The organism is Acidobacteriota bacterium, assembly GCA_040752675.1.
Classification (GTDB): Bacteria; Acidobacteriota; Polarisedimenticolia; order JBFMGF01; family JBFMGF01; genus JBFMGF01.
Map to the genome: position 1 here is coordinate 1 of JBFMGF010000114.1, position 56,086 is coordinate 56,086.

The window sequence follows — 56,086 nt, forward strand, 5'->3', positions numbered from 1 at the left end:
CGAAAGTCCCTCTGTACACGTTGTAGATAGTGGCCTGAGGAATAGACTGCCAGGTCAGATCCTCCTTGTTCTTGTTGAACTGCAGCGTTGCCCCCACTTCCCCTGGTATTGCGCTAACCGAAGCATCAAAGGGAGCGCAATCTTCCAGATCCACAACCCCGTCGTTGTCGTCATCCGTGTCACAGGCATCCCCGATTGCATCGCTGTCGGTATCCTTCTGGTCACTGTTAGCAACGGACACACAGTTATCGCAGAGGTCCCCGTCTCCATCACCATCCGTATCCTTCTGATCAGGGTTCGCCGTGTTCACACAGTTGTCACAGACATCCCCCACATCATCGTTGTCGCTGTCATGCTGACCCGTATTGGCGTTCCATGGACAGTTGTCGTTCAGATCGGGTATGTCATCGTTGTCATCGTCCCAGTCGCAGGCATCACCTACACCATCCCCGTCATTGTCGGATTGACTGTTGTTCACATCGTTTGGACAGTTGTCGCAATCGTTACCGTAGTTGTCTCCATCGTTGTTCGCCTGGCTCTCGTTGGCAAGCCCCTGACAGTTGTCGCAGGCATCACCAGCCTTATCCCCATCCGTATCCTCCTGCAGAACGTTGGATACGACCCTGCAGTTGTCATCGCAGTTCACAGTGTTCCCTCCCGTACACTTGTTGTCCCCTATCGTACCGCTGCTGTCCCCGTCGTCCAATATCCCGTCGTTGTCGTCATCAACATCGCAGGCATCTCCTATCAGATCACTGTCCGTATCCTTCTGGTCAAGGTTGCTCACGTCAGGACAGTTGTCGCAGGCATTCCCCAGAGTGTCGGAATCGTTGTCAGTCTGATCCGAATTGGGATTGGATGGACAGTTGTCGCAATCGTCTCCCCTGCCGTCACCGTCCCCATCCAGCTGCGAGGAGTTGCTTGCGAACTGGCAGTTGTCGTCGCAGCTATTCGTAGCACCTCCAACACACCGGTTGTCCCCTATAATCCCACTGCCGTCCCCATCGTCCAATATCCCGTCGTTGTCATCATCCGCATCACAGACATCCCCGGTCTGATCCCCATCAAAGTCCGCCTGGTTCGCATTCGGATCGTTCACACAGTTGTCACAGACGTCCCCGACCCCATCACCGTCCCCATCCTCCTGCAGGGCATTGGCCTTCAGCCAGCAGTTGTCGTCACAGTTTATCGTCGCTCCAGCCGTGCAGGGATCCTCATGCTTGGTCCCATCGTTGTCCCAGTCCTCCGGTATCCCGTCCCCATCCGCATCATCGTCGCAGACGTCCCCCTTGGCATCGTCATCCACGTCCTCCTGATTCGGGTTTACATCGAAAACACAGTTGTCGTCGCAGTTCGCTGTGTACCCACCGTGGCACTTGTAGTCCCCCACACTCCCGCTGTTGTTTCCATCGTCCAGTATCCCGTCGTTGTCATCGTCAACGTCACAGGCATCCCCTCCTCCGGTCCCGTCGTTGTCCTCCTGCCCAGCATTGGCATCATACGGACAGTTGTCGCACAGGTCTCCCACTCCATCGCCATCCGTATCAGCCTGAGACTCGTTCGATAACCCGTCACAGTTGTCACAGACATCCCCCGCCCCGTCCCCGTCACCATCCGCCTGATTCTCGTTCGCATCGCTTGGACAGTTGTCGCACAGATCCCCTATCTTGTCAGAATCGACGTCTTCCTGACTCGGATTGTACTCATACTGACAGTTGTCGTCGCAGTTTGTCGTTACACCCCCGGTGCATGGATCAACCGTCCCATCCCCATCGCTGTCAGGAATCCCATCCCCGTCATCATCGTTATCACATACGTCTCCAGTCCCATCGTTGTCGAAGTCTTCCTGATTCGCATTCGAGTCGTTGATGCAGTTGTCACACGCATCCCCCTTGAGGTCTGAGTCGCTGTCCGCCTGCGTCAGGTTGTAGACGAACTGACAGTTGTCATCGCAATTCACAGTGTTCCCTCCAGTGCATCTGTTGTCCCCTATCGTTCCACTGCTGTCCCCATCGTCTAATATCCCGTCGTTGTCATCATCAACATCGCAGGCATCCCCATCCACGTCTCCGTCGTGGTTGAGCTGATCGGGATTAGAGACTGCGTCACAGTTGTCACAGGCGTCTCCCACATTGTCCCCTTCGCTGTCTGCCTGATCAGCATTGGCAGTTACGGGACAGTTGTCCCCCATGTTCCTGTATCCATCTCCATCTGAATCAATGGGTGAGATTATGAAGACTTCCCCGCAGCTCTCCCGATCGTTGCTGAGACCATCGGCAAAGGTCGCAGTCACTATTATGTCCCTGTACCCATCCTCGTTGTAATCACCGGAGATAAGGACGTTTCCAAAATTGTCGCTGTCACTCTCGGAATAGATCAGGATATCAGGCCCACTCGTAAGCAGATCCTTCGTCATCCCGATCAGTGAGCCCGTCCCATAGATGACGTAGACCTCCCCGCAGGAGTACCTGGCATTGTCCTTCCCATCTCCCAGAGGGGCTCCAATAAGGATGTCACCAGTCCCATCCCCGTTGATGTCTCCCAGCGCAAGACCGTCACCAAGATTGTCGCTGGCTTCGGCGCCATAGACGGCAAAGTCGGCATCCCCTGGAAATCTCATCTCCGGTGGAGCAGGCAGTGTAGCTCTGCCCTTTACCAGAAATACCTCGCCGGAAGAGCTTCGGACATCCGTGGGCGTTGGACCATCCGCTGAGGGTGCCGATATCATGAGATCCTCATAGATGTCTCCATCGAAATATCCGAATGTCATGTCATATCCGAAATCATCGTTCTGGTCGGCTCCTATCAGGACAAGGCTGTATTGTGATGAAAGGTCAAAGCTGCTCCCCGGAGTAGCGCTTCCCAGAATCATGAATACCTTCCCCACGTCAGATTCGCTCCCGTCATCAGCTCCAATAGCCCCTATCGCCATGTCGGCATATCCATCTCCGTTGAAATCCCCCGCCGCCACCTTCCTCCCTGCATAATCCCCTGAGCTCCCACCGCTGATGTAGATGTCATATCCGCCTGTCGTCGATAGATCCTTCTTCTTGGGCAGATCAGCCTCCCCATACACAACCCACACCTCCCCCGAATCCTCCCTCTGATTGTTAGTCCCATCTGCCCCGAATGCCCCTATCACTATGTCGTCATACCCGTCCCCGTTAATGTCCCCGCACGCCACTGACCTCCCTGTAAGATCCCCGTCATCCTTACCGAATACCGTCATGTCAGCATTAGTGATAGACGTGTCGCTGTTACTCAGATCAAACGTAGATGGAAAGTAGCTCTTACCCCTTATTACGTACACCTCCCCCGCGCTCGCCCTGTCGTTGAGAGGCCCATCCCCGTATGGAGATCCGATGATGATATCTGCGAATCCATCGTTATCAACGTCGCACGATGCGATAGAACGTCCTATGAAATCCATCGCATCCGGCCCGTAGATCGTCACGTCAGCAGGCTGACTGCCCATATCTATTGTCATCGGATGGTACCTCTCCCCGTACAGAATATAAACCTCCCCGCAGGAGTCCCTACCGTTGGATGGCCCATCCCCTCCCTGCGCAGAGATGATCACGTCTATGATCCCATCCCCGTTCACGTCCCCGTATGCCATCCCCGTCCCAGTCTGATCTCCCCCCTCCGGCCCGATTATCCTCACATCCTCCGTATCCGTCCCCATATCGATGTAACTGAAGTCGCATGGGTCTCCTACTCCATCCCCATCTGCATCCTCCTGCAGCGGGTTGCTCGCATACTGACAGTTGTCATCGCAATTTACCGTGTTCCCTCCCGTACACTTGTTATCCCCGATCGTCCCGCTGCTGTCCCCGTCATCCAGTATCCCATCGTTGTCGTCATCTTCATCGCAGACGTCTCCCGTTCCATCCGCCTCCGTGTCCCTTTGATTGGCATTGGAGATCATCGGGCAGTTGTCACAGAGATCCCCGAAGCCATCTCCATCCGTATCAAGCTGATCGTTGTTCGCCACGCTCCTGCAGTTGTCGCAGACATCACCGAAATTATCGTCGTCCTGATTACCCTGTCCCGCATTAGATATCTTAGGACAGTTGTCGTCACACCCTGTTGTGGAACCTCCCGTGCATGGATCCACAGTCCCATCCCCATCGCTGTCCGGAATCCCATCTCCATCGTCATCGTCATCGCAGACATCTCCAGTCCCATCCAGGTCTATGTCTGATTGATCGGAATTCACATCGTACTTGCAGTTGTCGCAGGCGTCTCCCACCCCGTCACCATCCGTATCCTTCTGGGCTGGATTCAAGGTATTCGGACAGTTATCGCAGGCATCCCCATCGCTGTCCCCATCCGAATTCTTCTGGTCCGGATTTGCCGTATTCACGCAGTTGTCGCAGGCATCCCCCTTGCCATCACCATCCGCATCGGCCTGATTCGCATTGCTGTTATTCGGACAGTTGTCGCAGACGTCTCCCACCCCATCATTGTCAGCATCCGTCTGGGATGGATTTGCAGCGTAATCACAGTTGTCGCAGACATTCCCCACTCCATCAGCATCTGCATCGGCCTGGTCATCATTTGAGTCGTACTTGCAGTTATCGCAGGCATCGCCGTAATTATCTCCGTCAGCATTCTCCTGGTTGGGGTTGGATACCATCTGGCAATTATCAGAGGTATCTGGATCACCATCTCCATCGTCATCGCTATCACACACATCTCCAGTTCCATCTCCGTCCAGATCATTCTGATTGGAGTTCGCAGTGCTCGGGCAATTGTCACAGGAAGACCCTACACCATCGGAATCTGTGTCTGTCTGCTCGAGATTGTAGACAAACTGGCAATTATCGTCGCAGTTAGTCGTTGCTCCCCCGGCACACCGGTTGTCTCCAATCGTCCCGCTGTTATCTCCATCATCCAGGATAGAGTCGTTGTCATCATCGGGGTCGCATCGGTCTCCCTGCATGTCTCCGTCGTTGTCCTTCTGATCCCTGTTAGCATCCCCAGCACAGTTGTCACAGTCATCCCCTATACCATCACCATCAACATCGCTCTGCCCGCTGTTTGCTATCCCGGGACAGTTGTCCCCGATGTCCCTCACCCCATCCAAGTCGGCATCTATAGGCGTGATCCCATACCCCTCCCCGCAATCCCAGATCGAAACGTTATACCCGTCCCCCGAGCTCGTCCCTAGCAGCAGATCACCGTATCCATCCCCGTTGATGTCCCCATCTCCGATTGCTAACCCTATCGCATCTCCCGATTTATAACCGAAAACAATCATATCCACTGTGTCAACCTTAAGATTGTAGCTGCTGAAGAGATATCCTCCATACAGTACATAAACCTCCCCGCAGGAGTCCCTGTTCTCCAGAGGTGCATCCCCTCCCACCGCCCCGAGGATCAGATCATTCGTCCCATCCCCGTTGATATCTCCCATCCAGACCCTGTCTCCAAGATTGTCAGCCTCATCGGCTCCGTAGATGATTATGTCGTGTGTGCTGGATAGGTCTATCTCGGTTGCCAGTGCACCGCTCCCATATATGACGTAGGCCTCCCCGCTTGCATCCTTCCCGTTCGAGATACCATCAGCAAATGTCGCTCCGATCAATATGTCCGCATACCCATCGTTGTTCAGATCGCAAGCATGTACTGATGATGCAGAGTTGTCTCCAGCCTCGGCACCGTATATCGTCACGTCTGCCGCAGAGGAAGCCAGATCCTTGCTCCCGCTCAGGCTCCCACCGTATATCAGATACGCATCTCCGCACATAGACCTCGAATCAGTCGGTCCATCACCACCAGTTGCCCCTATCAGAATGTCGTCGCTCCCATCCCCGTTCACATCTCCTACGCTCACGTTCCTCCCAGCAAAATCCCAGCTCCCTCCCCCATAGATCACATAATCTGCCCCAGTAGTAGACAGGTTTATCGTCTTAGATAAAGACGAAGAGCCGTAGATCAGGTATACCTCCCCTGCATCCGTCGTAGTCCCACCTGTCCCGTCACCCCAGGGAGCTCCTATCACAATGTCATCAGTACCATCGTTGTTCACGTCCCCTATCGCAAGCCCCCTCCCCAGCGAGTCGTCGTCATCCTTCCCGTAAATGGTCACATCGGCATTCGTTATGGCAGGGTCCACGTTCTTCAGGTCTATCACTCCCCCTATCGTCCCTCTCCCGTATATCACGTAGACCTCACCGCATCCGCTCCTCGAATTAGAGTCCCCATCTCCAAACGGCGCAGATATCACAAGATCATCCGTCCCGTCTCCGTTCACATCTCCGCACCCTAAAGCCCTCCCTGCATTATCCCCTGCATCTATCCCGTAGATCACTACATCCGCCTCCTCCTCGCTGAATCTGATCTCCCCCTTCGGATACCTGTTCCCGAAGACCACATACACCTCCCCAGTGTTGTCCCCTCTCGAATTCCCTGGTCCGTTCGCCCCCGGAACACCCAATATGAAATCCCCTGTCCCATCCCCGTTCAGGTCCCCTCCTGCTACACTCATCCCCATCTGATCCCCTGCATCCGCCTCCACACGCCCATCCTTCCCGATCAACCTCTGATCGTCATCATCCACAGAAAGATCGATCTCAATGGTCGCTATCTGTCCATGGATGGCTTGGATGGAAAATAGATTGCAAAAGAGGAAAATGGAAAAAAAGGCGAAGGCAAAAGGCAGGACCCTCATAATCTTAAACGATTGCATCGGTCCTCCTTTTGTTAAGACTGGCAAGAAAATGTAAAGAGCTATCCTGACAATTGTCAGATCAAATTGTTATCGGTTCCTTTTAATGATATATACGGCTCTTTTCAGATTTGTCAAGCATTTTCTCATGAGTATAGACCCGGAAAGATAACGTCCAATCAGGGACTTCTGTCCTTTCTGATGTCAGTGTCGAAAATCTAATCTTTAGGATTTTTTCCGCTGATCTACGAGTCGTTCTATCTCATGGAATCTCTTCATATTACGGAAAACAGGATCAGCAAGATAGATCCCTGGCTGACCGAGCCCCTTCATCAGCGAGTCTCTTATGGCTTCCATGGAAGAATCTTCATCTCCTGTTATAGCGTAACATCTTGCAATGTAGTAATAGACTTCCGGATTGCTATGATCTATGGAAAGAGACTTCTTGAAGCTTTCGATGGCATCGCCATATCGCTTGTTCTCTGCCATAAGCATACCTTTCAAAGTATGGAACTGCGGCTTGTCTGGAAAAAATTCCACGCTGGATTCTGAGACCTCAATGGCTCTATCAAGATTTCTCTGCTCGATATAGATTCTGATGAGCATTTCGTTTCCGATCTCATCCTGATAATACTGGTACAGTCTATCAAGATAGAAAAGCGCCTGCGGATACTGCCTCTTTTCATAGTGGGCCGTGCCGGCATATAAAAGGGCAAGCCTGTTTTCCGAATCGGCTTTCAGGATCGTCTCCACGTAAGGGAAGATCTTATCCTTCTGGTTAGTCAGAAAGAGTTTATAAAGGGCAACGATTTCTTTTTCAAGGTGAATGTATTTCTTTGGATCCTTGAGAGAACCCCCATCTTTTTTCTTAAATGAACCGGCGGAGATGTAGCCCAGACTGGCAAGGTCCCTCATAGTCTCCTCGTCCATCTTTACCCCTGATTTTTCCTCCCTCTGCAAAAGCTCCGCCATAGTCTGTGCCAGCTCTTTCCTCGAACATTCCAGCATCTCCGGCTCCTTTAAAGCCAGGTTCTGAAGTTCGGAGGGATCATCCATGATCCTGTACAATTCCGGCTCCGGCGCTTCGATGAACTTCCAATTCCCGGTCATTGTTGAATAGAGAGGGCTCCATCCCAGAGAAATCTCGCCCGACAACGATTCGATGTAATAGAGGCGCTCCCCAGTCCTTCCAGGTGGCGCTTCAATGATATTGCGTAGAGATTCTCCATCAACTACAAGTTCCTCTTTTATCCCCAACATGTCTAAAACTGTGGGGAATATATCGACCAATCCAACGAGTTCAGGTATTTTCTTTGCTTCACGCACATTTCCTGCCCTGAGGAGAAGTGGAACCATCACCGTCGAGTTGTAGATCAGATATTGATGCTCCATTTCGCCATGATCTCCAAGACCCTCCCCGTGATCTCCCGCGATGATGATGAGCGACCGATCAAATAGGTCCCATTCCTTCAGCTTGTCGAAGAAGGGCCCAAGCTGGGAATCCATATAGGCAATCTCACCATCGTACGGCGCATCGTGAAATTCCCTGTCGAAAGGGGCCGGTGGCGTATAGTCGGAATGCGGGTCGAAGAGATGCAGCCAGAGAAAGAATCTGGAATCTTTATTCTGGCTCAGCCATTTCAGGGCGATCCCTATAGATTCCTTGGCGGATCTTTCGATGATTGATACTCGTCCAGGAGTATTGTCATAAAAAGAATCTTCATAAAAGTCAAAACCCTGGTTTATGCCGAAACGCCTCGTCAGCGGAAATCCCGAAATGACGGCTCCTGTACGGAATCCTTTAGCACTCAATATTTCTGCGAGTGTGGTTGCATTGTCCGGAAGGTAATGTCTACCCGTGACCCTCACCCCATGCCCTGGAGGGTAGAGACCGGTCATTATCGTTGCATGAGAGGGTACGGTACTGGGAGAAGGGCAGACGGCATGTTCGAAGATAATTCCCTCTTTTGCAAAACCATCAAGGTTCGGAGTTTTCGCTTTCGCATAATCATAACAACCCAGATGATCGGATCGCACAGTATCGAGGGTGATCAAGATGATGTTTTGCAGGACGTTATCATCCCTCCCTTTCCCGCACGATAATATAAAAAGTGAGGATAACAACAGGAAGAATATGAATAACTGATTTTTGCTACAACACATCCTTTTCTCTATAATAGTTTATTAATTTAAATTAATTTACTGAATGGATCCAGTAAAGTCAATATTATGAAAGGAAAGATGCTTGACACCCTTTTTCTCATCCTGTTATGTTCGCTTTTCGTCATGTCGAGCTGTACGATATCCAGCAAGAAGAGATCGGAGAGAATCTCCTTTAAGACTGATGATGTTCCCGTGGTCATTTTGACGGAAACTTCCTCCCCTCTGAAAACATCAGAGCAGTTTGCGAAAGTGCTGCAGGAGGCATCTTCTTCTCAAAAATTCAAAGTCCTCTTCGATTTCAGAGAGCAACTTGACCTGGTGAACTTCAAGACGCGTCTGAATGGGTTGGGATTGAGCAAATCAGCCAGAAGAGATGAAGTCATAAAAGCCTTGAATATCCTGTCTGACAGGAAAGAAAAGGAGATCCGTCCAATCGTGGAATCCCTGATGGAACGCGGGGAGATCGAATACTTCAAGAAGTTCAGCATAGTGAATAGATTTTACGCTGTTGCCAGTGCTAGCGCCATCCGGGCTCTCGCCGCACGTGAAGATATCGCAAGGGTTATTGAAGAGTATCATTCTGCCTCAGAGCGCGCAGGAAGCCAATATGAAAATATTAAAGAGATCGAGGCGCTGCAGGGGGATATTACGGAGAACTGGGCTCTGAAGATTATGGGAGCAGAAAAGGTGTGGGCCATGGGGTTTGATGGATCAGGAGTCGTCGTTGGTTCTCTTGATACGGGTGTATGGTTGCACCATGAACAGCTCAGAAAAAATTTTCGGGGAGGAGACAAGAGCTGGTTCGATCCGGTCACGGGTACCTCAGAGCCTTTTGACAGCAAAGGCCATGGAACTGGAGTCCTGTCATGCGCCTCGGGAAGGAATGAGAACAGGAAGAAGATTGGAGTCGCTCCCGGTTCCACCTGGGTCGCAGCGCTCGCCAACCATAAGAATTTTTACAATAACATCCATATGACATGCTGTGCCGACTGGATGCTGAACGTTGCAAAGCCTGACGTCATCGTAAACGCCTGGTCTCACTCCCGTTCTAAATGCAAAGACTTCGATCTTGATTTCATAAATGCCTGGAAGGCTGCGGAGATATTTCCAGTTTTCGCGGCGGGGAATCAGGGCCCATCTCATTCCAGCAGCGAATCTCCGGCGGATCTCCCCTCGACATTCCCGGGAGGTGTTCCCGCTTTTTCTGTCGGTTCAGTTAACGCCGGGAAAGAAGTCTCCAGCTTTTCCTCCAGAGGTCCGAGTCGCTGTTCTGGAGAGATCTTTCCAATGGTCGTTGCTCCCGGAGAAGATGTCTTCTTTGCCTTTCCAATCCAGTCAAATTCTTACATGACTTACAGCGGCACATCGGCGGCTTCAGGATACGCTGCAGGTGCCGTTGCCATTCTCATCCAGAAGTATCCAGAAATGAGCGTGGAGGATCTGGAACGTCTCTTGAAAAATCATGCCGTGGACCTGGGAAGTCCTGGACCAGACAACGAGAGCGGCTTCGGTCTCATCTATCTTCCCGATCTCATTCGCTCTCAATGGTGAATCTCTCACAATCATCTTAAATATATTCCCTGAATATTTCGATGCACTTCCTGTATGATTATCACGAAAACTATTTTGTCCTGACTCGATTAGAACGTATTGAACTGGTGATCAGCGTGGACGAATCGATTTGAGGGCTTGCTGGCTTTGTTCGAAATTGGGATCATCCTTGGAGAGCATGCTGAAATGCTTCTTTGCCTCTTCGACCTGCCCCAGCTTCAAGAAGCAGAGCCCCATGAAATAATGTGCCGAGGATCGATCCTCCCTCGCGAGCACTTTGCCAAAGCAGTTCATGGCCTCTTTCACATGGCCAGCCTGGGCGAGGCACTGGCCATAGAGGAGAAGTAGATCTGTGTCTTCCCCGGCCATGGATTCGAAAGGCTCAAGAATTGAAGCGGCTTGTGCTGCTTGACCCGCCATGAGGAGGGATCTTGCGTAGGATTGCGCCACATCCGGATCTTTCGGTTTATTTCTATGGACGAAGGAGTAATGTTCCGCGGCTGTCGCGAAATCCTGAGCCTGGAAAGCAATCTCCGCCCGAATCGTATGAAGGGACCCATCATCGGGAATCATCTGCAAAGCCCTATCTATGATTTTAGTAGCTTCTGTTCCATTTCCCATCTGGATAAGCGCATAGGCCAGGTTTGGATAGAGCTCCACCTGAAGATGGTTTATCTCAAGGCTTCTCTTGTATTGCCGTGCAGCCTTTTCCCATTCTTTCCTTTTCAATAATAACCCTGCAAGTTCATTGAGGATTTCGGGAAAATCTGGAAATTTTGAGAGGAGAGAAGTATAGTAAGCTTCCGCTTCCTCATGGCGATTCATTGCAACAAGTGTCTGTCCGATCGTCAATCTCAGGACAGCATTGCCGGGATCCTTCTGCTCCAAGTTCCTCAGTTCTTCAAGCGCGGAACCGACATTCTTACCGCTGTAAATTTGCAATCTCGCTGCTTCCATCTTTCTGAAAAGGTCGATGCGATCCTTGGGATCGGCCAGCGCTCCGGAAGGAGTGACCCGAATGCCAGCTCCAATGTATCCCAGGCTCTGGAGTAGTTCTCGCTCTCTCACGGAGAGCCGGGTTTCCGCTCTACCAGGAACTCCCTGGATGCTTCTGAGAAGATCTGACAGTTCCAGTTCCGTCTCCTTTGCATGTTCGCCCTGAGATTCATAAAGATTCTTCTCTTCGAGGGGATCCTTCGCGAGATCGTACAACTCGGGGTATGGAGCAAGAATGAATTTTTCAAAAGATTTCCGAAAACCAATCAGCGGACTCCAACCGAAAGTTTCGTAGGGATGATAGCTCTCGATATAGTAGGGCCTTTCATCAAGCCTTTCTGCTGTTCCAAGCAACAATCCTTTCAACGAGCGTCCCTGAACCTTTGGTGGAACTGAAAATCCCAGAAGATCCGCAACCGTGGGAAAGATGTCGACGATCCCGACCTGGTCCTCAATCAAAATCCTTCGCACACACGGGCCTCCCTGGAAGATGAGCGGAACGTGAATAGTGGAGTCGTAAATGAAGAGTCCGTGGGTCTCCTCTCCATGCTCACCAAGGGATTCCCCATGGTCCGATGTCACGATGATGAGAGTGTCATCGAGTGCGTTAGCACGATCGCAGCTTGAGAGTATCCTCCCAAGCTGCTTGTCTATGTAAGCAATCTCACCAGCATATCTCTGTTCCCTGGCCGTGCCGAAGCGCCTGATGAACTCCTCCGGAGGCGCATAGGGGGCATGGGCATCGAAGAAATGGATGAAAAGAAAGAAAGGTTTTCGCGAGGGAAGCTCCTTGCGCACCCATGAGATTACCGCATCAGCCACTTCTCCGGCTGATCGTTGTGCAAAGATTCCCATGCGAAATCCATCCCCCTTTTCCTGTTCAGGAAGGGATATGCGATCATCGTATAGATCAAATCCCTGGGCCAGTCCGAATCTTCTTGAAACAGGAAATGCAGAGACAAAGCCAGCCGTCACATAGCCTCTTGACTTGAGGAATTCAGCAAGCGTCTCCTCTGAAGCCGGAAGCGCATATGTTCCATTGCCGTGCACTCCATGAGCCATCGGATATAGGCCGGTCAGCATGGAACAGTGGGCTGGCGTGGTGATACTGTTCGTCGATATTGCCCGAGTGAAGACTACACCCTTCCCGGCCAGGGCATCGATATTAGGTGTTTCGGCCAACCAGCTGCCAGCGTATCCGAGAAAATCAGCACGAACAGTATCAAGGCTGATCAGTATGACATTCAATGGTTTTGCTTGTGAGAAATGCGAGCAGCAGAAAAATGCGAGAAGGCTCAAGGCAGCGAGTGTGATAAGGAATAAAGAAATCCTAAGATGCGCGCTCCCTTTCATCATGATGATCTAAATATATTATATGTTTAAAAAGATTCTGAAAATAGGGCATTTGATTTGGAGGAAAGTCTTCACAACTTCAATGACATGAGGCAGAAAAAAAGGGGGGCGAAATTGCCCCCCTTGAGTACCACGATCAGACTGGATTAGTACAGCTTGTTTGCCCCTTTTCTGTAATCGTCAGAGGAGAATCCAGGCTTACCGACAATCTTGAACTCGTCAGAGATACCGTTGTAGGTAACGGTCACTGTGGTCCAATCTGTGGCATATTTGTCTAACCAGTCGGCATACCACTTCAACGTGCTGGAATTGACCGGGTTGGCCAGATCGATGGCTGCATCTCTTCCCTGCGGATTGAAGAAGAAGCTTGTGCCCACATTGAACGGAACGTTCCAGCTGTTGCCATACTCATTCTCGAGGTTAACTGTGAGGTTCGTTCTGTTAATGTTGTAATACAGTCCCTCTTTGCCGTTCATGGTTCCAAGTTCACCCATGTTGAGCAGGCTGATCTTGTCAGCGAGCGGAATGTTTCTACCGCACTCACCATATCTCCATCTTCCCGTTGACCACAGGAATCCGAATGTCTGCGATGTGCAGTTCCAGTTCACCGTGTATGGATAGTAATCATAGCCAGATTCGCACTTCGGATATGGTCTGTCGGCACTGACCCAGGAGCAACCGTTCCAATCGGGGTTGCAATAGTAGTCACTGTGCCAGCTCCAACCTACTGCCGGTTCCATATTGATGAAGTTGCTGAGTTTCTGATCACCATTGGCTGCCTGATCCACAAACCACAGAACCTCTTCTGCATGATCCGGGAAGATCTTCATTACCCGCATCGGCTCTTTTACGTGAGCTTTACCATTGGTGTTGACAAGCACACCATGGCCTTCTGGTCCGGCCTGATCCCAATCGCGGATGCAGCCATAGTCGACCAGCGCACAGCCAAACATCGATGCGACTGCTAAACAAAACACAGCGGTTAATAGTTTCTTCATTTTGGCTCCTTTCAATTAATGAGTTTGATTTTTCAATCAAATCCCAACTACCAGCTTAAATTTTGCTCTTTCTACCCCCCCCTTCTTCCTGGGATTCGCCAGCCTCACCGCCTCATTTATGAGCCCAGCGTAATTTTGCGTTTATTCATTTACTTTGAGCAAGATAGCAGGTCAAGGCAAAAAAGTAGACAAATATACAGATATTTATCACGGATTTTTAAATTTTTCACTTTTTGCTGTTTAAATTGCAGCAGATATTGTCAATTGACGATGCTTATGCTTCCACTCTTCGTCTGGATGATGTATGGCTTCGCCGCGATGATCGTCCCGGATATTTTCTTCTTCTGCGGATTCTGGAACCCCAGAAGCCGTTTGACATTCTTCACGTAATCCATCGTCTCGGGATAGGGAGGAATGCCACCATGATCGAGTACGGCTCTCTCGCCTGCATTGTAAGCGGCAAGAGCCAGTGAAAGATCCTCGCCAAAAAAATCAAGCAGGTATCTTAAATACTTGACGCCACCGAGGATGTTCTCATGCGGGTCGAAGATATCTTTCACGCCAAACCGTTTTGCAGTTCCATCCATTAGCTGCATGAGCCCTTTGGCACCTTTAGGGGAAACTGCAAAGGGGTTGTAACCTGATTCCACCGTGATGATGGCCCTGGTGAGTGAAGATGGGATGGCGTTTCTTTTGGAGATCTCTTCAATGATCTTGTTCCAATTTTCCAGTGTGGTTTGCACAGGATGGGACTGGAAAGCCATGTTGGAACTTCCAATCTTTTTATTATATCCCTGGGATGGGATGTTAGTAATCAACAGGGAAGTCTCCTCCTCGAAGAGATAAATCTCTTCGGCCAGAGTGGTCTCAAGGAAAAGCATCATCGTTGCCAGCACAAGAAAGAATTTAGCGGATGAGATGATACGAATCTTTGTGGACATTTCAGCAGATCTCCTCGATAACCTTCATCCCCCTCTCTATCGCTTCATCCAGCTTCTTCAAATCCCTCCCGCCCGCTTCGGCAAGATCGGCTCTTCCTCCGCCCCTGCCTCCAATTACTGCAGCCATCTCCCTGGCGATCACCGCTGCATTGCACTTTTGCGCCAGATTCTCCGTCACTGCCACAAGAAGAGCTACCTTTTCCTCTTCGACGTTTTCGAGGATGATGATGGCGGAACCGAGTTTCTTCTTCAAGTTGTCTGCAAGGGTCCTCATTTCGCACTTCTCGAGTCCATCGACTCTTCTGATCACTACCCTGTGCCCCTTGATGGTCTCAATCCTCTCAAAGCATTCATCTCTTATCTCTCCGGTCAGACCCTTCATCCGTAATCTGCTGATCTCGCTCTTCAGCGACCTGATTTCAGAAAGCCATTGGCTGATGGCCTCCACAGGATCTCCATGGCTAATATTGAGCATATCTTTAATCTTTTCAAGATGATTGTAGTTTTCTCTCAGGAGATGGAAGGCTCTATCCCCCGTCACGGCTTCGATCCTGCGGATGCCGGATGCTACGCTTCGCTCCAACACTATCTTGAAGAGGCCGATCTCTCCTGTGCGGCGGCAATGAATCCCCCCGCATAGTTCGGCGCTCACCTCGCCGATCCTCACTACTCTGACCCTCTCACCATACTTCTCACCAAAAAAAGCGATTACTCCTTTCTCAAGGGCTTCCCTGTATGATGATTCTTCCACATCAATGGGGATGTCTTCGAGGATAATCCTGTTGACGGTCCGTTCTATTTCCGCGATGGTTTCAGACGAGAGAGCGGAATAATGACTGAAATCGAATCTTAATCTATCCGGTTCCACAAGAGAGCCGCACTGTTTGATGTGAAGTCCAACAGAATCCCGGAGCGCATAATGCAGAAGATGCGTCGCGGTATGATTTCTCATGATCCTGTGCCTTCTTTCGCTGTCGATCTCGGCGACTGCCAGATCCCCCATGTGAACTTCTCCCTCTTCTACTTTCAGGTGATGGACAATCAGCCCCGGCAGGGGCGTCTGTACATCGAAGACATGGCATCGCCAGCGGGGCGTGACAATGTATCCTCTATCTCCCACCTGGCCACCGGCTTCGGCATAGAAAGGCGTCTTGTCCAGGATCAGCTCACCCTTTTCACCGACAGAGAGTTTCTCGACGGTTTCATCGCCACGGATAATCTCCAGGACTCTGCAGTCAAAGACCTCATGTTGCTCATAACCAAGAAACCGAGTTGAACAGTATTCTTTAACGCTATCGTAAACCGCCTTCCCTCTTTTCCCAACCTGCGCTGCGGCTTTGCTGCTCGATGCCACTCTCTGTTTTTCCATCTCTTCCTTGAAACTGGCCTCATCTATAGAATAGCCTTTCTCTGATGCGATGTCCTTCGCCAGGTCGAGAGGAAGGCCATATGTGTCGTACAGCTTGAATACATCCCTTCCGCTTATGATCCTCTCCTCATTATCCGACCGTGAGATCAGCTCATCGAGAAGTGCAACAGCCGTAGAAAGTGTCTTGGCATATCGTTCCTCTTCCGCACGGCACAGTTCAAGGATGTAATCTTTCGCTTCGATAAGTTCTGGATAGTTGTTCCCCATCTCCCTGACGACGATAGGTGTGAGATGATGGAGGAAGGGTCGATTCAGACCGAGAAAACCTCCATGTCTGATGGCTCTTCTCAGGATTCTTCTCAGCACATATCCTCGCTTCGTGTTTGAAGGATAGACCCCGTCAGCGATGAGGAAGGAGATAGCCCTCGCATGATCCGCAATGACTCTGAAGGAGACATCGTGCTCCGCACCGTAGGGAATTGCCGTGATTCTTGCCGTTTCTTCGATCAGCGGTCTGAAGAGGTCCGTATCGTAATTGCTATGGACGCCTTGAAGGACGGCTGCCAGCCTCTCAAGACCAGCGCCTGTGTCGATACTCGGCGCCTGAAGCGGCTCCAGCTTTCCCTGTTCATCGCTGTTGAACTGGATGAAGACAAGATTCCACAGTTCCATGAAGCGATCGCAATCGCATCCAACACCGCATTCCTCCTTCCCACATCCAATCCCCTCTCCCTGATCGAAATGAATCTCGGAGCATGGTCCGCATGGGCCTGTTTCCCCCATGATCCAGAAATTATCCTTCGCCCCCATCTTCACTATCCTCGATTGATCGACGCCGATCTCCCGTTCCCAGATCTGGAAGGCTTCATCGTCCTCTTCAAAGACCGTCACCCACAGGTTCTCTTCCGGGATCCTGTAGGATTTCGTGATGAGTTCCCATCCATAGGCTATCGCTTCTTTTTTGAAGTAGTCGCCGAAGGAGAAATTGCCCAGCATCTCGAAGAAGGTATGATGCCGCGCCGTCTTCCCGACCTGTTCAAAATCGTTGTGCTTCCCGCTGACGCGGAGACACTTCTGAGATGATGTGGCTCTCCTGAACTTCTTTTCCTCGTATCCGAGGAAGACATTCTTGAACTGGTTCATGCCTGCATTGGTGAAGAGGAGCGTCGGATCATCGGCGGGCACCAGGGGAGCGCTTCTCACGACCACATGCCCCCTCTCCTCAAAGTATCTTAAGAATCTTTCTCTAACCTCATCCGATCTCATCGTCTCGTTCATCCATCACTTTCCATTTTCTTATCCTTTCCATTACGGAACTTGCCGAGAAGCCTCTTCGCATCAGATAATTGTAAAGCCTTCGATAGCTCTTCTCGCTGGAATCCACCCTCAGGAGATGCAGCTTCTTCCTGATTGCTTTTTCCAGCAACGATTCCTCATCGATCTCGTCTTTCAACCTCTTGAGGATCGATTCCACAATCTCAGTCGAAATGCCTCTCCTGCCAAGTTCCACCCGGATGCGACGGCTGCCCCAGAGTCTCTCGGTAGCCTTAGAAACAGCGTAATTATACGCATAGTTCCGATCATCTATGTAACCCAGATCTTCCAGTTTGGCAAGGGATTTCGAGATGGTGTCTCCGCTGAATCCTTTTTTCTCCAGAATGCTTACCATCTCATGGCGCGTGCGGGATTTCCTTGATAGCGTCTTCAGGCTTAAGGATAATGCTCTCGCCACTTCCCGGTTATGTTCATCAGGCACTTCTTCTTTTACCTTGTTACTTTTCCTGGAGGAGGGGTCCTAGTCGTATCGTATTCGTCCCCTGTTCTGAGGATGGACTCCATTTCTTCGTGCGACATATCGGCCGTGGACTGTATCCCCTGGACTCTGAGCTTGAATTCATCGGGATTGGTGGCTCTTCTGAGGGCTTCTTCCAGTGTGATCAGGTCCAATTTATACAGTTGGAACAGCGATTGATCGAAAGTCTGCATTCCGTACTGTGATGTCCCCTGGAAGATGGCATCGCGGATCATCTTCGTCTTATCCTTGTTCTCTATACAGTCCCTGATGTAAGCCGTCGATCGCAGGACTTCTACGGCGGGGACACGCCCCCTGTTATCCGCCCTCGGCATCAATCTCATGGAAATAACCGCCTTCAATACGGCTGCGAGCTGCAAACGGATCTGTTTCTGCTGGTGAGGCGGAAAAACAGCGATGATTCGGTTGATCGTCTCCGTGGCGTCGAGAGTGTGAAGCGTGCTTAGAACGAGATGTCCCGTCTCCGCCGCGAGAAGGGCAGTCTCGATCGTCTCGTAGTCTCTCATCTCTCCTACGAGGACAACATCGGGGTCCTGCCGGAGAGCGCTCCGGAGAGCGCTCGCAAACGATCTAGTGTCAACTTCCACTTCCCGTTGATTGACGATGCTCTTCTTGTCACGGTGTAAAAACTCTATCGGGTCTTCTATGGTGATGATGTGTTCGGTTCTCGTCGAATTGATATAGTCAATCATGGCTGCCAGGGTCGTTGATTTTCCACTTCCCGTTGTTCCCGTCACGAGGATCAGACCCCTTGGTTCGTCGGATATCTTTTCGAGAACGACGGGCAGCAGAAGATCCCTGATCGTCTGGATCCTTACCGGGATGACGCGGAGGACCAGCCCCACGGCTCCCCTCTGCTGGAATACGCTGCAACGGAATCGGCCGAGACCAGGAAGGGAGTAAGCCATATCGATCTCGAAGTTATCTTTGAACTTCTGCTTCTGTCGCGCGCTCATGATGCTGAAGGCCATAGCAATTGTATCTTCCTGCATCAATCTCTTCTGATCAGTCAAAGGAATGAGTCTGCCGTCAATCCGGATTACAGGATGGCTCCCCACCTTGAGGTGGAGATCGGAAGCTCCTTTTTCAGTTGCTATTTGCAGAAGATCATTGATATGCATTTTCACTCCGCAAGATATTCAATTTAAATTTAATCACCCTGCATGGCCAGTGTCAAGTGAGAAGCAGAAATATCCTGATCCATTGCTCGCATGCATGAGAGATACGGATGCATCACGGTGGATACACTTCGGCACTCATGACACTTTTTTATGAAATCGAGTACTGCGATAAATTCCGATTAGGAACTATCGGACGGGAGTAAGCCAGCCGAAGAGGTCTTCTTTCTCTGCCCTTGAAATGGCGAAGAATTCTTTCTGCAGCTTTTCCGTTATCTTTCCTCTCCCACCATTCCCAATGATTATCTTATCTATCGACCGGATGGGTGTTATCTCGGCGGCAGATCCTGTGAAGAAGACCTCATCGGCGATATAAAGAGCTTCCCTGGGGATGAGCTGTTCGACAACGGTGATATTCAGATGAGCTGCGATCTTAAGAACGCAATCTCTGGTGATCCCCGGGAGAACGGATGCTCCAAGCGGAGGAGTGAAGATCGTCCCTTCCTTCACGATGAATATGTTCTCCCCGCTCCCCTCGCTCACATAACCGCTCACATCAAGGGCGATCCCTTCGGAATATCCGTTAAGAATGGCTTCCATCTTGATGAGCTGAGAATTCATGTAATTAGCCGAACATTTGGCAAGAGCCGGCATCGTGTTTGGCGCAATCCTTTGCCAACTGGAGACCTGAACATCGACCCCTTTTTCAAGAGCTTCCCCGCCTAGGTAGGAGCCCCATTGCCATACGGCTATAGCAACATCGACAGGGCATGAGAAGGGATTTACCCCCAGCTGTTCGTATCCGCGGTAAACGATCGGCCTAATATAGCACTCTTCCATCCTGTTCACTTTAATAGTATCAATAATGGCCTGGTTGATCTGATCCTTGGAGTAGGGGATCTCCATCCTGTACATCTTGCAGGAGTTGAAAAGCCTGTCCGTGTGGGGCTGCAGTCTAAAAACGGCCGATCCTCTCTTCGTCTTGTAGCATCTCGCACCCTCGAACAGAGCCGTCCCGTAATGAACTACATGAGAGAGAACATGAATTTTTGCATCATCCCAATTCACGAAATCTCCGTTCATCCAAATCTTATCTGTTTTTTCAAAACTCATTGGCCACTCCTTTCATGCATTCTTGCACAAGAGTCATTCTGTAAGACCGCGCGGATCAAATGCGATTTGATATTGCGTCAATTTTTTAAAGCGATACAGTATTAAAAATATTATATTAGAAGATTTTTTATTGCAAGTGAAACAAGGAGCGCACGCTTGTGTCAACTATCGAATCTGCGATGCAGGCGAACGCGTATCAGGCAAAGATGTTCTTCACCTTTTCAAAGACTCCCTTCTCCTGATTCTTAATCTCGTCCTTCTCTAGTTCGGCAAGTTTTTCCAGAAGAGATCTCTTCTCCTTTGATAGCCTTCTGGGGGTGACCACCTGGACCTTCACATATTGATCCCCACGCCCATATCCGCTCATGGATGGCATTCCCAGACCCTTCAGCCGAAAGGTCGTGCCCGATTGTGTCCCGGCTGGAATCTTCACGGACCGGGTTCCTGTCAGGGTTGGAACCGAGACCTCTGCTCCCAGCGCTGCCTGAGAAAAGGTCAAAGGTATTTCGCATAGCAGGTCATCTCCTTCCCTCCTGAAGAAAGGATGTTCCCTGACATGAATGAAAATGTAAATATCCCCAGGGCGACCTCCTCTTATCCCGCCTTCCCCTTCCCCCTGGAGTCTGAGCTTCATGCCGGAGTCGACTCCTGCGGGAACCTTCACCTTAAGAGTCTTTTCCCTTTTTATCCTCCCCTCTCCTCCACAACCATTGCAGGCTTTTACGATGATCTTTCCACTGCCACCGCACCGGTCACAGGGCCTGCTAAGGCTGAAAAAGCCTTGTGAAAACCGGATCTGCCCGCTTCCACCACAGCGTTGGCAATGCTCCATTCCTCCTGATGGATCAGCCCCGCTTCCGCCGCAGAAAGAGCAGGTTTCGCTTACTGGCACGCTGATCTGCGTTTCAAGCCCGCGAGCGGCATCCTCAAATGAGATCTCCAGATCATACCTAAGATCGGCTCCCCTCCTCGATCTTTCTCTCCTCCCCGTAGCGTGGCCAAAGAAGGATTCAAACCCAAAGAAGTCTCCGAGAATATCGCTGAAATCGGCGAAGATGTCCGAATCGAATCCGGTGAAAGGTATGGATCCCAATCCTTCGTGTCCGAACTGGTCGTACTTTCTCCTCTTATCCTCATCGATGAGGACGCTGTAAGCTTCGGCCGCTTCTTTGAACTTCTCCTCGGCTCCCTTGTTACCCGGGTTCCTGTCGGGATGGTACTTTAGAGCGAGGTTCCTGTAAGCCTTTTTGATCTCTCTTGCATCTGCGTTCCTGGGAATACCAAGCACTTCGTAATAATCTTTCTTTGCCAATGATATACTCCATTGATTACTATGGATTCTTCCTGCCAAATGATTTCGGATCGTAGAGGATCACATCTGAAAGGATCTGCGATGCTTCATCCATGTTCTGGATCTGCTTCGAAAAGATCAGGATGTCTGTGGAGGCAAGGGATTTCCTCGCGTCCTGCAGATATCGATCTACTTTCTTCCTCTTCTCTTCCCCCAGAATGTCCCCGAATTCCCAGAAAGTCTTTGTGACAGATTCTATCAGCCCCTCGAGCTTTGATCGCATCTTCAGCAGTTCTGCTCTCTTTCTATCTTCCTCTCTATATTGCTTAGCCTCCTGAACTATCCTGTCGATCTCGGCCTCGAACAATCCGCTTGATGGTTTCACGACGATTTTCTGCTGTTTTCCAGTGGACTGGTCTCTTGCCGAAACATTTACGATTCCATTTGAATCGATATCGAATGTCACCTCTATCTGGGGAACGCCTTTCGGACAGGGTGGGATCCCGACCAGATCGAATTTTCCCAGAGATTTGTTATGCGCGGCGATTTCCCTTTCCCCTTGAAGAACATGCACTTCCACCATTGTCTGATTGTCGCTTACGGTGGTGAAGATGCGACTCTTCTTGACAGGAATAGTCGTATTTCTATCGATGATCTTGACGAACAAGCCTCCCTTTGCCTCGATACCAAGCGACAGCGGCGTGACGTCGAGCAGGGTCATCTCCTTCACTTCTCCTCTCAGGATTCCTGCCTGGATGGCGGCACCAATCCCCACAACCTCATCGGGATTGATACTCCTGTTCGGCTCGCAGCCGAAGATCTCCCTGACAGTCTCAACAACTTTCGGCATCCGTGTCTGGCCGCCCACAAGTATCACCTCATCAATATCTGATGGCATCAGACCGGCCATTTTTATGGCATCGAAACAGGGACTCTTCGTCATCTCGATTAGATCGAACGTCAGCTCTTCAAGTTTTTTCCTAGTCAGAACTTTCTTGAGATGCTTCGGACCCGAGGCATCTTCGGCTATGAAGGGAATGTTTATTTCCGTTTGTTCCTCCCGGGAGAGGATAATCTTCGCCTTTTCAGCGGCTTCTTTTATCCTCTGAAGGATTACCCGGTCGCTCCTCAAGTCTATGCTGCTCTCATCCAGAAAGGAGGCCACGAGCCAGTCCGTGATCCGCTGATCGAAATCCTCTCCCCCCAGAAACGTGTTGCCGCTCGTCGACCTGACCTCGAACACTCCTCCGGAGAGGCTCAGAATTGATATGTCGAACGTTCCTCCGCCAAGATCGTAAACGGCAATCTTCTTGGACTCAGAGCCACCGAAGCCATAGGCCAGAGAAGCAGCCGTTGGTTCATTAATGATGCGAAGGACATTGATTCCCGCGATCCTTCCGGCGTCCTTCGTGGCCTGCCTCTGGCTGTCATCAAAATAGGCTGGCACCGTGATGACGGCCCCTTCAATAGGTCCTCCCAGATACTCTTCGGCGATATCTTTGACGTGTGCAAGGATCATGGCTGATATCTCTATCGGAGAGTATGTCCTCTCCTCAACCTTTATGTGGACGTCCCCGTTGGCGGCAGGGATGAGCTCATACGGGAGCATCATCTTTGCTTTCTGCGTCTCATTGCTATTGAATTTTCTTCCCATCAGCCTCTTGACCGCAAAGATAGTCTTTGTGGGATTGAGTTGTTGCTGCCTCTTGGCGAGAAGTCCCACGATCTTCTCATTGCCATGCGTGAAGGCGACGATCGATGGAATGGTTCTGCTCCCCTCTCGGCTCGCGATCACGACAGGGTTTTCTTCCTCCAGTACGGCCACACAACTATTTGTAGTCCCGAGATCTATTCCAATGATCTTTCCCATACCCTGAACCTGCTTGATGTCAAAGGTTCACTCCATCCTTCTTTCCCCATCACCCCAGGCTACCGATTCTTCTCTACTTCCACACATTCCTCTGCTATTTGTTCAAGACGATCCTGTTGAGGAGCCTGGAGAGGTATCTGACGAGAGATATCACTCTGGGATACTCTATCCGCTTCGGTCCGATGATTCCAAGAACTCCTAGAGATTGTCCTTTGATGCCATACGTCGAAGCGATGAGGCAACAATCGTTCATCTCAGGATAGACGTTCTCCGAGCCGATGAGAATCTTGACTCCCATCTCTTCCACGCATTCATTCAGGAGCTTGACGATCCGGCTCTTCTCCTCGAAAGCCCTGAAGAGTTCTTTCATCTTCTCCAGATCAGCAAACTCTGGTTTATCGAAGAGATTGGATGCCCCATCGACGATGAGGTCCTGGCTCTCCTCACAGCATTCAAAATATCGCTGGGCCAGCAGGACGGCATTCCTGAAAATGGAATCGCAAGCCTCCCTGTCCTCCCTCATCATCCTGATGATCTCATCCCTCACCTCGATCAGGGTTTTTCCCTCCATGCGGCGCACGAGATATGTTCCAATCCTGTCCAGTTCATCCTGGGAAAAATCCTCATTTACATCCACGACCTTGTTGTGAAGAAGACCCGATCTGGCGACGAAGAGGACCATGATCTTCCTGGCTGCCAGCCTGATGAATTCGATGTGCTCGAAAATGGTTCCGGACAGATTCGGCGTAAGGACGATCCCGATGTTGTTGGACATCCTCGAAAGGATCCTTGACGTTTCGATGAAGAGTTCCTGAAAATTGTTCCCGATTTTTTCCAATTCCTCGCTGATACCCGCCGCTTCCCACTGCGGGAAACCTTCCTTCTGGTCGATGGCATTGACGAAGAAACGGTAGCCGAGATCAGTGGGGACTCTCCCCGATGAAGGGTGAGGACGAAGGAGATAGCCATACTCTTCCAGTCTCGCCATGACATTTCTGACGCTGGCCGGACTCAGATGATATCTCTTGATCTTGGCGATCATGCTGGAGGGAACGGGTTCACCCGTCAGTATGAAAATCTTCACCGTCGCTCTCAGAATATCTCTTTCACGAGGAGTAAGTTCCATGAATACCATCGGATCGCTCGAACCCATCTTTTTTGAGCAATATAAAATTGCCTGTATCCTTTGTCAAGAATTTGTTTATCAGGAAGAAAGTTAATTCCTTACGTGGAAGTGTCATTTCCGCTCGGAGAGAAGATAACTCTTGATGAAGAGGTCAAGGTCGCCATCCAGGACCCTCTGGACATCTCCTGTTTCAAGCCCTGTCCTATGGTCCTTGACCAGATTATATGGGTGAAGGACATAGGAGCGGATCTGACTTCCCCACTCGATCTTCTTCTTCTTCTTCTCTTCCGCCATTCTCTTCTCTTCCATCTCCCGCATCTTGAGTTCAAAGAGCCTGCTCCTCAGGATTCCCATTGCTACTTCGCGGTTCCTGTGCTGTGATCGCTCGTTCTGGCACTGGACAACGATCCCGGTCGGAAGATGCGTGATTCTGACTGCCGAGTCAGTGACGTTAACGTGCTGGCCGCCGGCCCCGCTGGACCGATAAGTATCAACTCTCAGGTCCTTCTCCTCGATCTCGACCGTGATCGATTCATCGATCTCGGGGTACGCATCCACTGAAGCGAACGATGTATGCCTCCTCGCATTGGCATCGAAGGGGGATATTCTAACCAGCCTGTGGACTCCCTTCTCGGCTTTGAGATAGCCGTAGGCACCCTTTCCCTCGACGAGGCAGGTCATGCTCTTGATTCCGGCTTCTTCACCCTGGAGGTAATCAAGGATCTTGACGGAGTATCCCTTTCTCTCCGCCCACCGGAGGTACATCCTCATGAGCATGGCTGCCCAGTCCTGAGATTCCGTACCTCCAGCCCCGGGATGGATGGCAAGATAGCTGTTGTTATGGTCATGCTCACCCATGAGCATGATATTCAGCTCTTGTTTTTCAATGGTTTTTTCTATCTCATCGAGGGTCGACTGTAGTTCCTCTTCTATTTCCTCCCCTTCTTGCGCAAGCTCAAAAAAGATCTTTACCTCATCGAGCCGTTTCAGAATACGTTCCATTCCTTCTATCTCTTCTGCGATATCGCTCCTCTTCTTAAGTAGCTGCTGGGCTTCCGTCTGGTTGTTCCAGAATCCGGAGCCGGCAATCTTGGCATCCAGTTCGGCGAGAGTCTTCTTCTTGTCCTCCAGATCAAAGATAGCTCCTGATCTTGTCGACTCTCTCCTCAAGATCCCTGTATTTATAAACGGTTTCTGATTTCAATTTCCTCACTCCTTTTCATTCCATTCTGGATTCGCCTTCCATCCCTGCCTGATCTTCAGGCATGGCGCCACGCTCCACTTGTCCCCAGGAAGAGAAAAATAAAGATAGAATAAAGACGAATGTCATTATAGCACAGGGGACGGGGAACCAGTGTCCTGCCCTGCTGTAGAATGTGCTATGGCTCATCGTCTGAATTTCACATTCCATGATCTCCCTTGAAAAGATCCCCGTGCTCTTGAGGACATCGCCACGCGGAGATATGATGCCGCTGATCCCGGTGCTTGCCGATCTCACGAAATATCTCCCGCACTCGACCGCTCTGAGTTTCAGGAAGTCGAAATGCTGATAGGGGGCTGCGGTGGAGCCGAACCAGGCATCGTTAGTTATATTGACATAAAAGGTAGGTCCTCTCTCATTAAACTGCTGCACAAACTCAGGAAAGATAACCTCGTAGCAGATCAGCACGGAAAAGGGATCTCCTCCGTAATCCATGAGTGTGAACTCGCTGCCTCTCGAGAAGTCTCCGGCTGCCTGCACAAACCTCTTCACGAAGAAAAGTATCTTCGGGATGGGGACATACTCACCATAGGGAACCAGGTGGATCTTATCGTACCTCCTGTCTATTTCTCCATCATTCCTGATATGGAAGGCACTATTGAAGTAGATCTCCTCATCTCCCTCTTCGGCCCGGTGGATGCTTCCCAGAACGAGATCGATGTCGAATCCAGAGCACAACTCCTTCAGAAGGTCTGCATAACCAGTCGTGCCGCAGACCTCGAAGAATGTCGTCGACTCTGGCCATACAATCAGACGGATTCCCTCTCTCGCCGCTTTCTTCGTCATCTGGAGATAATCCGATAGAACGATGCCCTCATCCACGCCGCTGTTGGTGTTCCCGCCATAATTTCCCTGGATACATGCAACTCGGATCTTTCTCCCTCCTTCCAGCGGAACAGATACTCTCCAGGAACCCCAACCATAGAAGGAAAGAACGATGATCAGACTGACCAGAAGAGGCGTGGCTCTCCTGAAGCTCATCTTTCCGATGAAGAGAAAGGCAAGCGAGGCATTGGCAAGGAGGATTAGGAAGGAAAGCCCGTATACGCCGGTCAGGGAAGCCATCTGGATCATGGAAGTGTTGGAGGACAGGGCATAGCCTGCAAGTCCCCAGGGGAAGCCGCTGAAGAGATGTCCCCTCACATACTCCAGTGCGACCCAGATGACTGGCGATAGCAGTATTGCCGCATCACCGTAAACGTTAACGGCTCTCGATATGAGGAACGCGAAGAGTGAAGGATAGAGGGAAAGGTAAGACGTGAGGAGAAGCAGAATCAAAACACTCAGGAAGATGCCGAGGGAGGCATGTACGTTCAGGACGAGATAAATCCAGTACAGCATTGTGATGAAGAAAGCTTCCCCATAGATAAAACCGTATACAAGTGCCCGCAAAGGATGACTTCTCGCCGAGATGAGGATAAGTGGGAAAAATGCTATCCATATGAGAGGGTAGACATTTATCCTTGGAAAAGAAGCGGCAAGGAGAAGACCTGCCAGAGCGATGGTAATTATCCTGACTTTCATGAGAGCAAAACGGCGTAGTGGTCTGCTCTGTAAGAGCTTCTGGCCAGAGGTGAAGCAATCGTTTCGAGGCCAAGCTTCTTCCCGTATTCTTCGAAGGCTTTGAAGGAATCCATGGAAACGTATTCTTTCACGGGAACGTTCCTGAGGGTGGGCCTGAGATACTGCCCGATGGTTACCGTGTGACATCCAGCATCTTTTAAATCGTGGAGCACTGCTCTTACTTCTTCCATTCTTTCGCCGAATCCGACCATCAAACCTGATTTTATCCTGATTCGCCTATCAGAGCGAGCGGCTCGATCAAGGATCATGAGAGACCTTTCATAGTCGGCTCTGGGTCTGATCTTCGGATATAGACTCGGAACCGTTTCGACATTATGGTTATAGACGTCTGGATGAGATTCAATGATCCTGTCGAGCGCATAAACGCTTCCGCCCAGATCGCTCGTCAAGACCTCCACCGAAGGGGTCCACTCCAATGCTTTCACGCTGGTCACGGTCTTGAAGAAATGCTCCGCCCCTCCATCCGGTAGATCATCCCTCGTCACCGATGTGATGACGACATGTTTGAGGGAGAGAAACCTGGAGGCATCGGCCACCCGAAGCGGCTCAGTTTCATCGAGCGGATGCGGGATGCCGACCTTTATCGAACAGAAACGGCAATCCCTAGCGCAGACATCGCCCATGATCAGGAAAGTGGCCTGACCTCTTCCAAAGCATTCACTCTGATTGGGACATCGCGCCGATTCGCAGACGGTATTGAGGCCGTACCTTCTCAGAAGGGTCTTGACTGACCGCATCTCCTTCCAATTTAGCTTCTTTCGTACCCAGGAGGCTAACCGATCTTCATCACCCATGTCCTGTAACCTTCTTTCCTCAGCTTCTTCTCGGTCTCCAGGGCTTCTTCTCTGGTACTGAACTTTCCGACCCTGACCTTGTAGTAGGTTCCCGATTTTCCCTTCTCTTCGACGATGTAAGATGCAAACCCTTCCCTCATCAATTTTTCCTTTGTCTTTAGGGATGATGGCCTCTCTTTGCTGGCCGATACCTGAACGGAATAATAGGTCTGCTGTTTCTTCGGAAGATTCTCATTTTCAGAATCTGCTCGCTCAATCTTCGATTTAACTTCTGAGAAATCCTCCTTAGGAAGCCTGTCGAAAAACGCGAGCGTTTCACCGAGGTCTTCTGCCTCACCAACTGCCCTGGCGGCATCTCTTTTTCTGTCCTCTTTCTGCATGAGAGAACCGGAGCGGTATGAGGAGATCCTGCTCTCGTACCATCGCCCCAAAAAGAAGAAGAGGATACAAAGAACGATCAGAAGCACAATGACCATCCATACATGACCTCCCCGGATGATGATCTCTCTGAATTCCCTTGTCTCCTGTTTTTCCTCCAAACCGCACCTCACCCTTTGATATTATCGGCGATCGATATCGAGTTCTTCCCGAGAACCTTGATCCTCTGCATGGCCTTGTCCGCCTGTATAATCAGTTCCTCTTTCGTATCCGCATGAAGAGGAAAAGATGCAACGCCGAAGCTTGCAGTCATCTTGATACCGCCCGTATCGCTCACCAGGAAAGGCTTCCTGGAGATCAAGTCCCGCAGCCGCTCCGCAACCTCTATGGATCCATTCACATCGGTCTCCGGCAGGATGACACAGAACTCATCCCCCCCGTAACGGCAGAGTTTGTCGATCTTGCGGATGCCTCCCTTCACCCTCAACGCTATCTCGAAGAGCATCCGGGACCCTGCCGAATGACTGTAAAGCGAGTTCACTTCCTTCAGATTGTCGATATCGAAGAAGACGAGAGATAGAGGCAGCGAGAACCTAGTCGCTCTCGAAATCTCATCCATGATCTGGCTGTCGAAGTATCTCCGGTTGAAGCAATCCACCGTATCGTCCCTGATGATTAGTTCCCGGAGGCTCCTGACGGTCGCTATGTTCTCCAGGGCGGGCTTGACCTCTTCCATCAGCATCGTCACCTTCTCAAAATACTTCGCCGAACCTCCAGGTTCTCTAAGGAGAAAAAGGGCTCCGAAGATCTCCCTCTTCGCGAAGAGGGGAATGAAGAGCATATCAAGACTTCCATATTCCGCGATTAGCGCCGAAAAGGGAGAGAGGATCTCCGAGGAGCCGAGGATCTTTGCCTCCACCCCAAGGATCCTCATCATCGTTTCATAATCGAGCTTCGAGAAAGCTTCATAGAGATGGCTGTCCTGCGCGATTGTCGTGGCGATCAGTGTCAGACTCTTCGGGTCGTCGAGGATGTAGGCAAACCCCGCCTTGGCGTTGGACAGCCTTCGTGCATAGAAGAGAAACTCTTCGAAAAAGTCTTCCTGTTCGATCTTCTGGGATATCCTCGCAACCACCTTTGCTGTAAAGAGATCTTCGAGAATATCCTCTCTTTTAAAATCATCGTCCTTCATCTAGATCCTGTTTCAGCAACCCTTTCTTCGCTATGTTTTAAAGACCTTCAGAAGGTCGATGGGTAGCGGGAAGATGATGGTGGAATTCTTCTCCGTAGCAATCTCGGTGAGCGTCTGAAGATAACGCAGCTGTAACGTCACAGGGTTCTTCCCGATCTCATCCGCAGCTCTGGCCAGCGTGGAAGCTGCCTGGAATTCTCCATTGGCATGAATTATCTTGGCTCTCTTCTCTCTCTCCGCTTCAGCCTGTTTAGCCATCGCCCTCTGCATCTCGACCGGAAGATCCACGTGCTTCACTTCCACCATTGAGACCTTGATCCCCCAGGGGTCCGTGTGCCTATCGAGGATCTGCTGGAGTTCGTTGTTTAGCCTCTCCCTCTGACTCAGGAGATCATCGAGCTCCGCCTGGCCGAGGACAGACCGGAGCGTAGTCTGGGAGAGCTGAGAAGTGGCATAATGATAGTTCTCCACTTCCACGATGGCTTTCTGAGGGTTCATGACGCGGAAATAGACTACCGCGTTAACTTTCACGGAGACATTGTCCCTGGTGATTACATCCTGCGCCGGAACATCGTGAACGATGGTCCTGAGTGAGACACGCACGAGCCTGTCGATGAATGGGATGATGATGATGAGCCCGGGGCCCTTAATCTTCTTCAGCAATCTTCCTAACCGGAAGACGACCCCTCTTTCATACTCCGGAAGTATCTTGATAGTATTGACCAGGATGACAAGAAAGATGAAGGCAGCGATCAGAAAAGCATAAAGATACTCCATGGTTACCTCCTTACTTTTTCGACTTCGATGTTCATATCCTTCACGGCGGATACCCGGATTTTCTCTCCCTTGAGAATCTTCTCCTTCGAGCTAGCATTCCAGTACTCGCCGTGGATGAAGACTTTCCCTTCCCCGTTGGGCTCAATGTCCGTTGTGGCGGAGCCGATCTCGTGGAGAAGACCTTCCACGCCACCCGTGGCTTCTCTCCGGTGCGCCTTTACGATGAGCCGTACCACGACGACCATGAGAGCCACCACTACGAAGCTTGTAGGAAGGATGATTATTAGGGGAAGCCTCAACTCCGGTATCGGACCCTCGAAGAGTATCATGGAACCGATGATGATGCACATCACGCCTCCTATTGTAAGCATGCCATAACTGGAGATCTTGATCTCCAGGATGAATAGAACTATGGAGAAAAGGATCAGAAGGATCCCTATGTAGTTGACGGGAATGATCTGGGTTGTGAAGGCGAAGAGGAGGAGAGCGATTACTCCCACTACTCCAGGGAAAACGACACCCGGGTGCGTGATCTCGACGTATATCCCGAGTATCCCTATCAGGAGAAGGAAATATGATACGATAGGCTGGGAGACAATGCTGAGGAACCGCTGCCGCCAGTTCATCTCGAACGTCTCGGCTGCCTTCCCCTCCAGATGAAGGATCTGCTTCCTCCCGTCGAATCGTCTTATCTCCTTTCCATTCAGGCCGGCGATCAGTTCTTCCTGGCTCTTGTAGATCAAATCGATGAGCTTCTTTTCCAGCGCCTCTTTCTCCGTGAAGGAAACGCTTTCCTTCACGGCCCTTTCCGCCTCGGCGATGTTTCTTCCGCGGTTCTCCGCGATCGTTCTGACAAAAGCTGCTGCATCGCTTTCAGCTTTCGTGATCATGATGTCATCCTTTTCATTCTTTCCGAAAAGCGTCAGAACTGGGTGGGCGGCTCCTGTATTTGTGCCTGGGGCCATGACGGCAATGTCGGAGGCAATGAGAAGCATAAACCCTGCGGAGGTGGCCCTTGCACCGCTGGGATGGACGAAGACGGCGACGGGGGTCTTAGATTGATAGAATTTCTGGACGATCGATTTCGTCGGTTCAAGGAGACCGCCGGGCGTGTCCAGCTTGATTATGAGCAGGGACGCACCTGTCTCATCGGCGCGATCGATGGCATCCGAGATGAATTCAGCCGTGACGGGATGGATGGCATCGTATACTTCAATGGAAATGATGTTCTCGTAAGCATGAGCGGGAGGCATGAGTGGGAGAAATAGGAGCAGCAATCCAAATATGGTCCTCATGGACATCGGTCTTTGCACCTGTAATAAGCCCGCCTTGCGATGCTTCTTCTGCAGGAAGTACGATGCAGAATCGCATGATCAGCTTTTAATTTTAAGGTCAATAGCCCAAAAGTTCAATAGTTGTTTGAAAGCTCGAGCGACAGCAGGGATGAATGTTATCCTCATCGATCGCGATCCATAAGGGATTGCTGGAGGCTTCTCAGCGCATCAAAGGCAACCGGATCCTCTGGATTCAGAGTGATGGCTCTCTGGAACTCTTCACGCGCTTCTTCCAGCCTTCCCTTCTCCTTCAACCAGGAGCCCAGGGCGTCATGCACCGGATAGTATGTCGGATTGATAGAAAGTACTTTCTTGAACCTATTTCTGGCAGAAGCCTCATCGTTCTTCTGAAGATCTATCACGCCGAGGTAGAAGTGGGCGCGGAATTCATCGCTGTCTAGAGTTAGAACATACTCGAACTTCTCGCGTGCTTTGCGAGGCTCACCGATGGCTATGTAGATGCCTCCGAGGATCCCGGCTGCGTTCTTATCCTTTGGATTAACCTTCAATATCTGTTCATAGGCTGAAGCGGCCTCAGGAAGCGCCTTCATATCATAGAGGATCTGCGCTACCAGAGCGAGCGTTGGTGCATCTTCCGTCAGGTCGTAACGCACCAGCTTCCTGGCCGTCTCAGAAGCTTCGGTGACGTTCTTTTTCTCAATCTGGAGCTTGAAGAGGTAGGAATTGGCGACAATGTTGTCCGGATTCTCTTTCAACGCTTTCATGACGATATCAAGCGCTCTATCGAAATCCTTCCTGGTGATGTAATAATTGGTGGGGAAAGTAAAAGCGATCTCGGCATTGGGATTGATTTCAAAACCTTTCAGATAGGCCCTGATGGCCCCCTCGTCATCTTTCTTCTTCTCAAGCAGGAAACCGTACATGTTCCATAGCTCGGCGCCGAGAGCATACATTGCGGTATGGTCCAGCTCCGCGATTCTGATGGCATCCTCTGCCTCAAGCATCGCCTTTCCGAAATCCCCCATGGCGATGAGTATCTTGATGATGAAGATTCTGGCCTGGTAGTTCTTGGGATTCTTCTGAAGGACCCTCTTGAAGGCGGCGATGGCTTCCGCGAATTTCCCTTCCGCCATGAGATTCTTTCCATTGGTGATGATATTCTCTTCCTCTATCGTAAGCTTCGGGTCAACTCTCTCCTGCCCCGGTTCGATCTTCCCCCCGCGGAAGTAGTCTCCTGAGAGATAGCCCAGGCTCTTGAGGATCTTGATCTCTTCCTCGTCCGGCTTTTCGAACTCGAAGGAACCAGAGTTGCTGGTGCTGATCTTTGAAACAAGTGCCGCAAGGGAGTCTTTCATCCTCTTGCACTCTTCATCTGCGGAATCGTATAGATTGATCAGTTCTCCAGGATCCTTCGTGAGATGGTAGAGTTCAGGAATGGGTGCTTCAATGTACTTTTTCTCGCCGCTTCTGATGCTTTTCAATTCGCTCCATCCATATTCAAATGTCGGCATGTAGGTCTCGGCATAGGATTCTGATTTCCCTTCGCGATACTTTCTGCCATTGATCTCTTCGGCGAAGCTCTTGCCTTGCGCCGATGGGGGAATGGAAATATTGAGGAGCCCGAGGAGCGTGGGCATTATGTCGACTGTCTCAAAGAGACCGTTGTATCGCGATCCTCCCTTTGCCATCCAGGGAGCTCTCAGGATGAAGGGGATTCTGATAGTACAATCATAGATGAATATCCCGTGGGCGTTTTCCCCGTGTTCACCGAGCGACTCTCCATGATCGGACGTGAAGACGAGTATGGAATTATCGAGTACGCCTTTTTCCTCCAGCTTCTCCAGAAGATCCCCGATGCACTGGTCGGAATAGCTGATCTCCTGGTCGTATCCTTCTCCCTCCAGCTTTTTGGAAGTATCGGCAGGAGGAACATAGGGATAATGTGGATCGTAATAATGGATCCAGGCGAAGAACCGCTTTCCCCTCACGGCAGGAAGCCATTTGAAGAATTCTTCGTTAACCTGCTCGGCTACTCTCTCCGGCCCTTTAATCTCCTGGACTGATTTCATCTCCGAAGCGCTCTTGAGTTCTATCTTTACATCGTTGTATGTCTTGAAACCCTGTTCCAGGCCGAACCCTGAATTCAGGATGTAGGAGCCGACAAACGCGGCTGTCTCAAAGCCGTTCTCCTTGAGTACCTCGGCAAGCGTTATCTCATCCTGGTTCAACTTGAAGAGCCCGTTGTGCCTCACACCGTGCGCTGTAGGATACCGTCCTGTAAAGATTGTGCAGTGAGAGGGAAGCGTGAGTGGTACCTGAGAGACTGCTTCCGTAAAGAGCAATCCCTCCCTCGCTATCCTATCTATGTTCTGTGTCTTGATCTTATGATAGCCATAGCAGCCCAGCCGGTCGGCTCTTAAAGTATCAACAATGATCACGATGAGATTGGGGTTGCTGACTTTCTGCCAGCTCGAGCAGCCGGCTAGTAAAAGGAAAGATACCAATGAGAAAATTACAAGGACTATCCCTGGTAGCACCCCGGTTATCGGAGGAGCCTCATTGACTTTTTTCATCTTCATGAAAACCTCTCATTTATGATAAGCTGCACTCTTGATAGCGTCAAGGATGGATCCCGACCATCATCCAGCAAAAAAGCCGGCATAGATCTCCCCCGGTACGATTTTCCATCGGGAGAACTTTTCAGGCACAAAAGCGCTTGAGGAACGGAACCGTCAAATATGAAAGAACCACCGCGGACCGTTTTCGATGACAAGTCCTTCTGCTTCCTTTCCGATCACCACTTCCGCCAGTTGAAAAGCTTCACCCAGAGACCCTGTCTGGCGTATCCCCAGGGATTGAAGGACCTCCGACCTGAAGTCGGTAACGAAAATTACGTTGATGCTTTCAATAGCATGGATGATGGAGAGGGCAGTCTGGGCGTATGACTTGAACTGTCGCTTCATATCGTAAAGAATGCCCGCTTTCCCTCTGGAAAGCCATCCAGCAAAATCCTGGCTTCCATACCCCTCGGAACACTGCGCCACGAGGATCAGGACCCCTCCATCCTCGACAAGTCGCGAACAGTTCTGAATGCACTTGTTTGCCTGGATGACATTTATATCCTTTGGATAGCCGCCGCATCCTGCCACGACCATTCTTGCCTTTCTCTCGATTTTTATTCGCCGGGACTCATTCAAATATTCCGCTCCTTTCCAGTGCGCCCGAACCATATCTCCTGCAAATATCTCTTCGATCCCTCCCCTCTCATCGATGATGCTGTTCACGATGAAAGGAGATGGAACCATCAGCGCGCCTTCCAGCATATCCTCATGAACGGGATTGGATTCAAGGATCCCGACATCTGAGCAAGGATGCTTTTCCCCTTCCGAAACAAGGGAAAGCAGATGATTGGAGGCCGCGGTATCATGCCCGGCGAGACCTGGCATCAAAGATTTTCTCCCTCCCGTGAACCCGGCATGATAGTGAAGGTCTATCGCTCCCGTCAGGATGATCTTTGAAGCTTTGAGGACTTCCGAATTGACCCTGACCGTAGTCCCCCTCGACGTTCTTCCAACCAACGAAAGGGAAGATTCTGCATAAGGGTCATGGTCTAAATGCTGATATCGGCCGATAATTGTTTCCCCCAGTATCGATGATTTCTCATTTACAGTTACTTTCCGATGGACTCCAGTAGCAAAGATGAATCTGATATTCTCTTCACGGACACCCGATCTCAGAAGCTTCTTAAGAATGGCTGGCAAAAATCGGTGGACGCAGGTGACTCTTGTGGCATCAGAGACCACTATGAGGACGCGATCCGCATCTCCATGCAGCTCTTCTATCTCCCGTGAAGCGATCGGCTGGCTGATTTTCTTCTCTATCTCCTCCAGAGACAGCTCTTCCTTTTCCAAGAACGCTGGCTGAATAGCTTTCAGATGGAAACTTGTGGGAGGGATGTCGATGAAGCCTTTCCCGTATTTTATCCGGACTGGTCTTCCCATCATGCTCTGAAGCAGAGAGTATCTCTGATCCTCTTCATCCCTTCCATGATGTTTTCGAGGGATGCGGCGAAGGTGAGCCTGATGTGCCCGGGATAGCCAAAAACTTCTCCGGGCACGGTAATCACTCTGGCGTTTTTGAAGAGATAATTGGAAACCTCCAGGGAACTCTCAAGCTTGAGCATCCTGCAGAGTTCAGTCACATTTGGAAAGAGATAGAAGGCTCCCTCCGGTACATGACATGTCATCCCCTTGATCGACTGGATGAGCTCAAGCATACAATCCCGCCTCTCCCTGTAAATATTAAGCATGCTGGCAACGGCGGATTCTCCCCTCATGGCTTCCAGCGCTGCCTTCTGAGAGACGGATGAGGGATGGAAGGAGTCATGGCCGACGATCTTCGCAGCGGCGTCGATTATGGCCTTGGGACCGATGGCATAGCCGATCCTCCATCCGCTCATGGCATACGTCATGGATAGGGAGTTCACGAGGATAAGCCTGTCACGCGCCTTCTGAAAATACTGCATCATCGATTCATGCCGTCCATCGAAGATGAAAGACTCGTAAGATTCATCGCTGATGATGTAAAAATCTTTCTGCAGGGATAACACAAGGATCCTCTTCAGCAAGTCGGAAGGGATGATGCTACCGGAAGGATTGCAGGGACTGTTAAGGAAAATGGCCTTCGTCGCCGATGTGATGGCTTCTTCGATCCGCTCTGCTCGGGGCAAAAATCGATCTTCTGCTTCTACCTTAGCAAAAACAGGTCTGGCTCCTGCTATCCTGACCTGCTCCGGATAGGAAGACCAGTGAGGGGAAAGAACGATCGCCTCGTCCCCCTCGCCGAAAAGCGAGAGGGCAAGAGCAAGCAACACATTCCTGGCACCATTTGCGACAAGAATTTCTCTCTCAGGATAATCGGTCCCGTACTCTTTCGTGTATCTCTCCGCTATCGCTTTTCTCAGTTCGAAGAGACCCATGGGATCGGTATGATGCGTGAAGTTCTCGTCGATCGATCTCTTCGCGGCTTCCTTGATGTTGTCCGGTGTGTTGAAGTCAGGCTCCTCCGCTCCGAAATCGATGATGTCCTGACCGGCTGATCTGATGCGGTCCTCCTCCACTTTCAGCGAAAATGTGCAGGAAGACGTGATCTCCCTCATCCGTCCTGAAATCCTCAGCATCTTTTCTTACTCCTGAATCTCTCCTGTAGTCTCTTCTCGACTTCTGCCGGTACGAGTCCAGTGAGCTTACCCCCAAGCTCCGCCACCTCGCGCACCAGTTTGGAGCTCAGGTAGGAATAGGACTCGCAGGGCATCATGAAGACCGTTTCCAGGTTGCTTTTGATCCTTCTATTCATCATGGCCATCTGAAGTTCGTATTCAAAATCAGAGATGGCACGTAACCCCCTGACGATGACCTTCGCGCCGATCTTCTCGGCGTAATCAACCAGAAGACCATCGAATGTTTCAATGCGGACATTCGGAAATCCGGCAATTGCCTTCTCGATCATCTGGATCCTCTCCTCGATAGAGAATAGCGGCTGCTTCTCAGGATTTCTAAGAATGGCCACGATTATCTCATCGAAGATAGAACTCCCCCTGTCGATGATGTCGATGTGTCCGTTGGTGATCGGATCAAACGTTCCCGGGTAGACGGCCTTTAGCAGCAGTGGTTTTCTTTTTCTCATGTTCGATCATTTCCTCCGCATGCATTAATGAGGTCTCGGAGATCTTATCGCCGGCAAGCATTCTGGCGATTTCCTTGATTCTTTCCTTCTCGTCGAGGGAACGAACAATCACATTCGTCCTCCCTCGGGAAACTTTTTTCAGGACACTGAGGTGATGATCCGCCAGAGAAGCAATCTGAGGAAGATGAGTGATGCAGATGACTTGGTTCTTGGCGGAGATATTCTTCAGCTTCTGAGCAACAGCGGATGCGACGCCAGCCCCGATTCCAGCATCCACTTCGTCGAAGATCAGCGTCTTCGATCCGTTTCCTTTCTTGAGGACCTTGTTGATGGCAAGCATGATCCTCGAGAGCTCCCCTCCGGATGCTACCCTGGCGAGAGGTCTGAGATCCTCACCGACATTCAGGGATATGAGGAATTCACACCTGTCTACTCCCGATTCTCCAGCAGGTACCAATTTCTGAAAGTCACAGGATTCCGGAAGAGGGTTGCTTTCAATCACCACGCTGAAACGGCTTCCTCCCATTGCCATGTCCCCCAGCTCTTCCACTACCCGGCTGGAGAATCTTTCCGCATCTGCCCGCCTCTCTCGGGAAAGCCGGAGAGCCGCTTCAACATATGCTCTGTAGATCTCCACTATCCTGCCGCGCAAAGATTCCAGATCTTCATCTGAACGGTTCAAAGCCTCAAGCTCTTCCGCAGCTTTTGATCGGAACTGCAGGACGGCTTCAATCGTGCCTCCGTACTTCATTTTCAATCTCTCGATCTCTGCAATCCGGTCTTCCACATCCGCCAGTCTGGCGGGATCATGTTCCAGCTTTTTCAGATAATCCCTCAAGTACAGAGAAAGGTCTTCAAGGGCATACCGCGCCTCATCGAGAACCGAAAGAAATCTGGAAGGCTCGGGATCGATCGCGGATAGTTTCTCCATGTTCGAACGGATCTGCTTGATAAGAAGGATGATGGATCTCTCATTTTCGTAAGCCGTGCCGTACGCCTCAGAGGCAAACCTCTTCAGCATCTCGACGCTTTTCAGTATTTCCCTCTCTTTCTGCAGCTTCTCATCCTCTCCTGGCAGGGGGGAGATTTTCTCGATCTCCGCAGCCTGAAATTCGAGAAAATCGGTTCCCCTGTTCTTATCTAAAAGTTGCTCCATGAGTTTCCTGTACTCTTCGCTGCATGCCATGAACTGAAGAGAGAGGTCGGAAACGCTCTTCTTGAGAAGTTCATTCTCTCCAAAATGATCCAGGATGGCCAGATGATTGGCGGGGTGCAGGAGTGATTGATGCTGATGCTGCCCATGAATATCTACAAGAATATTTCCGATCTCCTTGAGAGCGGATGTGGTTGTTATCCCTCCGTTGATGAAGATCTTCCCGGCGCCTGCCTTGTTGATTTCCCTTTTGAGAATCAAATCTCCCGTGATGGAGATTCCTGACTTCTCAAGAACCCTTTCCACATCGGGAAGATCATCAATGCTGAAGACCCCTTCCACGGTTGCCTTATGCTCTCCTGTCCTTATAACGTTGCTCGAAGGACGCTCCCCGAGGAGGATCTCGATAGCATCGACGATTATTGATTTCCCAGCTCCTGTCTCCCCCGTAATGAGGTTGAGCCCTTCTGAAAAGTCGATGGAGATCTCTTCGACAATTGCAAAATTTCTAATTCTCAACGTTTTAAGCATTGATCGCGATCACAGAATGTTTGCCGTCAGGTGATCCTAAAAAAGAAATAAAATCAACAGAGCAAAGGCTCCGGAGATCGAATTGATCGAAAATGATAACATTACCTTCGAAAAGGTGTCAACAAAGGTGCAGCTTAATCATAAAGAAAAACTTGAAGAATCTCTTATAAGTCCAAGAGTCATTTGACTTTTTTGAACTTGCATGTTATCGTTAAACGAAAAATTTGGAGGATTTTTTGAACATCGCGGCTTTAAATATTCTCGCTCCAGCTGCGACCCTCTCGGGTTTCCAGACAGGTATTATAGAGCTGGTCGCTCAATCCGGTGCCATGGCAAAATTTGTTCTTTTCATCCTGATGCTATTCTCCATCGTTTCATGGGCAATTATGGTTGATAGATACCGAACGCTGCGAAGAGTCGAAAGGGAGTCCAGGCTCTTTATTACAAAATTCAATTCCGCCGCCTCGCTCACCGAACTCGTGGAGTTTTCAAAGCTGCTGGACAAGAATCCTCTGGCCAACATCTTTTTGCTCAGCGTCTCAAGTGGGAATCCCTCCCCCCCATCCGGAAGGAATGTGAGATTGCTGAAGCGCAATATACGAAAAAACGCTTCTCTTGAACTAAGGAAGATTGATAAGTATCTGAGTTTCCTCGCAACGACCGCCTCTGTTACTCCGTTCATCGGGCTCTTCGGCACAGTCTGGGGAATCATGAATGCTTTCCGGGGAATCGGAGCGTCCGGAACGGCAAGCCTCGCCGCCTATGCACCAGGCATAGCCGAAGCCCTGATAACAACGGCTGCCGGACTGGCAGCGGCCATCCCTGCCGTCGTCGCCTACAACCATTTTGTGCGAAAGGTAAGGGTCCTGAGTGCAGAAACGGAAGAGTTCATAGAGGATCTCGTCGCCAGAATCGAGGAGCCGCCTTAAAGCCTCTGAATAACCTCTCTCTCCAGAAGGTTGAAACGATGGAAAAGCATGGAAAATCTCTTTCAGAGATCAACGTTACCCCTCTCGTCGATGTCATGCTCGTGCTGCTCATCATCTTCATGGTAGTGGCACCGATGATGCACAGGGGGATCGACGTCAACCTTCCTGAAACAAAGACAGCGATGGGGGTCGATGAGGCAAGGATCGTCCTGACCATCGACAGGGAGGACCGCATCTACATAAACGACCGCTCTGTCCACATAAAACTCCTGAAAGAGAGGATCCTGGAGCTCTTAGGAAGGGATTCCCGTGAAACGATATTCCTGAAAGCCGATAGAAAGATCCCGTATGGCAAGGTCCTCCAGGTTATGGACATCATCCGGGAGACGGGAATTGAGAACATATCGATGGTAACAAATCCCATCCATGAAAAGGAAGGCAGGAGATGATAGGGCCTCTCTTCATTCTTAAGGTCGAGAGGAATATTTTTACCGGGCTCGGACCCATGGTTTTCATCTCTGCTCTAGGCCATATCATTTTTCTCTCGGGTGCGCTGCTCCTCTCCAGTATCATGCCTGGAAGAACAGAGCCACCGGAAGTATTCTTCAAGGTTTCGCTGGCATCCCTTCCCTCCTTTCCCGAAGGCAGCCCAGGATATGCAGTGAAAGCCGGGTCCGCAGAATCGAAAGCAGAAGTTCCCTCTCTCCCTGCTGCCAGGAAAAAGGAAGCCATAGAGATCGACGCTCGCAAAACCAAGAAACCCGTTCCTGAAAAGAAAAAAGCGGCGGGAGCTGAGAAAGCAGTAAGCAGAGAGACATCGAAAGAGGGTTCTCCACTGATGAGCTCTGCAACGGCACAGGCAGCTTCAGGAAATCCTGATGCATCTCTATCGGGAAGCATCGGCGGAAATGAAAAAGAGATCACCTTCACTGGAGGTGTCGATTTCGAGTATGCCTGGTATCGGGCCACCGTCATCTCTAAACTGAAGGAGAACTGGGTAAAGCCTGTCATTCCACTTAATGGCAGGACGAGTCTGCTGTGCACCATCACCTTCCAGATCATGAGAGATGGGCGCGTCGAGGACATCGTAGTGGAATCGTCCAGTGGTCTCTTCTCTCTGGACAGATCGGCCCTAAGGGCTGTTCAAGACTCCAGCCCGTTTCCTCCGCTCCCTTACCAGTTCGGACAGCCCTCATTGAAAGCAAAGTTCATCTTTGATTTGAAACCCGAATGAGATGTTTTTCTCTTAGAGATTGCACTCTTTCAGCAAAAGGATCAATGTGGCATGAACTCATCGGAAGATCAAAATGAAGATCTGAGACGCTTGTCCAAACGGACATCAAAGAGCCTGCGGCCAGGAAACAGCTTATTCGCATCTGTCCTTGTCGTTGTTCTTTACCTCCTCTCATCCTCCTCCAGCCCCTATCCTGCGGTGCAGCAGGAACGGACCATCACCGGGATTATCGAGGGAAAGGGTTACACAAGGGTCAAGATCGCGATTCCCGGGCTCTATAGTGATCCCGTCTGCTCCGCATATCAGGATGAGCTCCGGAAGACGATTATCGATGACCTTGCCTACTCAGGATACTTCGAACCGCTGAGTGAATATCATCTCACTCTCGTCAGTCAGTTTTCTGAATCCAATCCCAACCTGAAGGAGTGGAATGCTGTGGGGGCCGACGTCACTGTCATCGGCAGGATGAAACGGAGCGGCGACAAGTTGCTTGTCGAAGCCAGGCTCTTCGATACGAGAAGTGAAAAGATGATTCTGGGAAGGTCCTACAGCGGCAGCCCGGACATTGTCAGACGGATCGCCCATAAGATGGCTGACGACATCATCCTACACTTCACCGGGGTCAACGGTCTCGGCCTGACGAGGATTGCCTTTTCCTCGAAAGCCGGAAATGCAAAAGAGATCTATGTGATGGACTACGATGGCCATCGGATACGCAGGCTCACGAGGAATGGAACCATCAGCCTGTGTCCTGCCTGGCCGCCTGGCGGCGATAAGCTGGCCTTCATATCGTTCCGCGAGGGAGTGGCAGGGATCTTTATCATTAACAGTTCCGGGGAGATCGTAGCGTCACGATCTAAGAAGGGAGATCTCAATTCGGCTCCGGACTGGTCTCCTGACGGAAATACCATAGTCTTCTCCTCCAATGAAGCGGGTAACTCGGAGATATACAAGTGGGATCTCAAGAGGGGAAAGGTGGAGAGACTAAGCTTTTGTGCTGCCATCGATTCTTCTCCCTGCTGGTCACCCACGGGAAGAGAGGTTGTCTTCACTTCGGATCGAAGTGGAAGCCCTCAACTTTACATCATGGATGCAGAGGGAACTAACGTGAGGAGGATAACTTTCGATGGGAATTACAACGATTCCGCCGCCTGGTCTCCCAGAGGCGATAAGATTGCCTACGCCTCTCGAAAGGATGGAAGGTTCGACATATGCATCTACGATCTGAACAGCGGGACATCCGTCCCTCTGACAGGCAACAGCGGGAACAATGAGAATCCAAGATGGTCCCCGGATGGGAGACACCTAGTCTTTGCTTCCAGCAGGACCGGCTCTTATAATATATTTTCAATGAACATGGATGGGTCAGATCTGAAGCAGCTTACTTTCTCGGGAAACTGCTTCACACCCGACTGGTCAAAATAACCTGAAGGAGGAAAAAATGACTGGAAGAGCGAAATGGATGGCACTTGTTCTGATTTTGTTTATCATCGCATCGGCTATGCTTCTGGTTTCCTGCCCGAGAAAAGCGAAAAAGGAACCTGCCCAGCCAGCAACAGAGATACCACCCTTTACTCCGGCGCAGGAAAAGATCGAGAAGACCCCTGCGCCTGTCGAGGTGAAGGAGAGCTGGCTGGAGCCGGCAACAAAAGAGGAAGATCTTCCCGAAGTCGCTTTCATCGATGAGCTCAACATGAAAAAGTTATTAAAGACGGTCTACTTCGATTTCGATAAGTACGATTTGCGAGAGGACACCATTGCAACCCTGAAGGAAAACACGAAATGGCTCAGGGAAAATCCGCAGTACCAGATCACTCTCGAGGGACACTGTGATGAGAGGGGCACGATAGAGTACAACCTCGAGCTCGGAGCAAAACGAGCAGGCGCGGTGAAGAATTATCTGATCAGCCTTGGACTTTCGGAAGAGAGATTCAAGAGCATCAGCTATGGAGAGGAAAGGCCCGCTGACCCAGACCATAATGAGGAGGCCTGGGCCAAGAATAGAAGAGTGGAATTCATCATAGGGCAGTAAGCCAGGAGGTTTACCTTGAAGAGAAAAATCAGTCTAGTTCTCTTGCTCTTCGCTTCCGCGCTTTCGCTGACGGGTTGCATCACGCCGAAACAGTTCGATATGGTGCAATCCAATATTTCTGACATTCAGGAAAAGATATCCGTTTTGAAAAAGGAAATATCCGAAGCCGGTTCCAAAATAGATAGAATCGACGAGAAAATGGAGAATCAGGAGCAGAAGTCTCGGACCGGTCAGGCGGATGTCCAGATCAAGATCGAGGCTCTAAGCAGGGACATCCAGATCCTTCTAGACAGGCTGGCTGACACCAACCAGCGGATATCGACCCTGTCCCAGGAGATCCTGGCCACAAAGGAGATCCTGAGGGCGGCACCACAGATTCCCTCTCAGGTGTCGGGAGCGCAGCCAGCCGCAACGTCCGGAGCTGCCTCTGGCGAGAAGCCTTTTTTACCCTCGAATCCCGACGAGCTCTTTAAATCTTCCTATGCCGATTATTCCAAGGGAAATTACGCTCTTGCCATCTCAGGCTTCCAGGAATACATAGTCAGATATCCAAAGAGCGACCTGACAGATAACGCCCAGTACTGGATCGGAGAATGCTATTTCAGCCAGGGAAACCATAAATCGGCCATCGATGAGTTCGATAAGGTCATCGAAAACTTTCCCGACGGGGACAAGGTTCCAGGCGCATATCTTAAAAAAGGATTGGCTCTCTTCGAGATGCATCAGACGGCAAAGGGAGTCATGCAGCTTCAGTATCTGATCGGCAGATACCCGAAGAGCGACGAAGCAAGGATCGCCAAAGACAAGCTCAAGAGTATGGGAGCTTCATTTTGAATCCTCCAGCAAGTGATCTTCACAGGCTCTTTGTTGACAGATTGCGATAAGTTTTCTAATATATGGTAATTTAAAGGGAAGGAGTCTTTCTAAATGGCTACGCATCGTTCGGCAGAAAAGAAAATGAAACAGGACTTCAAGAGGCGCGAGAGAAGGCACACCAACCTCAGCTCACTTCGAACCAGGATAAAGAAATTGAGATCCTTCATAGATAAGAAGGATGTGCAATCAGCCCAGAAACTTCTCCCCGAGACGCTATCCTTCATAGACAGATCTGTTGTCAAAGGAATCATCCATAGAAACACCGCTTCCAGATACAAATCAAATCTGATGGCCTTGCTTCAATCTCTCGCCGCGGGAAAGAAGGGCTGATCAGTCCTTTTTTCCCATTCCCGGCTCGTAAATACAGAATGGTTCTTCCTCGAGATAGTCACCCTTGGAATAGAAGGCTCTTGCCCTGCATCCCTCGCAGACATTCCTGAATTCGCAGATTCCGCATTTGCCCTTGAGGAGGGAGGTGTCTCTCAGAGAGGCAAAGACTTGCGAGTTTTTCCAGATCTCCCCGAGCGACTGTGTCCTAACGTTTCCCGCGCCGACGGGCAGATAACCACAAGGGTAGATATTCCCCCTGTGGGAGACGAAGCAGACGGAAGTACCCGCCAGACAGCCTTTCGTGATGGCTGACATCCCATCCTTTCTCTCCCGTCCGAATTTCACTTTCTTCTGTCTCAGGATCCTGTAAAAGTGCGGAGCGCATGTCGCCTTAAGTTCCATTTTCGTTTCAGTCATCATGTCACATAGCCAGGCAAGGACTTCCTCATATCTCTCTCCATTGATCATCTGCTCATCGGCGATCTCGACGCCGCAGCCCACCGGCACCAGCAGGAAGAGGTGAAGCGCATCGGCACCAAGATTCTCGGCAAGCCTCAGAATCTCCGGAAGCTCATCCACGTTGTGATTGGCAATGGTCGTATTGAACTGAAGGCTCATCCCGATCTCCTTCAGGTTCATGAACCCCTCTATGGCTCTTTCAAACGACCCTGAAATGCCGCGGAAGGAATCATGCGTTCTTGCATTGGATCCATCTATGCTGATGCTCACCCTTCGGAATCCCGACTCTTTTATCTCGCGGGCTGACTTCATATCTATTAGAGTTCCGTTTGTCGCAAGGGCGATAGGCAGACCTCTCAACGAGGCATGTCGGGCAAGATCGAAGACATCAGCCCGATAGAGTGGCTCACCCCCGCTGAAGATCAGAATGGGGCGCGCAAACTCGACGATCGAGTCAATCAGCTTCTTTCCTTCTTCAGTGGTGAGTTCTTCAGGGGATCTTCCCGGGGAAGCAGAAGCCCTGCAGTGGATGCATTTCAGGTTACAGGCCGGCGTCAGCTCCCAGAAGACGAGCCTCAAAGCAAACTGTTCTTCTCGCTTCGCAGAAAATTTTTTCATGATGCTTCTCTTATCGGCACTCGGTTAAGATGGTCATGGATTCTGTCTTGCTTTTGACGGGGACAGGAGTATGGAAACGGTCATAATCAGCATCAGTGAGTCTCGCAGGAGAAGCTCCAGGCTGATTTTCATCCCTTCCTTTGTATTGAAACATCCGCAGGAGATATCGAGCCCCCTGAAGAGGGCCAATGAAATAGCCACAATGAAAACGGAGAGGAGTAGAGCGAGGACGAGGGCTGATCCTCGCATCCTGTATCCAAGGATCAGGAATATCCCGGCAAACAGTTCTATCCAGGGGAGCATGATGGCAAGGATATTCTCCGCATAGTAAGGAAGCATCCTGTAATTATGGACCACCCTCCCGAAATCGGAAACGTGAGCGATCTTGTCGAAACTGGCATAGATGAAGACGATGCCTATGGCTATGCGAAAGAGGAAGATGATTATTGTCTGAATGTTCTGCGGGATCATTCTCAAGCACCACTTTTCACCGGGAAACCGGCATTCACCCATTCCTGCCATCCCCCGTAAAATATCTTTATCCTCTTGAAACCTCTCTCCCTCATTGCAAATGCCAGCTGGATGCTGGCCTCGCATTCCGTGCCGCTGCAGTAAGTGACTATCACCCTGCCCTGATCGAACATCCCGGAGATATCCGGATGCTTGTCCAGATACCATCCATAGGGGACGTTGATTGACCCCTCGATATGGCCTTCCAGGTATTCTTCTTTTTCCCTGGCATCAAGAAACACGGCTTCTCCATTTTCAAAGAGTTTCTTCGCCTCATCAAGATCTATGAATACAGGTTCCGCAGCGGGGTCCTGCGTCTCAGTTCCAGAGCTTTCCACAGCAGTTGAGTCCTGCTCGCCGGGATGAGGCCATTTCTTCATGACCTGGAGCCCATCCTTCCGGACATAGTTGTAGGCAAAGCCTACGGCTGCACCCACGAGGATAATTAAAAGAGCATCAAGTATAATTTTCCATTTTATTTTGAAAAACATCTGTAAGAGTTACTCCATCGCCCGCGAGATGAAAATTCATTCAGCTAAATCGGTTTTTTGAATGAAAAATTATAGCCCTGACATTGCGTTGCCGCAACAATAAGAGGGGTTCCAGATCCTGTATCGCACGAGCTCCGAAGCGATCAGGCGTTCCCCTTGATGATGGAGGATGCTCCCCTGCCGGCAATGACGCCTGTTGCCGAGGCATTTATCAGGTCTCTGGAGAGACCTGCTCCATCCCCGGCCACGAAAAGGCCCCTCAGATTGGTCTGCATCAGCGAATCCACTTCTATTGTCATGGCATAGTACTTTATCTCCGGTGCGTATAGCAGCGTTGAATCGGATGCAACCCCGGGAATGATTCTGTCCAGGACTTCCAGCCCTTCCAGGAGATCTTCAACGATTCGGTGCGGCAGAGCCATTGAGATATCTCCTGGAGTGACGTCAGGAAGGGTTGGCCGCACGTAATTTCTCAGAATGCGTCCCGCATTGGACCTCCTTCCTCGCCTGAGATCACCGAGCCTCTGGAGGATAGGCTTCCTGCCACCGATCGTAGTCGCGAGAAGCGCAACGCTTCTTCCATACTGTGAGGTATTCTCGATAGGCTCGGTCAGTTCGACTCTGACCAGGAAGGCAAAGTTAGTATTTTCGGAGCTCCGCCCCTTGAAGGAGTGGCCGTTCACTCCGACGTAATCGTCGTATCTCTCTTTTACGACGAAGCCGCCATCATTGGCGCAGAATGTCCGGACGAAGTCATCGTAGGTTTTCGTCCTTATGTGAAATTTTGGATCCCTGTTGATTCGTGTAACGGGAGTCATCACGATTCTGGGCAGCTCGACTCTGATGCCGACATCGATGGGACCATGCCGCGCTCCGATTTTGAACTCCCTTGATATCTTCTCCATCCAGCCTGAACCGGCTCTTCCCGGAGCCAGGATGACTGCCTTCGAGAAGATCTTCTCCCCTCCCTCGCAGATAACTCCAGCGCACACCTTTCCCTCGCTGAGGATGTCTTCCACCCGGCATCGAAGCTTGAAACGGACACCTCTCTCATCGAGCGATTTCTTGAAACGAGATATCACCTCGACCGCTCTATCCGTCCCGATGTGTCTCTGGGGGATCTCGATGAAGGACGCTCCGTTTGCCGCCGCCTTTCTCTTGAGTTGTTCCACTTCTTCTGTTCCCGGATTAATGACCTCTCCGGGAGCGCCATGGAGGAGGAAGATGCTGTCCACATACTTCACGAGATCCCAGGCCTTCTCGGCGTCCTTTGTATATTCAGAGAGGTTCCCACCGATATCTGGTCTCAGATTCAAAGTTCCATCGGAAAAGATGCCCGCCCCGCCGATACCTGATATGATATCGAGCTTCTCAGCTCTGAGCTCGCCCCTCTCATTGAAGACATAGCCTCGGTCATGGACGTTTCCCCCTCTGTCGATAACGAGGACATCGAACCCAAGGGATGCAAGTTCGTTGGCGGCGAAGAGACCCGCAGGACCAGCGCCTACGATAATCGAATCGTATCTGTCTTTCATAACAATTCTTCTATCATTCCCCATAGGTCTAAGATAAAGCCAAATTCATTACTTTCAACCTGCATTAGATTTTTCTCCATTAACAGAAAGGGGGAATTCCTTCAACTGGGATTGCCTTCGAACCCTTTGTCGATATTCGATCTGTATAAAGCAAAAAGCTTTTTTATTCGAGCATGCAAAGTTCTGGGTAAAGCAGGTTATAGCAAAAACGGAAGAGGAATGATCAATCCTCAGCCATGACGGCCGTGATGGCCGTGATGTTGACGATCTCGCTCACCGAAGAGTAGTGGTTCAAGACATTGACCGGCTTCCTCATTCCCATGAGGATCGGTCCGATAATCTCTGCTCCTGCCAGCCTCTGGATGAGTTTGTAGGCAACGTTGCCCGATTGTAGATCCGGAAAGATGAGTACGTTAGCATCTCCTTTGATCCTAGAGTGCGGGAATGTTTCCTTGCAGATCTCCGGCACGACGGCAGTATCTGCTTGCATCTCTCCTTCAATAATTATGTCTGGATTCTTCTTCTTGGCCAGTTCCGTTGCCCGTTTGACTTTTTCGGCAAAAGGATGCTTGACGCTGCCAAAGTTGGAGAAGGAGAGCATGGCCACCCGCGGCTCGATCCGGAAGAATTTACTGACCGTTTTTGCTCCGAGCGTGGCAATCTCGGCGAGATCTTCCGCCGTGGGTTCGATGTTGACTGTGGCATCAGCAAAAAACATTACCTTGTCCTTGAGGACGAGGCAGTACATCCCGGAGACTTTTTCCACATCGTCTTTGAGCTTGATGACCTGGAGGGCGGGCCGAATAGTGTCAGGATATGACATATTGATGCCGCAGACCAGTCCATCGGCTTCGCCCATATGGACCATCATCATTCCAAAGATGTGCTCTTCTCTGATGCTCCTCATTGCAAGATGCGGGGTCATCCCACTCCTCTGCCTCAGTACGTAAAGTTCTTCGGTGTACTTTTGTAGCTTCGGGGATGTCAGAGGATCGATGATTTCGACGCCATCGAGTTCAAGCCCGTTCTTCTTAACAATATCGCTGATCTCGGCCTTGTTTCCGATGAGGATCGGGACGGCAATCTTCTCGTCAAGAATCTGCTGGCATGCCCTGAGGACCTTTACCTCTTTCCCTTCGGGGAAAACGATCCTCTTGGGTTTCTGTCTGGCTCGATTGATTACTACGCGCATGACCTCTCGCGATTTCCCGAGTATTCTCTTTTCCAGGCTCTCCCGGTAGGCTTCCATGCTCTCGAGAGGCTTGCGTGCTACTCCCGTCTTCATCGCTGCCTCTGCAACGGCAGGAGCCTCCCAGAGAAGGACGCGTGGATCGAACGGTTTCGGAATGATGTATTCCGGGCCAAACTGGAGCTTCTGATCTCCGTAAGCCTTGATGACTACATCAGGAACGTCTTCTTTGGCAAGATCGGCAAGTGCTTTCGCAGCGGCTACCTTCATCTCCATATTGATCGCTTTCGCCTGTACGTCAAGAGCGCCTCGGAATATGAAAGGAAACCCAAGGACGTTGTTGACCTGGTTCGGGAAGTCAGATCTTCCAGTAGCCATGATGATGTCATCTCTCGCATCCTTGGCGTCTGGGTAAGTAATTTCCGGATCGGGATTAGCCATGGCAAAAACTATTGGATTATCAGCCATGGATCGGACCATATCCTTCGTTACAAGGTCCTTCACGGAGACTCCCACAAAGACATCGGCACCCTTCATGGCATCTGCCAGAGTCCTGGCATTCGTCTCAATGGCGAACTCTTCCTTGTAAAGATTCATCGCCTCTCTTCTTCCCTTGTAAATGACCCCCTTCGTATCGGCAAGAAGGATATTCTCCTTCTTGACCCCTATCGCCAGGAACATCCTGGCACAGGCGATTCCCGCGGCTCCCGCACCACAGAAGACCACTTTGACCTTGTCTATCTTCTTATTGACAAGTTCCAGAGCATTGAGCAGGCCCGCGGCACTGATGATTGCCGTCCCGTGCTGGTCATCGTGGAAGATTGGTATATCCATGCTCTCGATGAGCCTCTGCTCTATGTAGAAACATTCGGGAGCCTTGATGTCTTCGAGGTTGATCCCTCCAAAGGTGGGCTCCATCAATTTCACCGCTTTGATGAACTCATCCGGGTCTTCCGTAGCAAGTTCGATATCAAAGACATCTATATCTGCAAACCTCTTGAAGAGAACTCCCTTCCCTTCCATAACCGGTTTACCGGCAAGCGCTCCTATGTTTCCAAGCCCCAGAACGGCAGTTCCATTCGATATAACAGCAACGAGATTTCCCTTTGTTGTGTATTTGTAAGCATCCTCGGGATTCTTCTTTATCTCCAGACAGGGAACGGCGACCCCAGGCGTATAAGCCAGGGAAAGATCTCTCTGCGTCAAGCATGGCTTTGTCGGAACGACCTCAACTTTTCCCTTTCTTCCCAAAGAATGATACTCAAGCGCCTCGATTTCTCTTATCGACATTTCTCATCTCCTTTTACCTTCCTTGAAAGATTAGTATTGATGGTCAAGAAACCGTTGCTGATTGTTTATGATTTCTCTCAGCTATTTTTGAGTAAAGATTATGCCACATCCGACCGAGCCTTTCAATCACAATGCTGGGGTTTGCGTGAAGGGAAAAAGATGAAAAAGGGTTTTGTGAGATAGAGGAAAGCAGAGGAACGTATCAGAATAATCCCTTCCTGCGCATTACGCCATAGTAGAGGGATGCTGCTATGATCCCCTTGCTGGCATCGATCAGGATGAAAGGAAAAACCCCGATGTTAAACGTGTGCATGAGCAGAAGGCTCCCCTGGAGACCTGTCAATGCTTTGACATAGAGAATCAGATGGATGAGACCAAAGAAATAGATGATCGTCATGCCGGAAACGATCGTCACAATGAAATTAAATCTACGCAAGATATTCCTCTCTTTGAGATAAGCGATTGCCAAGGCAGCCGGGATGAAACCGACTATATAACCGCCTGTGGGTCCTGCCAGAGATGAGAATCCGGCTGAGGCTCCGGAAAAGACGGGGAATCCCATCAGGCCGGCTGCCAGGTAGAGGACCATGCTCAATGGAGCGAGCCGGGAGCTCAGGAAATAGCCGGTCAGGAAGACGGCAAGGACCTGGAGTGTGAAAGGAACGGGAGTGAAGGGAAGCGGAACCTTCACCTGGGACAGCAAGGCCGTCAAGATGCAGAAAAAGAATACCGATATGATGGCTCTAAACGCGCCTGTTCGATCCCGATCCAGCTCATGCATCATCAAAATGTATCTCTTCATCTTCTCTCCCTGAAAATCGTTAATTTTATATCACAATCACGTTTTCCAATCTACCACTATTCGACACTTTTGAATTTTCATTTCTGAAGAATCCGAGAAACGGAGCCTTTTATCGTCCCGAGGGTGAAGGGCTTATACAGGAGTTCTCCCTTCATGCCTCTGATGTTCTGTTCCGTTTTCTGCTCCGTCTCATAAGCCGTCATGGCGATGACCTTCATTTCAGGGCTTATCTTTTTGGCGACCCTCAGTATCTCTACGCCGCTGATGTCGGGAAGCCTGAGGTCCGTGATGATCAGGTCATACCGGTTGAGGGAGAGCTTCTCGATTGCTTCCAGGCCCGAAGAGGCGGAATCTACCATATACCCGTCTTCCTGCAGCGAATGGATGAGAGCAATTCTGATCAGTTTTTCATCATCTATGAGAAGTATCCTTTGCTGCATCTCTACTGCTCAAATGATTCCAAGCTAGATGCAAAATCTCTACCACATGCATCTTCTCATCATGTAGCGGTTCTTTTTTGATGATAGGCTGGATTAAATTCGTTTAATTTTGCGGGAAAAAACACTCTTTAAGTGTTTTATGGCATTATTTGATCCCTATTTCCTCATCGGTGAGATAGCAGGCAGGGTCCTCCATCCAGGGGTCTTTGTAAATCGCGTATGCCCTGGCCCTCATGCTTCCGCCGCAGGCATCCTTCCAGATGCACTTTCCGCATCTTCCCTTAAGAATCCCTTTCCTGTTCTTGAGCCCTGCCATGAGTGGGTCGCCGACATCCATCCAGATCTCGCTGAATTTCCTGTCACGGACGTTCCCGAGCGTGTAAGACATCCAGAACTGATCCGGGTGGACATTCCCAAGAAAATCGATGCATCCGATTCCAACTCCGGAACTGTATGTTCCCCCTCCATTCCACTTCAGGAGTTTCATGACCTTTTCGGCTCGCTCTGGATCCTCCTCACGAAGCTTGAAGTAGAGATAGACCCCATCGCAGTGGTTATCCACTGTCAGGATCTCTCTGTTCAATCCTCTCCTGCAGAAATCTGCCGTCCTCTCGATGATTATGTCCATGGCTTCTCTGCTCTGGCCGTGCGTCAGATCATCCTCGAGCATACTCGTTCCCCTGCCCGAATAGACGAGATGATAGAAGCATGCCCTGTTGATGTTCTCCTCCTCTATGAAATCGAAGATGCCATTGAGGTCACAGAAGTTCTGCCTTGTGAGGGTCAGGCGCAGTCCCACCTTCTGCCCGATATTCACGCAGTTCCTGAAGCCCCTGACCGCCTTCGAAAATGCACCTTCAACGCCACGGAATCTGTCATTTGCCATTTCTATCCCATCGAGCGATATACCGACGTAGATGAAACCCGAATCTTTCAGCTTTTCGGCCACCCTCTCATCGATCAGCGTCCCGTTCGTTGACAGGACAGGCCTTATCCCGCTGCTTCTGGCATATTTCACTAGATCGAAAAGATCTTTTCTCATCAGCGGTTCTCCACCTGAGAAGAGCAATGCCGGGATTGAGAACTGTGCCAGATCATCGATGAGGGCTCTTGCCTCCTCTGTGTTAAGTTCGCCGCTATAGCTGATGTTCTCTGAGTCTGTATAGCAGTGGATGCACCTGAGATTGCATCTCCGCGTGATGTTCCAGACGACTACCGGTTTTCTCTTCCCTGCCGATTCCGGAAGTGTGTGAGAATCTGCCAGCCTCTTCGCCGCTTCCTCACTGTCTCCGTATCTCAGAACATCCCCGCCCGCGGATTCACCACAGTAGAGCTTCGTTATTCCAATCATGCTTCCTGCCTTTTCATAAAAATTCGATCTATTGAAATGGAGAATATATTATAGAGGCTAATCTTGAAAACGCACACCTGACGGGAAGTAAAAAGGGGATATGCTCAAAGCATACCCCCTGTAAAATGAGCTACATCCGTAAAATGACTGTTAACTGCCCAGTGATTACTTCTGCTTCACGGCATGCATGGCTTTCGGCTTCATCTCTTCATAGTTGAAGCCTTTGAAGGTCGGGCTCTTTGCGTTATGACAACCTTCACAAGCTGCTTTATCTGGTATTATCAATCCCGCTGCTTTCGCTTTGGCTGGATCCTTCATGACGGCAGGCGACTTGTAATCGCTGCCAGGACCATGGCAAGCCTCGCACTGGACACCACCCAGCACCGCCTCCGTCTTTCCATGCCCTGTGCTATGGCAGGCAAGACACTTTGGATCTTTCTGCTCCTCGGGCTTCAGGGCCTCCATTGCCTTGGCATGCTTCAGCTGGGCCCATGATTCGAATTCTGTCTTGTGGCAGATCTTGCACTTCTCCGCTCCGACATAGGTAGGTGCTGAAATCACCGGGGCGATAAAGAATACACTCAAAATCGCAAACAGGACTGACAATTTTTTCATTATTTGATTCTCCTTTTTATGTGTTCTTTTTCACATAATTTTAAAAATTATAGCACTTCTTCGCCATTTGGCAATTTATTTTGCATGCTGCGTAGATGCCGATGCCAGCATGTACTCCATGGCTTCATCATCCCTTGATGACGCCCATTGGGATTAGCTTGGCAACCTTTCTGGAGATTCCCGCTCCGTGGACGGCATCCACGACATCCGAAACGTCCTTGTAGGCTTCAGGAATCTCCTCCATCAGAGTCGATCTTTCTACGGAAAGTACATGGATCCCTTTGCTCTCCAGCTCGCGCAGGATAGATTTCTGCGCAGCGACTTTCTTGGCTTGAGTACGGCTCAAGACCCTGCCGGCTCCATGACAGGTGCTCCCGAACGTCTCTTCTAATGCTCTTTGCGTTCCAAGGAGGACATAGCTGCATCGCCCCATGTCACCCGGTATCAGGACGGGCTGTCCGACGTGGCGATAGCTCAGCGGTACTGAGAGATGCCCCGGCGGAAAGGCTCGTGTCGCTCCTTTCCTGTGAACGCAGACTTTCTTCTCCTTCCCTTCGAGGATGTGAGTCTCGATCTTCGCGATGTTGTGGCATACATCGTACACCGTCGAGAGCCCATACTTCTCGGCACTTTTCCCCAGCACTCGCTCAAACGTCTCCTTCACCCAGTAGGAGATGATCTGCCTGTTGGCGAAAGCATAGTTGGCGGCACAGATCATGGCCGCCAGATATCTCTTCCCTTCATCCGACTTGATGGGAGCGCAGCAGAGCTGTCTATCGGGAAGCTCTATGCCATACTTCTGAGACGCTCTGAGCATGACCTTGATGTAGTCATCGCAGACCTGGTATCCGAACCCCCTTGAGCCGGTATGGACGATGATAGTCACCTGATTCTTGAACAGGCCAAGTGTACTGGCTCCCTCTTCGTCATAAATCTCCTGGACGTAGCCGACTTCGACGAAGTGGTTCCCTGAGCCTGCCGTACCAAGCTGAGATCTCCCCCTCTCCAGGGCTTTCTCGCTCACCATCGAAGGGTCTGCACCCTCGATCTTCCCACCGTCTTCTATATGTTGCAGCTCTTCCCTGCTCCCGAGCCCCCTCTCGGCAGCCCACTCGGCGCCCTTCACAAGCACCTTCCTCTCTTCCTCAACGTTCAGTTTCAGATCCTTCCTGTGAGAGCCGACACCGGATGGGATGTTTGCAAAGAGAGCACTCACGATCTCTCTTATTCTTCCTCTAACGTCATCCACGCTCAGACCTGAGCGCATGAGTCGCACCCCTCAGTTGATATCGTAGCCGACCCCTCCGGGCGAGATGATTCCCTCATCCATGTCAAAGGCGGCAACTCCACCGATCGGAAAACCGTAGCCCCAGTGCATGTCCGGCATCGCCATGGATGCCCTGATGATCCCGGGGAGATAGGCTACGTTCATAACCTGCTGCGGACTCTGATCCTTCTGGATATCATTCATCATTTCCTGGCTTGCATATATGATCCCCTCGACTCTCATCTTGCCTTCCTTCGGGATCCTCCACCTGTAATCATCGATTTTCTGAAGTTTACAGGATATCTGATTCATCTTTGCCCCCTTCTTCTAAGAGCTTTTCATAAGCCTGTTAAATATCGAAGATTATACGAAGAGCCCATCCGGTCCTATCCTCGGATACTAGGATGTTGTGGTAGGTAGCTGCCTTGATCTCTTTTCTGATTCTGTGAACGTCATGCCTGAACTCTTCTCCCCTGCACTCTGCTTTCAGGAATCTATCGCCCATCTCCCTGATATCAAAGATCTTGAGCAGAACACTTCTCGCGTCATGGATGAATAGAAGCTCATTGAGCCAGTTCACCATCAGTTCTTCCCTGTCCTCTCCTGTCACCTCGATCCTGTATATGCTTTTCGGTTCCACCGTGGATAGATCTATCATGATGTCAAAGACGGAAAAAGCGGCTCGTTCGAATAGTTCCTGCTTTGACCCCGCTCTTACAATCAGTCCGAGATCCGCCGTATGATCGATGAACTCATAAAAACTTGCGGCCATATCTTTTTATATTATAGTCACTGCTGGCGGAGCGAAGCAATTCTTTTCATCGAGCCTCGCTTTCCTTGACAAACCTTCTTTCAAAAAATATCATAGCGTCTGCGGTGCCGAAGTGGCGGAACTGGCAGACGCGCTAGATTCAGGGTCTAGTGGGCGAATAGCCCGTAGGAGTTCGACCCTCCTCTTCGGCACCATTGTATTGGTTCAGCGTGAATTGGAGAAAACGGCCTATTGAGTTAAGGTGGAATTGTTAAAGATTTCTATTCTTCTTTTTCTTGCCTCCTGCAATTTCTCATCCCTGGTTTTCAAGATCATTTCTCT

The 56,086-nt window shown here is 50.4% G+C and carries 42 protein-coding genes, 1 tRNA gene and 1 pseudogene; 9 read left to right on the forward strand and 35 right to left on the reverse strand.

Translation table 11 applies throughout. The features are described 5' to 3' along the window. A partial coding sequence (locus tag AB1756_10090) for a thrombospondin type 3 repeat-containing protein (protein ID MEW5807678.1) occupies positions 1 to 6,694 on the reverse strand: 6,694 nt, incomplete at its 3' end. A gap of 204 nt (positions 6,695 to 6,898) precedes the next feature. After that, complete coding sequence (locus tag AB1756_10095; protein ID MEW5807679.1) at positions 6,899 to 8,728, reverse strand: sulfatase-like hydrolase/transferase; 1,830 nt, start codon at positions 8,726 to 8,728, stop codon at positions 6,899 to 6,901. A 186-nt stretch (positions 8,729 to 8,914) separates the two neighbouring features. Here AB1756_10095 and AB1756_10100 point away from each other — a divergent pair, with 186 nt between their 5' ends. After that, positions 8,915 to 10,387, forward strand: coding sequence for a S8 family serine peptidase (locus AB1756_10100; GenBank protein MEW5807680.1), 1,473 nt, complete (start codon positions 8,915 to 8,917; stop codon positions 10,385 to 10,387). 111 nt (positions 10,388 to 10,498) lie between these two features. On the opposite strand, the gene AB1756_10105 is transcribed toward AB1756_10100, so the two are convergent. From AB1756_10105 to recN, 22 genes are all read right to left on the reverse strand, one after another. Beyond that, complete coding sequence (locus tag AB1756_10105) at positions 10,499 to 12,631, reverse strand: sulfatase-like hydrolase/transferase (GenBank protein ID MEW5807681.1); 2,133 nt, start codon at positions 12,629 to 12,631, stop codon at positions 10,499 to 10,501. Between the two features lie 251 nt (positions 12,632 to 12,882). Continuing rightward, complete coding sequence (locus AB1756_10110) at positions 12,883 to 13,689, reverse strand: hypothetical protein (GenBank protein ID MEW5807682.1); 807 nt, start codon at positions 13,687 to 13,689, stop codon at positions 12,883 to 12,885. A gap of 305 nt (positions 13,690 to 13,994) precedes the next feature. Next, a complete protein-coding gene (locus tag AB1756_10115; GenBank protein ID MEW5807683.1) occupies positions 13,995 to 14,675 on the reverse strand; it encodes a lytic transglycosylase domain-containing protein in 681 nt (226 codons plus the stop codon). Between the two features lies 1 nt (position 14,676). Then, positions 14,677 to 17,322, reverse strand: a complete 2,646-nt coding sequence (gene alaS / locus AB1756_10120) for an alanine--tRNA ligase (GenBank protein MEW5807684.1) — start codon at positions 17,320 to 17,322, stop codon at positions 14,677 to 14,679. Then, positions 17,297 to 17,800 carry a regulatory protein RecX gene (locus AB1756_10125; GenBank protein MEW5807685.1) on the reverse strand — a complete coding sequence of 168 codons (504 nt, stop codon included), beginning with the start codon at positions 17,798 to 17,800 and terminating at the stop codon, positions 17,297 to 17,299. Before AB1756_10125 ends, alaS begins: the two co-directional genes overlap by 26 nt. Positions 17,801 to 17,808: 8 nt before the next feature. Next, positions 17,809 to 18,978: a type IV pilus twitching motility protein PilT gene (locus tag AB1756_10130; protein ID MEW5807686.1), complete on the reverse strand. Its 1,170-nt coding sequence runs from the start codon at positions 18,976 to 18,978 to the stop codon at positions 17,809 to 17,811. 186 nt (positions 18,979 to 19,164) lie between these two features. Next, positions 19,165 to 20,088 (reverse strand): branched-chain amino acid transaminase, encoded by a 924-nt coding sequence (locus AB1756_10135; GenBank protein MEW5807687.1) that lies wholly within the window; start codon positions 20,086 to 20,088, stop codon positions 19,165 to 19,167. Positions 20,089 to 20,284: 196 nt separating this feature from the next. Further along, entirely contained in the window at positions 20,285 to 21,406 is a 1,122-nt protein-coding gene (dnaJ, locus tag AB1756_10140; protein ID MEW5807688.1) for a molecular chaperone DnaJ, read from the reverse strand. A 13-nt stretch (positions 21,407 to 21,419) separates the two neighbouring features. Continuing rightward, positions 21,420 to 23,249, reverse strand: coding sequence for a molecular chaperone DnaK (gene dnaK, locus AB1756_10145; GenBank protein MEW5807689.1), 1,830 nt, complete (start codon positions 23,247 to 23,249; stop codon positions 21,420 to 21,422). Positions 23,250 to 23,343: 94 nt separating this feature from the next. Continuing rightward, entirely contained in the window at positions 23,344 to 24,384 is a 1,041-nt protein-coding gene (gene hrcA / locus AB1756_10150) for a heat-inducible transcriptional repressor HrcA (GenBank protein ID MEW5807690.1), read from the reverse strand. Positions 24,385 to 24,486: 102 nt separating this feature from the next. Then, a protein-coding gene (gene prfB / locus AB1756_10155; GenBank protein MEW5807691.1) for a peptide chain release factor 2 occupies positions 24,487 to 25,579 on the reverse strand; the annotation gives its coding sequence in 2 pieces (ribosomal slippage) (positions 24,487 to 25,509 and positions 25,511 to 25,579; 1,092 coding nt in all). A gap of 15 nt (positions 25,580 to 25,594) precedes the next feature. Next, a complete protein-coding gene (gene lnt, locus AB1756_10160) occupies positions 25,595 to 27,160 on the reverse strand; it encodes an apolipoprotein N-acyltransferase (GenBank protein MEW5807692.1) in 1,566 nt (521 codons plus the stop codon). Then, positions 27,157 to 28,014: a lipoyl synthase gene (gene lipA, locus AB1756_10165; GenBank protein ID MEW5807693.1), complete on the reverse strand. Its 858-nt coding sequence runs from the start codon at positions 28,012 to 28,014 to the stop codon at positions 27,157 to 27,159. The genes lnt and lipA overlap by 4 nt, the downstream gene beginning before the upstream one ends. Then, positions 27,993 to 28,553, reverse strand: a complete 561-nt coding sequence (locus tag AB1756_10170; protein ID MEW5807694.1) for an SPOR domain-containing protein — start codon at positions 28,551 to 28,553, stop codon at positions 27,993 to 27,995. Before AB1756_10170 ends, lipA begins: the two co-directional genes overlap by 22 nt. A gap of 8 nt (positions 28,554 to 28,561) precedes the next feature. Beyond that, on the reverse strand, positions 28,562 to 29,584 hold the full coding sequence (locus tag AB1756_10175) for a GGDEF domain-containing protein (GenBank protein MEW5807695.1): 1,023 nt from the start codon (positions 29,582 to 29,584) through the stop codon (positions 28,562 to 28,564). A gap of 30 nt (positions 29,585 to 29,614) precedes the next feature. After that, entirely contained in the window at positions 29,615 to 30,361 is a 747-nt protein-coding gene (locus AB1756_10180) for a slipin family protein (GenBank protein MEW5807696.1), read from the reverse strand. A 2-nt stretch (positions 30,362 to 30,363) separates the two neighbouring features. Further along, positions 30,364 to 31,674 carry a nodulation protein NfeD gene (locus AB1756_10185; GenBank protein MEW5807697.1) on the reverse strand — a complete coding sequence of 437 codons (1,311 nt, stop codon included), beginning with the start codon at positions 31,672 to 31,674 and terminating at the stop codon, positions 30,364 to 30,366. Positions 31,675 to 31,817: 143 nt separating this feature from the next. Beyond that, positions 31,818 to 34,235 (reverse strand): sulfatase-like hydrolase/transferase, encoded by a 2,418-nt coding sequence (locus AB1756_10190; protein MEW5807698.1) that lies wholly within the window; start codon positions 34,233 to 34,235, stop codon positions 31,818 to 31,820. A gap of 153 nt (positions 34,236 to 34,388) precedes the next feature. Beyond that, entirely contained in the window at positions 34,389 to 35,660 is a 1,272-nt protein-coding gene (gene larA, locus AB1756_10195) for a nickel-dependent lactate racemase (GenBank protein MEW5807699.1), read from the reverse strand. Beyond that, the gene (locus AB1756_10200; GenBank protein ID MEW5807700.1) at positions 35,657 to 36,835 is read right to left on the reverse strand and encodes a pyridoxal phosphate-dependent aminotransferase; all 1,179 of its coding nucleotides are present in this window, start codon (positions 36,833 to 36,835) and stop codon (positions 35,657 to 35,659) included. Before AB1756_10200 ends, larA begins: the two co-directional genes overlap by 4 nt. Then, positions 36,829 to 37,341 (reverse strand): pantetheine-phosphate adenylyltransferase, encoded by a 513-nt coding sequence (coaD, locus tag AB1756_10205; protein MEW5807701.1) that lies wholly within the window; start codon positions 37,339 to 37,341, stop codon positions 36,829 to 36,831. Before coaD ends, AB1756_10200 begins: the two co-directional genes overlap by 7 nt. Then, positions 37,289 to 39,013 (reverse strand): DNA repair protein RecN, encoded by a 1,725-nt coding sequence (gene recN, locus AB1756_10210; protein MEW5807702.1) that lies wholly within the window; start codon positions 39,011 to 39,013, stop codon positions 37,289 to 37,291. Before recN ends, coaD begins: the two co-directional genes overlap by 53 nt. Before the next feature lie 248 nt (positions 39,014 to 39,261). Between recN and AB1756_10215 the strand changes: the two genes are divergently transcribed. From AB1756_10215 to rpsT, 7 genes are all read left to right on the forward strand, one after another. Continuing rightward, positions 39,262 to 39,954, forward strand: coding sequence for a MotA/TolQ/ExbB proton channel family protein (locus tag AB1756_10215; protein ID MEW5807703.1), 693 nt, complete (start codon positions 39,262 to 39,264; stop codon positions 39,952 to 39,954). A 38-nt stretch (positions 39,955 to 39,992) separates the two neighbouring features. Then, on the forward strand, positions 39,993 to 40,403 hold the full coding sequence (locus AB1756_10220) for a biopolymer transporter ExbD (GenBank protein ID MEW5807704.1): 411 nt from the start codon (positions 39,993 to 39,995) through the stop codon (positions 40,401 to 40,403). Next, a complete protein-coding gene (locus AB1756_10225; GenBank protein MEW5807705.1) occupies positions 40,400 to 41,188 on the forward strand; it encodes a TonB family protein in 789 nt (262 codons plus the stop codon). Before AB1756_10220 ends, AB1756_10225 begins: the two co-directional genes overlap by 4 nt. A gap of 51 nt (positions 41,189 to 41,239) precedes the next feature. Then, positions 41,240 to 42,613, forward strand: coding sequence for a Tol-Pal system beta propeller repeat protein TolB (tolB, locus tag AB1756_10230; protein ID MEW5807706.1), 1,374 nt, complete (start codon positions 41,240 to 41,242; stop codon positions 42,611 to 42,613). Between the two features lie 16 nt (positions 42,614 to 42,629). Next, positions 42,630 to 43,220, forward strand: a complete 591-nt coding sequence (gene pal / locus AB1756_10235; GenBank protein MEW5807707.1) for a peptidoglycan-associated lipoprotein Pal — start codon at positions 42,630 to 42,632, stop codon at positions 43,218 to 43,220. 15 nt (positions 43,221 to 43,235) lie between these two features. Continuing rightward, positions 43,236 to 44,054 (forward strand): tol-pal system protein YbgF, encoded by an 819-nt coding sequence (gene ybgF, locus AB1756_10240; GenBank protein ID MEW5807708.1) that lies wholly within the window; start codon positions 43,236 to 43,238, stop codon positions 44,052 to 44,054. Between the two features lie 93 nt (positions 44,055 to 44,147). Next, entirely contained in the window at positions 44,148 to 44,426 is a 279-nt protein-coding gene (gene rpsT, locus AB1756_10245) for a 30S ribosomal protein S20 (GenBank protein MEW5807709.1), read from the forward strand. On the opposite strand, the gene AB1756_10250 is transcribed toward rpsT, so the two are convergent. The 11 genes and pseudogenes from AB1756_10250 to AB1756_10300 all read right to left on the reverse strand — a co-directional run bounded on the left by AB1756_10250 (position 44,427) and on the right by AB1756_10300 (position 55,765). Beyond that, positions 44,427 to 45,503, reverse strand: coding sequence for a radical SAM protein (locus AB1756_10250; protein MEW5807710.1), 1,077 nt, complete (start codon positions 45,501 to 45,503; stop codon positions 44,427 to 44,429). 33 nt (positions 45,504 to 45,536) lie between these two features. Beyond that, positions 45,537 to 46,016, reverse strand: a complete 480-nt coding sequence (locus AB1756_10255) for a MauE/DoxX family redox-associated membrane protein (GenBank protein ID MEW5807711.1) — start codon at positions 46,014 to 46,016, stop codon at positions 45,537 to 45,539. Further along, positions 45,977 to 46,504, reverse strand: coding sequence for a rhodanese-like domain-containing protein (locus AB1756_10260; protein ID MEW5807712.1), 528 nt, complete (start codon positions 46,502 to 46,504; stop codon positions 45,977 to 45,979). The genes AB1756_10255 and AB1756_10260 overlap by 40 nt, the downstream gene beginning before the upstream one ends. A 143-nt stretch (positions 46,505 to 46,647) precedes the next feature. Then, positions 46,648 to 48,039: an FAD-dependent oxidoreductase gene (locus tag AB1756_10265; protein ID MEW5807713.1), complete on the reverse strand. Its 1,392-nt coding sequence runs from the start codon at positions 48,037 to 48,039 to the stop codon at positions 46,648 to 46,650. Between the two features lie 223 nt (positions 48,040 to 48,262). Then, a complete protein-coding gene (pta, locus tag AB1756_10270) occupies positions 48,263 to 50,518 on the reverse strand; it encodes a phosphate acetyltransferase (GenBank protein ID MEW5807714.1) in 2,256 nt (751 codons plus the stop codon). Positions 50,519 to 50,720: 202 nt separating this feature from the next. Then, positions 50,721 to 51,320, reverse strand: a complete 600-nt coding sequence (locus AB1756_10275) for a biotin transporter BioY (protein ID MEW5807715.1) — start codon at positions 51,318 to 51,320, stop codon at positions 50,721 to 50,723. 77 nt (positions 51,321 to 51,397) lie between these two features. Next, entirely contained in the window at positions 51,398 to 51,760 is a 363-nt protein-coding gene (locus AB1756_10280) for a response regulator (protein MEW5807716.1), read from the reverse strand. A 145-nt stretch (positions 51,761 to 51,905) separates the two neighbouring features. Beyond that, positions 51,906 to 53,111, reverse strand: a complete 1,206-nt coding sequence (locus tag AB1756_10285) for a radical SAM protein (GenBank protein MEW5807717.1) — start codon at positions 53,109 to 53,111, stop codon at positions 51,906 to 51,908. A 165-nt stretch (positions 53,112 to 53,276) separates the two neighbouring features. Continuing rightward, entirely contained in the window at positions 53,277 to 53,726 is a 450-nt protein-coding gene (locus AB1756_10290) for a cytochrome c family protein (GenBank protein MEW5807718.1), read from the reverse strand. Between the two features lie 127 nt (positions 53,727 to 53,853). Further along, positions 53,854 to 55,305, reverse strand: a pseudogene (locus AB1756_10295) (RtcB family protein). Positions 55,306 to 55,342: 37 nt separating this feature from the next. After that, a complete protein-coding gene (locus AB1756_10300; protein ID MEW5807719.1) occupies positions 55,343 to 55,765 on the reverse strand; it encodes an archease in 423 nt (140 codons plus the stop codon). A 106-nt stretch (positions 55,766 to 55,871) separates the two neighbouring features. Between AB1756_10300 and AB1756_10305 the strand changes: the two genes are divergently transcribed. After that, positions 55,872 to 55,959: transfer RNA gene (locus tag AB1756_10305), tRNA-Leu, on the forward strand. Positions 55,960 to 56,086 lie beyond the last annotated feature (127 nt).

What these genes read in the sequence shown, in the direction of transcription:
- AB1756_10100 (MEW5807680.1), top strand. Translation starts at nt 8,915, where the DNA reads ATGCTTGACACCCTTTTTCTCATCCTGTTATGTTCGCTTTTCGTCATG.
- AB1756_10110 (MEW5807682.1), bottom strand. Translation starts at nt 13,689, where the DNA reads ATGTTTGGCTGTGCGCTGGTCGACTATGGCTGCATCCGCGATTGGGAT.
- AB1756_10115 (MEW5807683.1), bottom strand. Translation starts at nt 14,675, where the DNA reads ATGTCCACAAAGATTCGTATCATCTCATCCGCTAAATTCTTTCTTGTG.
- alaS (MEW5807684.1), bottom strand. Translation starts at nt 17,322, where the DNA reads ATGAACGAGACGATGAGATCGGATGAGGTTAGAGAAAGATTCTTAAGA.
- AB1756_10130 (MEW5807686.1), bottom strand. Translation starts at nt 18,978, where the DNA reads ATGCATATCAATGATCTTCTGCAAATAGCAACTGAAAAAGGAGCTTCC.
- AB1756_10135 (MEW5807687.1), bottom strand. Translation starts at nt 20,088, where the DNA reads ATGAGTTTTGAAAAAACAGATAAGATTTGGATGAACGGAGATTTCGTG.
- dnaK (MEW5807689.1), bottom strand. Translation starts at nt 23,249, where the DNA reads ATGGGAAAGATCATTGGAATAGATCTCGGGACTACAAATAGTTGTGTG.
- hrcA (MEW5807690.1), bottom strand. Translation starts at nt 24,384, where the DNA reads ATGGTATTCATGGAACTTACTCCTCGTGAAAGAGATATTCTGAGAGCG.
- lnt (MEW5807692.1), bottom strand. Translation starts at nt 27,160, where the DNA reads ATGAAAGTCAGGATAATTACCATCGCTCTGGCAGGTCTTCTCCTTGCC.
- lipA (MEW5807693.1), bottom strand. Translation starts at nt 28,014, where the DNA reads ATGGGTGATGAAGATCGGTTAGCCTCCTGGGTACGAAAGAAGCTAAAT.
- AB1756_10175 (MEW5807695.1), bottom strand. Translation starts at nt 29,584, where the DNA reads ATGAAGGACGATGATTTTAAAAGAGAGGATATTCTCGAAGATCTCTTT.
- AB1756_10180 (MEW5807696.1), bottom strand. Translation starts at nt 30,361, where the DNA reads ATGGAGTATCTTTATGCTTTTCTGATCGCTGCCTTCATCTTTCTTGTC.
- AB1756_10190 (MEW5807698.1), bottom strand. Translation starts at nt 34,235, where the DNA reads ATGAAGATGAAAAAAGTCAATGAGGCTCCTCCGATAACCGGGGTGCTA.
- larA (MEW5807699.1), bottom strand. Translation starts at nt 35,660, where the DNA reads ATGATGGGAAGACCAGTCCGGATAAAATACGGGAAAGGCTTCATCGAC.
- AB1756_10200 (MEW5807700.1), bottom strand. Translation starts at nt 36,835, where the DNA reads ATGCTGAGGATTTCAGGACGGATGAGGGAGATCACGTCTTCCTGCACA.
- coaD (MEW5807701.1), bottom strand. Translation starts at nt 37,341, where the DNA reads ATGAGAAAAAGAAAACCACTGCTGCTAAAGGCCGTCTACCCGGGAACG.
- AB1756_10220 (MEW5807704.1), top strand. Translation starts at nt 39,993, where the DNA reads ATGGAAAAGCATGGAAAATCTCTTTCAGAGATCAACGTTACCCCTCTC.
- AB1756_10225 (MEW5807705.1), top strand. Translation starts at nt 40,400, where the DNA reads ATGATAGGGCCTCTCTTCATTCTTAAGGTCGAGAGGAATATTTTTACC.
- tolB (MEW5807706.1), top strand. Translation starts at nt 41,240, where the DNA reads ATGAACTCATCGGAAGATCAAAATGAAGATCTGAGACGCTTGTCCAAA.
- pal (MEW5807707.1), top strand. Translation starts at nt 42,630, where the DNA reads ATGACTGGAAGAGCGAAATGGATGGCACTTGTTCTGATTTTGTTTATC.
- rpsT (MEW5807709.1), top strand. Translation starts at nt 44,148, where the DNA reads ATGGCTACGCATCGTTCGGCAGAAAAGAAAATGAAACAGGACTTCAAG.
- AB1756_10250 (MEW5807710.1), bottom strand. Translation starts at nt 45,503, where the DNA reads ATGAAAAAATTTTCTGCGAAGCGAGAAGAACAGTTTGCTTTGAGGCTC.
- AB1756_10255 (MEW5807711.1), bottom strand. Translation starts at nt 46,016, where the DNA reads ATGGGTGAATGCCGGTTTCCCGGTGAAAAGTGGTGCTTGAGAATGATC.
- AB1756_10260 (MEW5807712.1), bottom strand. Translation starts at nt 46,504, where the DNA reads ATGTTTTTCAAAATAAAATGGAAAATTATACTTGATGCTCTTTTAATT.
- AB1756_10265 (MEW5807713.1), bottom strand. Translation starts at nt 48,039, where the DNA reads ATGAAAGACAGATACGATTCGATTATCGTAGGCGCTGGTCCTGCGGGT.
- pta (MEW5807714.1), bottom strand. Translation starts at nt 50,518, where the DNA reads ATGTCGATAAGAGAAATCGAGGCGCTTGAGTATCATTCTTTGGGAAGA.
- AB1756_10275 (MEW5807715.1), bottom strand. Translation starts at nt 51,320, where the DNA reads ATGAAGAGATACATTTTGATGATGCATGAGCTGGATCGGGATCGAACA.
- AB1756_10280 (MEW5807716.1), bottom strand. Translation starts at nt 51,760, where the DNA reads ATGCAGCAAAGGATACTTCTCATAGATGATGAAAAACTGATCAGAATT.
- AB1756_10285 (MEW5807717.1), bottom strand. Translation starts at nt 53,111, where the DNA reads ATGATTGGAATAACGAAGCTCTACTGTGGTGAATCCGCGGGCGGGGAT.
- AB1756_10290 (MEW5807718.1), bottom strand. Translation starts at nt 53,726, where the DNA reads ATGAAAAAATTGTCAGTCCTGTTTGCGATTTTGAGTGTATTCTTTATC.
- AB1756_10300 (MEW5807719.1), bottom strand. Translation starts at nt 55,765, where the DNA reads ATGGCCGCAAGTTTTTATGAGTTCATCGATCATACGGCGGATCTCGGA.